The sequence below is a fragment of the Kitasatospora sp. NPDC091207 genome, assembly GCF_044768625.1.
Lineage (GTDB): Bacteria > Actinomycetota > Actinomycetes > Streptomycetales > Streptomycetaceae > Kitasatospora.
Genome location: NZ_JBIVVS010000044.1, coordinates 1 through 42952 on the forward strand (window position 1 = coordinate 1; position 42952 = coordinate 42952).

The 42952-nt window shown below is 74.6% G+C and carries 19 protein-coding genes and 3 pseudogenes; 12 read left to right on the top strand and 10 right to left on the bottom strand.

What is annotated here, in order from left to right; genetic code table 11:
• The 4 genes and pseudogenes from ACIQTO_RS37000 to ACIQTO_RS37015 form a co-directional block, all read right to left on the bottom strand.
• Window positions 1-6279, bottom strand: a 6279-nt coding sequence (locus tag ACIQTO_RS37000; protein ID WP_402397911.1) for an SDR family NAD(P)-dependent oxidoreductase, incomplete at its 3' end; no start/stop codon positions are given.
• A 157-nt stretch (window positions 6280-6436) separates the two neighbouring features.
• Complete coding sequence (locus ACIQTO_RS37005; RefSeq protein WP_402397913.1) at window positions 6437-13015, bottom strand: SDR family NAD(P)-dependent oxidoreductase; 6579 nt, start codon at window positions 13013-13015, stop codon at window positions 6437-6439.
• A 39-nt stretch (window positions 13016-13054) separates the two neighbouring features.
• Window positions 13055-13114 (bottom strand): annotated as a pseudogene (locus ACIQTO_RS37010) (polyketide synthase docking domain-containing protein); the annotation flags it as partial.
• Window positions 13115-13167: 53 nt separating this feature from the next.
• On the bottom strand, window positions 13168-16458 hold the full coding sequence (locus ACIQTO_RS37015) for a type I polyketide synthase (RefSeq protein ID WP_402397860.1): 3291 nt from the start codon (window positions 16456-16458) through the stop codon (window positions 13168-13170).
• A 566-nt stretch (window positions 16459-17024) separates the two neighbouring features.
• Between ACIQTO_RS37015 and ACIQTO_RS37020 the strand changes: the two genes are divergently transcribed.
• The 5 genes and pseudogenes from ACIQTO_RS37020 to ACIQTO_RS37040 form a co-directional block, all read left to right on the top strand.
• The gene (locus ACIQTO_RS37020) at window positions 17025-17636 is read left to right on the top strand and encodes a hypothetical protein (protein WP_402397863.1); all 612 of its coding nucleotides are present in this window, start codon (window positions 17025-17027) and stop codon (window positions 17634-17636) included.
• 470 nt (window positions 17637-18106) lie between these two features.
• Window positions 18107-19171 (top strand): annotated as a pseudogene (locus tag ACIQTO_RS37025) (family 2 encapsulin nanocompartment cargo protein terpene cyclase); the annotation flags it as partial.
• 15 nt (window positions 19172-19186) lie between these two features.
• Window positions 19187-20065 (top strand): geranyl diphosphate 2-C-methyltransferase, encoded by an 879-nt coding sequence (locus tag ACIQTO_RS37030; RefSeq protein ID WP_402397866.1) that lies wholly within the window; start codon window positions 19187-19189, stop codon window positions 20063-20065.
• A gap of 142 nt (window positions 20066-20207) precedes the next feature.
• The gene (locus tag ACIQTO_RS37035; protein WP_402397869.1) at window positions 20208-20720 is read left to right on the top strand and encodes a GNAT family N-acetyltransferase; all 513 of its coding nucleotides are present in this window, start codon (window positions 20208-20210) and stop codon (window positions 20718-20720) included.
• Window positions 20721-20725: 5 nt separating this feature from the next.
• Window positions 20726-21010: pseudogene (locus ACIQTO_RS37040) on the top strand (transposase); the annotation flags it as partial.
• Between the two features lie 58 nt (window positions 21011-21068).
• On the opposite strand, the gene ACIQTO_RS37045 reads toward ACIQTO_RS37040, so the two are convergent.
• Window positions 21069-21860: a maleylpyruvate isomerase family mycothiol-dependent enzyme gene (locus tag ACIQTO_RS37045; protein ID WP_402397872.1), complete on the bottom strand. Its 792-nt coding sequence runs from the start codon at window positions 21858-21860 to the stop codon at window positions 21069-21071.
• 262 nt (window positions 21861-22122) lie between these two features.
• On the opposite strand from ACIQTO_RS37045, the gene ACIQTO_RS37050 reads away from it, so the two are divergent.
• Window positions 22123-25569, top strand: a complete 3447-nt coding sequence (locus tag ACIQTO_RS37050) for a BTAD domain-containing putative transcriptional regulator (RefSeq protein WP_402397875.1) — start codon at window positions 22123-22125, stop codon at window positions 25567-25569.
• On the opposite strand, the gene ACIQTO_RS37055 is transcribed toward ACIQTO_RS37050, so the two are convergent.
• Window positions 25557-26864, bottom strand: a complete 1308-nt coding sequence (locus tag ACIQTO_RS37055) for a serine hydrolase domain-containing protein (RefSeq protein WP_402397878.1) — start codon at window positions 26862-26864, stop codon at window positions 25557-25559. The genes ACIQTO_RS37050 and ACIQTO_RS37055 overlap by 13 nt on opposite strands.
• A gap of 388 nt (window positions 26865-27252) precedes the next feature.
• On the opposite strand from ACIQTO_RS37055, the gene ACIQTO_RS37060 reads away from it, so the two are divergent.
• Together ACIQTO_RS37060 and ACIQTO_RS37065 are read left to right on the top strand one after the other, a co-directional pair.
• Window positions 27253-28272, top strand: coding sequence for an alpha/beta hydrolase (locus tag ACIQTO_RS37060; RefSeq protein ID WP_402397881.1), 1020 nt, complete (start codon window positions 27253-27255; stop codon window positions 28270-28272).
• 162 nt (window positions 28273-28434) lie between these two features.
• Window positions 28435-30399: a glycoside hydrolase family 5 protein gene (locus ACIQTO_RS37065; protein WP_402397884.1), complete on the top strand. Its 1965-nt coding sequence runs from the start codon at window positions 28435-28437 to the stop codon at window positions 30397-30399.
• Between the two features lie 104 nt (window positions 30400-30503).
• Here ACIQTO_RS37065 and ACIQTO_RS37070 read toward each other — a convergent pair whose 3' ends face one another.
• From ACIQTO_RS37070 to ACIQTO_RS37085, 4 genes are all read right to left on the bottom strand, one after another.
• Window positions 30504-32075 (bottom strand): hypothetical protein, encoded by a 1572-nt coding sequence (locus ACIQTO_RS37070; protein ID WP_402397887.1) that lies wholly within the window; start codon window positions 32073-32075, stop codon window positions 30504-30506.
• Between the two features lie 50 nt (window positions 32076-32125).
• Window positions 32126-34462, bottom strand: a complete 2337-nt coding sequence (locus tag ACIQTO_RS37075) for a glycoside hydrolase domain-containing protein (protein WP_402397890.1) — start codon at window positions 34460-34462, stop codon at window positions 32126-32128.
• A gap of 142 nt (window positions 34463-34604) precedes the next feature.
• The gene (locus ACIQTO_RS37080) at window positions 34605-35801 is read right to left on the bottom strand and encodes a DUF4185 domain-containing protein (protein ID WP_402397893.1); all 1197 of its coding nucleotides are present in this window, start codon (window positions 35799-35801) and stop codon (window positions 34605-34607) included.
• A 346-nt stretch (window positions 35802-36147) separates the two neighbouring features.
• A complete protein-coding gene (locus tag ACIQTO_RS37085; protein ID WP_402397896.1) occupies window positions 36148-36435 on the bottom strand; it encodes a hypothetical protein in 288 nt (95 codons plus the stop codon).
• A gap of 92 nt (window positions 36436-36527) precedes the next feature.
• Here ACIQTO_RS37085 and ACIQTO_RS37090 point away from each other — a divergent pair, with 92 nt between their 5' ends.
• The 4 genes from ACIQTO_RS37090 (at window position 36528) to ACIQTO_RS37105 (ending at window position 42665) form a co-directional block, all read left to right on the top strand.
• Window positions 36528-39173, top strand: a complete 2646-nt coding sequence (locus tag ACIQTO_RS37090; protein WP_402397899.1) for a helix-turn-helix domain-containing protein — start codon at window positions 36528-36530, stop codon at window positions 39171-39173.
• 208 nt (window positions 39174-39381) lie between these two features.
• A complete protein-coding gene (locus tag ACIQTO_RS37095; RefSeq protein ID WP_402397902.1) occupies window positions 39382-40524 on the top strand; it encodes a serine hydrolase domain-containing protein in 1143 nt (380 codons plus the stop codon).
• A 78-nt stretch (window positions 40525-40602) separates the two neighbouring features.
• Entirely contained in the window at window positions 40603-41682 is a 1080-nt protein-coding gene (locus tag ACIQTO_RS37100; protein ID WP_402397905.1) for an alpha/beta hydrolase, read from the top strand.
• 149 nt (window positions 41683-41831) lie between these two features.
• Complete coding sequence (locus ACIQTO_RS37105; RefSeq protein ID WP_402397908.1) at window positions 41832-42665, top strand: DUF6585 family protein; 834 nt, start codon at window positions 41832-41834, stop codon at window positions 42663-42665.
• Window positions 42666-42952 lie beyond the last annotated feature (287 nt).

Genomic DNA, 42952 nt, shown 5'->3' on the forward strand with positions numbered 1-42952 from the left:
CAACCGCGCCGCGAACACCGGCGAGGAATCCAGCAGTTCGGCCCCCATCCCCACCCACTGCGCCCCCTGCCCCGGGAACACCAACACCACACCGGCCGCGTCCAGCAGGTCCGCCGTGCCCTCCACCACCTCGGACGACACCTCGGGCGACACCTCACCCGACGCCAGCGCGCGCAAACCCGCCAACCCGTGGGCCCGGTCCCCCGCCACGACCACCGCCCGGCGCTCCAACCGCGCGCGGCCCACCGCCAGCGACAACCCCACATCCGGCAGGGCCACGTCGGCCCGGCCCTCCCACCAGGCCGCCAACCGCTCCGCCTGCCCCCGCAACGCCGCACCACCCCGCGCCGACACCACCAACGGCACCACCGGCACCACCGGCACCACCGGCACGGCCACCGACGGGAGAGGCTCCTCGATCGGCGCCTGCTCCAGCACCACATGCGCGTTGGTCCCGCTGATCCCGAACGACGACACCCCGGCCCGACGCGGCCGCTCCGCCGAGACACCCCACTCCCGGGCCTCCGTCAGCAACTCCACGGCGCCCGAGGACCAGTCCACATGCGGCGAGGGCTCGTCGGCGTGCAGCGTCCTGGGCAGCACCCCCGCCCGCATCGCCGACACCATCTTGATCACACCCGCCACACCGGCCGCCGCCTGCGGATGCCCGATGTTCGACTTCACCGAGCCCAGCCACAGCGGGACACCGTCGGCACGGTCCTGCCCGTACGTGGCGAGCAGTGCCTGCGCCTCGATCGGGTCCCCCAGGGTGGTCCCCGTGCCGTGCGCCTCCACCACGTCCACGTCCCGCGCCGACAACCCCGCGTTCGCCAACGCCTGCCGGATCACCCGCTGCTGCGACGGACCGTTCGGCGCCGTCAAACCGTTCGACGCACCATCCTGATTCACCGCACTGCCCCGCACCACCGCCAACACCGGATGCCCGTGACGCCGCGCGTCCGACAACCGCTCCACCACCAACACACCCACACCCTCGGCCATCCCGAACCCCTCGGCATCCACCGAGAACGACCGGCACCGACCGTCCCGCGACAACCCCCGCTGCCGAGAGAACTCCACGAACATCCCCGGGGTCGACATCACCGTCACCCCACCCGCCAACGCCAGATCACACTCACCCGAACGCAACGACTGCACCGCCAGATGCAACGCCACCAACGACGACGAACACGCCGTGTCCACCGTCACCGCCGGACCCTCCAGGCCCAACGCATACGAGACCCGCCCCGACAGCACGCTCCCGGCACTGCCGGTCACCGCGTAGCCCTCGACCTCGCTCGACGCATCGCGCAGCAGCGTCGCGTAGTCCTGCATGCTGAGGCCCGCGAAGACCCCGGTCCTGCTGCCCCGGGCCGATTCGGGGTCGATGCCCGCGTGCTCGAAGGCCTCCCAGGACGTCTCCAGCAGCAACCGCTGCTGCGGATCCATCGCCAACGCCTCACGCGGCGAGATCCCGAAGAACCCCGCGTCGAACTCGGTGGCGGCGTCCAGGAATCCACCGGCCCGGACGTAGGACCGTCCGGTCGCCTCGGGGTCGGCGTCGTAGAGGCCACCGAGGTCCCAGCCCCGGTCGGTGGGCAGGCCCGAGATCGCGTCCGTGCCCGTGTCGAGCAACCGCCACAGGTCCTCCGGCGAGCGCACACCTCCGGGGAACCGGCAGCTCATCCCCACGATCACGACGGGCTCGTCGGAGCCGGCCGTCACCGGCAGGACGGCCGCGGCGGCCGGCAGGTGTCCGAGGAGTTCGGCGTGCAGGTGATCGGCGAGCGCGAGGGGTGTCGGACGGTCGTAGATCAGGGTGGCGGTCAGTCGCAGGCCGGTGGCCGCCCGCAGGCGGTTGCGCAGTTCGACGGCCGTCAGCGAGTCGAAGCCGAGGTCCTTGAAAGCGCGGCCGGGCAGGACGGTGTCCCGGGAGGAGTGCCGCAGGACCGAGGCCACGACCTGCCGGACGATGTCCAGCAGTGCCTTCCGCTGCTCCTCACCCGAGAGTCCGGCCAGGCGGCGCACCAGAGCCGACGGCCCGTCGGAGGAGGTCGCGGCCGTCCGGTCCGGATCGGCCGCCGGGGATCCGGCGGCGAGGAGTTCACGCAGCAGCGGGACCGGCCGGCCTCCCGCGCCGAGCCCCGTGCCGTCCCAGCGGGTGCTGAAGACGGCGACCGCGGTCTCGTCGTGGTCGAGGACACCCCCGAGCGCGTCCAGCGCCAGCTCCGGGCGGAAGGTCAGGACACCGCGCCGGCGGATCTGCTCCTCGATGGCCGGGGCGGCGATACCGCCGCCGTCCCAGTGGCCCCAGGCGATCGCGGTGGCGGGCAGGCCGTTGGCGCGCCGGTGGTGGGCCAGGGCGTCCAGATAGGCGTTGCCCGGCGCGTAGTTGGCATGGCCGGCCAGGCCGCAGGTGCCGGCGATCGAGGAGAACAGCACGAAGGCGGAGAGGTCCAGGCCCTCGGTCAGCTCGTGCAGCACCCGGGCGCCACCGACCTTGACACTCAGCACCCGCTCCATCTGATCAATCGTCAGATCACCGATCAGGGCGTCGTCGAGCAGGGCGGCCGTGTGCAGCACGGCGGTGAGCGGGTACTCCGTCGGCAGCCCGGCGAGCACCTCCGCCACCGCGGCCCGGTCGGACACGTCACAGGCGGCCACGGTGACCTTCGCACCCAGTGCGGTGAGCTCTGCCTCGAACGCCTCGGCATCGGGCGCGGCCCGGCCACTCCGGCTCAGCAGCAGGAGGTGTTCGGCGCCGGTACCGGCCAGTCGGCGGGCGACATGGCGACCGAGCGCACCGGTGGCCCCCGTGATCAACACGGTGCCGCGCGGCTCCCAGCTCCGGACCGGCACCACACCCGCCAACGGCGCCCGCTCCAACCGCCGGACGAACAACCCGGAAGCCCTGACCGCCAGTTCGTCCTCACCATGCCCGCCCATCAGCGCGGACACCGTCGCCCGCACCAGCTCCGCGTCAGGCGAGTCCGGCACGTCCACCACCCCGCCCCAGCGGTCCGGCAGCTCGGCGGCGACCACCCGGCCCAGACCCCAGAGCATCGCCTGCTCCGGGCCCGACACGCCGTCCCCGGCACCGACCGCCACCGCACCCCGCGTCACACACCACAACGGAGCCCGAACCCCGACCGCCTCCAAGGCCTGCACCAACGACACCGTCGCCGCCAACCCCCAAGGCACCGCACCGCCGGCCACCACCGGACCCGGCCCGCTCGCCAACAACGACACCACCCCGACCGGCCCGGCCTCCTTCACCACCGCGGCCAGCGACTCACGATCACACCCGTCGGCCACCACCAACACCCGTGCAGACAACCCCTGTTCGGACAGCTCAGCCGCCAAAGCCGAACCCCAACCACCGTCCGCGGCCCCCTCCGGCACCAGCAGCAGCCACTCGCCCCCGGACACCTCCGCGGCAGCCACCACGTCCAACGGCCGCCACACAACGCGGTAGCGCAACGCGTCCACCGCACTCAGCGGCTCGACGCCGGCCGACCGGACACCCACCGGCTCCAGCCAGAACCGCTCGCCCTGGAAGGCATACGTCGGCAGATCCACCCGACGCCCACCGGCAGCGGCCACGCTCCAGTCCACCGGAACACCGCGCACCCAGACCTGCGCCACCGAGGTCAGGAACCGGTCCAGGCCGCCCTCCCCGCGCCGCAACGAGCCGACCACAACGGCCTCACCCCCGAGACCCTCCAGCGTCTCCTCGATCCCCGGACCGAGCACCGGATGCGCGCCGACCTCGACGAACACCCCGTAACCCTGACCCGACAACCGAGCCACCGCCTCGTCGAACCGCACCGTCTCCCGCAGATTCCGGTACCAGTACTCCGCGCCCAGCCCCTCCGTCTCCAGGAAATCCCCGGTCACCGTCGAACAGAACGCCACCCCCGACGCCGACGCCCGCCCCTCACCCAACGCCTCCAGCAACCGCTCCCGGACCGTCTCGACCTGCGCCGAGTGCGAGGCGTAGTCGACCGGAATCCGACGCGCCCGCACCCCCCGCGCCTCACAGTCCGCCAACAGCCCCGCCAACGCCGACGGATCCCCCGACACCACCACCGAGTTCGGCCCGTTCACCGCCGCCACCGACAACCCACCACCCCCGGCAGCCACCAACTCCTGCACTCCGGACGGACTCAGGGCCAAAGACACCATCCCACCCAGCCCCGCCAACCCCTCCGCGATCACCCCACTGCGCAGAGCCACCACCCGCGCCGCATCCTCCAACGACAACGCCCCCGCCACACACGCCGCCGCGATCTCCCCCTGCGAATGCCCCACCACCGCCGACGGCACCACACCAAAAGACCGCCACAACGCCGCCAACGACACCATCACCGCGAACGACACCGGCTGCACCACATCCACCCGCTCCAACGAAGCGGCCCCCGACACCCCCCGCACCACATCGAAGAGATCCCAGTCCACGAACGGCCTCAACGCCTCCGCACACTCCGCCAACCGCGCCGCGAACACCGGCGAGGAATCCAGCAGTTCGGCCCCCATCCCCACCCACTGCGCCCCCTGCCCCGGGAACACCAACACCACACCGGTCGCGTCCAGCAGGTCCGCCGTGCCCTCCACCACCTCGGACGACACCTCGGGCGACACCTCACCCGACGCCAACGCGCGCAAACCCGCCAACCCGTGGGCCCGATCCCCCGCGACGACCACCGCCCGGCGCTCCAACCGCGCGCGCCCCGCCGCCAGCGACAACCCCACATCCGGCAGGGCGAGTTCGGCCCGGTCCTCCCACCAGGCCGCCAAGCGCTCCGCCTGCCCCCGCAAGGCCGCACCACCCCGCGCCGACACCACCAACGGCACCACCGAAGGAGCCCCGGGTGAGACTGCCGGTTCCTCCGACGGCGCCTGCTCCAGCACCACATGCGCGTTGGTCCCGCTGATCCCGAACGACGACACCCCGGCCCGACGCGGCCGCTCCGCCGAGACACCCCACTCCCGGGCCTCCGTCAGCAACTCCACGGCGCCCGAGTCCCAGTCGATGTGCGACGAGGGCTCGTCGGCGTGCAGCGTCCTGGGCAGCACCCCCGCCCGCATCGCCGACACCATCTTGATCACACCCGCCACACCGGCCGCCGCCTGCGGATGCCCGATGTTCGACTTCACCGACCCGAGGTACAAGGGCTGGTCCGCCGGGCGCTCCTGTCCATAGGTGGCGAGCAGTGCCTGCGCCTCGATCGGGTCCCCCAGGGTGGTCCCCGTGCCGTGCGCTTCCACCACGTCCACGTCCCGCGCCGACAACCCCGCGTTCGCCAACGCCTGCCGGATCACCCGCTGCTGCGACGGACCGTTCGGCGCCGTCAAACCGTTCGACGCACCATCCTGATTCACCGCACTGCCCCGCACCACCGCCAACACCGGATGCCCGTGACGCCGAGCATCCGACAACCGCTCCACCACCAACACACCCACACCCTCGGCCATCCCGAACCCCTCGGCATCCACCGAGAACGACCGGCACCGACCGTCCCGCGACAACCCCCGCTGCCGAGAGAACTCCACGAACATCCCCGGGGTCGACATCACCGTCACCCCACCCGCCAACGCCAGATCACACTCACCCGAACGCAACGACTGCACCGCCAGATGCAACGCCACCAACGACGACGAACACGCCGTGTCCACCGTCACCGCCGGACCCTCCAGGCCCAACGCATACGAGACCCGCCCCGACAGCACGCTGAGCGTGTTGCCCGTGAGCAGATAGCCGCCCAGGTCCTCCGAGCCCTCGTGCAGCCGAGGTCCGTACTCCTGGGAGAGCGCGCCGGCGAAGACGCCCGTCCGGCTCCCCCGCAGCGAGAGCGGATCGATCCCCGCCCGCTCGACCGCCTCCCAGGACGTCTCCAGCAGCACCCGCTGCTGCGGATCCATCGCCAACGCCTCACGCGGCGAGATCCCGAAGAACCCCGCGTCGAAGTCGCCCACCCCGTCCAGGAATCCACCGGCCCGCACATAGCTCGACCCCGGCCGCCCGGCCTCGGCGTCGAACAACGCCTCGTTGTCCCACCCCCGGTCGGTCGGCAGCGGCGCGACCGCGTCCCCGCCCTCCACCACCAACCGCCACAGGTCCTCCGGGGACCGCACACCCCCCGGGTAGCGACACCCGATCCCCACCACGGCCACCGGCTCGGTCGACGCGGCCTCCACCGCACGCAGCCGCTCCTTGGTCTGCCGCAGATCGGCCGACACGCGCTTCAGGTAGTCGAGGAGCTTCTCTTCGTTATCCATCGGGAATCCGTCCAACGGGTAGAGGCCAGAGCGCCGTTCGAAGTCAGGCCAAGCGGTCGGGACAGCAGAGCAGGACAGCAGAGCGGGACAGACGGGCAGAGCCGGCAGACAGGCAGAACCGGCGGCAGAGCGGCAGAACAGGGGACCGCGGAGCGGATCAGGACAGTCCGAATTCCTCGTCGATGAGCGAGAAGATGTCGTCCACGGTGGCGGACTCGAAATCCGCCCGGGGCGCGGCTGCCACGTCGAAGGCCCGGGTGTCCTTCCACTTCCCGAGCAGGGCTTCGAGGCGCTCGGTGATGCCGGCCACCGCGTCGTCGTCCTGCGTCACCTCGCCGAGCGCGCCCTCCAGCCGGTCGAGTTCCGCCAGGACGGCCGTTCCGGCGGACGTTCCCGGGGTCGCGCCCCCGGTGGCTCCGGCGGCATCGACCTCCCCCACGAGGCGGGCCCGCAGCAGGGCCGCGAGCTCGGCCGGCGTCGGGTGGTCGAACACGGTGGTGGTCGGCAGCCGCAGTCCGGTCGCCGCGTTCAACCGGTTCCGCAGCTCGGTGGCGGCCAGGGAGTCGAAGCCGAGCTCCCGGAACGCCCGCCGCGCGTCGACCGCGCCCGCGAGGCCGTGCCCGAGCACCACGGCCGTCTCGTCGAGAACCAGGTCCAGAACCAGTCGCTCGCGCTCCGGCGGCCGGAGTCCGGCGAGCCGCTGCGCCAACGTCGTCCCCCCGGCGGGCTGTTCGGCGGCGGCCGCCCGACGCCCGGTGACCCGGACGAGCCCGCGCAGCATCGGCGGCACCGCGGCCAGGCCCGCGCCGGCGGCCGCCTGCGCCCGCAGCGAGGCGGCGTCCAGGCGCATCGGCACCGCCACCGGCCGGCCCGTGCGGTGGGCCGCGTCGAAGAGCGCCAGACCGTCCTCGGTCGACAGCGCCCCCATACCGACCCGCCGCATCCGGGTCAGGTCGGCGGTTTCGAGATGGCCCGTCATGGCACTGCGTTCGGCCCACAGGCCCCAGGCCAGCGAGAGGGCGGGCAGGCCGCGCGAGCGCCGGTGGTGGGCCAGCCCGTCCAGGAACGCGTTGGCCGCCGCGTAGTTGCCCTGGCCGGCGGCGCCCACCAGCGCGGTGGCGGAGGAGAACAGGGCGAACACCGCGAGGTCCAGGTGCGCGGTGAGCCGGTGCAGGTGCCAGGCGCCGTCCACCTTCGGCGCCAGCACGCGGTCCAGCCGCTCCCGGGTCAGCGAGGGGACCACCCCGTCGTCCAGCACGCCCGCCGTGTGCACCACCGCCGTGAGCGGGTGCGCGGCCGGTATCCCGGCCAGCAGTCGGGCCACGGCGCCGCCGTCCGTGACGTCGCACGCGGCGACCGTCACGGTGGCGCCGAGTTCGGTCAGCTCGGCGGCGAGTGCGGCGGCTCCCTCGGCGTCCGCGCCCCGGCGCGAGGCCAGGAGCAGGTGCCGGACGCCGTGCCGGGTCACCAGGTGCCGGGCGGTCAGCGCGCCCAGCGTCCCCGGGGCGCCGGTGATCAGCGCGGTGCCCCGCGGCTCGGGTGCCGACGGCACGGTCAGGACGATCTTGCCGACGTGCCGGGCCTGGCGGAGGTGGCGGAAGGCCTCCGGGGCCCGCCGGACGTCCCAGACGGTCAGCGGCGTCCGGTGCAGCACGCCGGCCTCGAAGAGGGCCAGCACCTCCCGGAGCATCTCGCCGATCCGCCCGGGGTCGACCTCCATCAGGTCGAAGATCCGGTAGTCGACGCCGGGGTGCCGGGCTTCCACCTCGGCCCGGTCCCGGTGGTCGGTCTTGCCCATCTCCAGGAAGCGCCCGCCCCGGGGCAGCAGCCGCAGCGAGGCGTCCACGAACTCCCCCGCCAGCGAGTTGAGCACCACCGACACCCCGCGGCCCCCGGTCCGCGCCAGGATCCGCGCCTCGAAGTCGAGGTCGCGGGAGGAGGCGATGTGCGCCTCGTCCAGACCCGACGACCGCAGGGTGTCCCACTTTCCCGGACCGGCCGTGCCGAAGACCTCCGCCCCCCAGTGCCGGGCCAGTTGCACCGCGGCCATGCCCACGCCGCCGGCCGCCGAGTGGATCAGGACCGCCTCGCCGCGACGCAGGTCCGCCAAGTCCCGCAGGCCGTGGTAGGCGGTCAGGAAGACCACGGGGACGGCCGCCGCCTCGGCGAAGGACCAGCCGTCGGGGATCGGCAGCACGGCCCGGTGGTCGGCCACCGCGACCGGGCCGAACGCACCGGCGAAGAGGCCCATCACCCGGTCGCCGACGGCCAGGCCGGCCACCCCGGGACCGACCTCGGTGACCACGCCGGCGCCCTCGATGCCCAGCCCGTCGAGCCTCGGTACCAGGCCCAGCGCGACGACGACGTCACGGAAGTTGAGGCCGGCGGCCCGGACCGCGAGCCGGACCTGCCCGTCGGCCAACGGGCCGTCGACGAGACCGTCCGGGCCCGGCAGCAGCGCCAGGTTCTCCAGGGTTCCCTTACCCGCGATGTCCAGCCGCCAGGCGGGCTCCCCGGCGGGCGGCGCCAGCGCCGGCACCGCCCGGGCCAGCCGGGGAACGCTCAGCAGTCCCGCCCGGAGCGCGAGCTGGGGTTCACCGGAGTGGACCGCCGCGGCCACCGACGCGGGTGACGCCGCCTCCTCGTCCAGGTCCAGCAGCACGAAGCGGCCGGGGTTCTCCGCCTGCGCCGCCCGCACCAACCCCCACACGGGGGCCTGCACCGGCGCGGCCGCTCCCTCACCGGGGCGGACGGCCACGGCTCCCCGGGTCACCACCACCAGGCGGGAGCCGGCGAACCGGTCGTCGGCCAGCCAGCTCCGGAGTGCGTCGAGGACGCGCCCGGCCAGGGCGCGGCTCGCCGCCCCGGGGTCGGCGCTCCCGCCGCTCAGCTCGGGCTCGGCACAGGACAGGAGGACCACCTCCGGCACGGGGCCGCCGGTCCGCGTGGCCGCCTCCGTCAGGGCGCGCAGATCGGCGAAGGCCGCGCTCCCCGCGCCGTCGGGTATCAGGCCGTCGAGGCCCGGGTCCAGCGGACCCACCACCGCCCAGCGGCCGGAGCCCGGCGCGGTCCCCGACGAGGCTCCCGGCGCAGCGGCCGGCGGCGCGCCGACGGCGACCCAGTCGACCTGGAAGAGCGCCTCACCGTGGCCCCGGCCGATGTCCGCCAGCTGTTCCCGGGTGACCGGCCGCAGCGCCAGCGACTCGATCTCGGCGACCGGCCGCCCCGTGGTGTCGGCGACGCTCAGCGCCACCCGGCCGGCCCCCAGCGGGGTGACCGCGACCCGCAGCGCGGTCGCGCCGACGGCGTGCAGCGTGAGGCCCTCCCAGGCGAAGGGCAGCTGCGGCAGGCCGTCCCGCGGCGCCGCGGCCGGACCGGCCAGCGCGATGACATGGAGGGCGGCGTCCAGCAGCACCGGGTGCACGGCGAAGCGTCCGGCCTCGGCGGCGGTCTCCTCGGGCAGCGTGACCTCGGCGAACACCTCGTCGCCCCGCCGCCAGGCGGCCCGGACGCCTCGGAAGGCCGGGCCGTAGGGCAGGCCGGTCTCGGCCAGGCCCGCGTACAGCCCGTCGATCCGGACGGGCGCGGCCCCCGGCGGGGGCCAGGCCGCCGGGCCGGGGCCGCCGTCCCGGTTCGCTCCGGCCGGCCCCGCCACCCCGGTGGCGTGTCCGGTCCACGGCTGCTCGGCCGGGGCGCCCACCGGGTGGGAGTGCAGGCTCACCGGGCGACGGCCGGCCTCGTCGGGCCCGCCGACCACCACCTGGACCGCGACCGCGCCCTGGTCGGGCAGCACGAGCGGAGCGTGCAGGGTGAGCTCCTCCACCCGGCCGCAGCCGGCCCGGTCGGCGGCCTGGAAGACCAGCTCGACCAGTGCCGTGCCGGGGACGACGGTCGTCCCGAGGACGGTGTGGTCCGCCAGCCACGGGTGCGTGGCCAGCGAGAGGCGGCCGGTGAGGAGGATCCCGTCGGAGTCGGGCAGCGCGAGCGCCGCGCCCAGGAAGGGGTGGTCGACCGGCTCCAGCCCCAGGGTGCCCGCGTCGCCCGTCGCGGCCGGGGCCGGCTGCCACCAGTAGGTCTGCCGTTGGAACGCGTACGTCGGCAGGTCCGCCGCGGTGGCGTCGGTGCCCGCGAACGCGGCCGTCCAGTCCACCGGGCCGCCACGGACGAAGGCTTCGGCGGCCGAGGTCAGGAACCGGTCCAGGCCGCCCTCCCCGCGCCGCAACGAGCCGACCACAACGGCCTCACCCCCGAGACCCTCCACCGTCTCCTCGATCCCCGGACCGAGCACCGGATGCGCGCCGACCTCGACGAACACCCCGTAACCCTGACCCGACAACCGAGCCACCGCCTCGTCGAACCGCACCGTCTCCCGCAGATTCCGGTACCAGTACTCCGCGCCCAGCCCCTCCGTCTCCAGGAAATCCCCGGTCACCGTCGAACAGAACGCCACCCCCGACGCCGACGCCCGCCCCTCACCCAACGCCTCCAGCAACCGCTCCCGGACCGTCTCGACCTGCGCCGAGTGCGAGGCGTAGTCGACCGGAATCCGCCGCGCCCGCACCCCCCGCGCCTCGCACTCCGCCAACAGCTCCGCCAACGCCGACGGATCCCCCGACACCACCACCGAGTTCGGCCCGTTCACCGCCGCCACCGACAACCCACCACCCCCGGCAGCCACCAACTCCTGCACTCCGGACGGACTCAGGGCCAACGACACCATCCCACCCAGCCCCGCCAACCCCTCCGCGATCACCCCACTGCGCAGAGCCACCACCCGCGCCGCATCCTCCAACGACAACGCCCCCGCCACACACGCCGCCGCGATCTCCCCCTGCGAATGCCCCACCACCGCCGACGGCACCACACCAAAAGACCGCCACAACGCCGCCAACGACACCATCACCGCGAACGACACCGGCTGCACCACATCCACCCGCTCCAACGAAGCGGCCCCCGACACCCCCCGCACCACATCGAATAGATCCCAGTCCACGAACGGCCTCAACGCCTCCGCACACTCCGCCAACCGCGCCGCGAACACCGGCGAGGAATCCAGCAGTTCGGCCCCCATCCCCACCCACTGCGCCCCCTGCCCCGGGAACACCAACACCACCCGGCCGGCCGGGCCCGCCGCGTCACCCACGATCACCTGCGGGACGGACCGGCCCTCGGCCAGCGCCGCCAGCCCGGTACGGAATCCCTCCTGGTCCGCGCGGTCGGCCAGGACCACGGCGCGGTGCTCGAAGAGCGACCGGGTGGCCACCGTCGCGAGGCCGGTGTCCGCCGGCCGCTCGTCGGTCCGGCCGTCGAGGTGCGACAGCAGCCGCCCGGCCTGTCCGGCCAGCGCCTCGGGGGAGCGGCCCGAGAGCAGCCACGGGATCACCCCACTGCCGCCGTCCCCCGCGCGGCCCGCGGCCGGGTCGCCGTCCGGCCGCCGCTCCGCCGGCGCCTGTTCCAGCACCACGTGCGCGTTGGTCCCGCTGATCCCGAAGGAGGAGACGGCCGCCCGGCGCGGCCGCTCCCCCGAGGCCCACTCCCGGGCCTCCGTCAGCAACTCGACCGCGCCCGAGTCCCAGTCCACCCGCGGCGACGGCTCGTCCACGTGCAGCGTCCCGGGCAGCACTCCCGCCCGCATCGCCGACACCATCTTGATCACACCCGCCACACCGGCCGCCGCCTGGGTGTGCCCGATGTTGGACTTCACCGACCCCAGCCGAAGCGGTTCCCCCTCGGACCGGCCCTGGCCGTACGTCGCCAACAGTGCCTCGGCCTCGATCGGGTCGCCGAGCCGGGTGCCCGTGCCGTGCGCCTCCACCACGTCCACCTCGCGCGCCGACAGCCCCGCGTTCGCCAACGCCTGCCGGATCACCCGCTGCTGCGAGGGACCGTTCGGCGCCGTCAGACCGTTCGACGCACCGTCCTGGTTCACCGCACTGCCCCGGACGACCGCCAGCACCTCGTGCCCGTGGCGGCGCGCGTCCGAGAGACGCTCCACCAGCAGCACACCGACGCCCTCGGCCCAGCCGGTGCCGTCCGCGGCGGCGGCGAACGGCTTGCACCGTCCGTCCGGGGCCAGGCCCTGCTGCCGGCTGAACTCGACGAACATGCCCGGGGTCGACATCACCGTCACCCCGCCCGCCAACGCCAGCTCGCACTCGCCCGACCGCAACGACTGCACGGCGAGGTGCAGCGCCACCAACGAGGACGAACAGGCCGTGTCCACCGTCACCGCCGGACCCTCCAGGCCCAGCGTGTAGGCGACCCGGCCGGAGATCACGCTGGGGGTGCCGCCGGTCAGCAGATAGCCGCCCAGGTCCTCCGAGCCCTCGTGCAGCCGAGGTCCGTAGTCCTGGGAGGTCGCGCCGGCGAAGACGCCCGTCCGGCTCCCCCGCAGCGAGAGCGGGTCGATCCCCGCCCGCTCGACCGCCTCCCAGGACGTCTCCAGCAGCACCCGCTGCTGCGGATCCATCGCCAACGCCTCACGCGGCGAGATCCCGAAGAACCCCGCGTCGAAGTCGCCCACCGCGTCCAGGAATCCACCGGCCCGCACATAGCTCGACCCCGGCCGCCCGGCCTCCGGATCGAACAACCCGTCCAGGTCCCAGCCCCGGTCGGTCGGCAGCGGCGCGACCGCGTCGCCACCCTCCACCACCAACCGCCACAGGTCCTCCGGGGACCGCACGCCCCCCGCGAACCGGCAGCCCATGCCCACCACCGCCACCGGCTCGGTCGACACGGCCTCCGCCGTGCGCAGCCGCTCCCTGGTCCGGTACAGGTCGGTCGTCACCCACCTGAGGTACTCGACCAGCTTCTCCTCGTTCGCCACTGCTCTCACTCCGTGTCGGTGCGGCCGTGCGGGAAGGTGCGGACATCGCGCGTCGGGGCGCGTCAGGCGGTGCGGAACTCCTGGTCGATGAAGGCGAAGAGCTCGTCGACCGTCGCCGTCCGCAGGCTGTCCGGCTTCGGGTCGTCGCCGTCGGCGGGCGGCCGGCCGGCCAGCAGGGACCGCAGCCGGGCGTCGACCCGCGCCCGCTCGGCGCTGTCGGACCCGATCGCCGCCAGGGACCGTTCCAACCGGTCCAGTTCCGCCATGACCCCGTCGCCCGTCCCCCCGTCCGGCGGGAGGAGCAGGGCTCCCAGCCGCTCGGCCAGGACGGCCGGCGTCGGGTGGTCGAACAGCAGGCCGGTCGGCAGGCGCAGCCCGGTGGCCGTGCCGAGCCGGTCCCGCAGCTCCACCGCGGTGAGCGAGTCGAAGCCCAACTCCTTGAAGGAGAGCGCGGGATCGACCGGGCCCGGGTCGCCGTGGCCGAGCACGGCGGCCGCCTCGGCGCGCACCAGGTCGAGCAGCGTGCTCGCGCGGTCGCCGGCCGGGGTGCGGTCCAGCCGGAGCCGGGGCTCCGGCAGGTCGGTCGGGTCCGTCGCCGACGGGGCCGGGGCGGCCGGGCGGGCGGTGCCGTCGAGCCAGTGGCGCTGCCGCTGGAACGCGTAGGTGGGCAGGTCGACCCGCCGGGCGCCGTGCCCGGCGAACACCGCCGCCCAGTCCACCCCGACGCCGTGGACGTGCAGCCGGGCGAGGGCGGTGACCAGGGCGTCGGACTCGGGCCGGTCCTTGCGCAGCAGGGGGACGAGGACGGGGTCGGCCGCCGGTGCGGCGGCCGCCCGGTCGGGCTCCGTGAGGCAGTCCCGGCCCATCGTGCTGAGCGTGCCGTCCGGTCCCAGTTCGAGGAAGGCGGTGACGCCCTCGCGCGCCAGCCGGCGCATGCCGTCGAGGAACCGGACCGGTCGGCGCACGTGCCGCACCCAGTACTCCGCCGAAGCGAGCTCCTCGGCCGTGGCGAGCCCGCCGGTGACCGTCGAGACGATCGGAAGGGTCGGCGGCCGGAGGTCCAGGGCCGCCACGACGCTCCGGAAGTCGTCCAGTACCGCGTCCATGTGCGGGGAGTGGAACGCGTGGCTGACCCGCAGCCGCCTGGTCCGGCGCCCCGCGGCCCGCCAGTGCGCGACGATCCGCTCGACCTCGTCGTCGTCCCCGGCGACGACGGTCGCCTCCGGTCCGTTGACGGCGGCCAGGCCGACCCGGTGCTCCCGGCCGGCCAGCAGCGGGAGCAGCTCCCGCTCGGTGGCCTGGAGCGCCGCCATCGCACCGCCCGGCGGGAGCGCCTGCATGAGCCGGCCCCGGGCCGCCACCAGGGTGCAGGCGTCCGCGAGGGAGAACACCCCGGCGACGTGGGCGGCGGCCAGCTCGCCGACGGAGTGGCCGAGCAGGAAGTCGGGCCGGACCCCACGGCTCTCCAGCAGGCGGAACAGGGCCACCTCGACGGCGAACAGGGCGGGCTGCGCCGAACCGGTCCGGTCCAGCGAGAGGGCCGCGGCCGAACCCGGTGCCGCGAAGAGCACGTCCCGGAGCGGCCGGCCGGCCGCGTCGCCGGCGGCCACCGCGGCCGCGTCGACGTGCTCGCAGACCTCGTCCAACGCCCTGGCGAACTCCGGGTGTTCGTCGTACAGGGCCCGCCCGGCCCCCGGCCGCTGGCTGCCCTGGCCGGCGAACAGGAACGCCAGCCGGGCGCGCCCGTAGGCCCGCCCCGCCAGGACGTCGGCCGGGCGCTCGCCGCCGGCCAGCGCCGCCAGGCCCCGCCGGAGCTGCGCACCGTCCCGGCCGACCACCGCGGCGCGCCGCTCGAAGGCCGAGCGCGTCACGGCCAGCGCGTACCCGACGTCCGCCGCGCGGAGTCCGGGCCGCTCGTCCAGCCGCTTCAGCAGCGCGGCCGCCTGGGCCCGCAGGGCCGGCGCCGAGCGACCGGACAGCAGCCACGGGACCGCCCGGACCGGCTCCCGGCCGTCCGCCCTCTCCTCCTCCGGGGCCCCGCCCTCCGGCGGCACGGGCCCGGCGGCCAGCACGACATGGCAGTTGGTCCCGCCCATGCCGAACGCGCTCACGCCGGCCAGCAACGGCCGTTCCGGGCTCGGCCACGGCCCCAGCCGCCGGTGCACCCGCAGGTGGAGCGCGTCGAGCGGAATCAGCGGGTTGGGGGTCTCGAAGTTGAGGCTGGGCGGCAGTTCCCGGTGCCGCAGGCTCAGCGCGACCTTGAGCAGTCCGACGATTCCGGCCGCGCCTTCGAGGTGCCCCACATTGGTCTTCGCCGAGCCCACCAGCAGCGGGCCCCGGGAGTCCCGCAGGCGACCGAGGGCGGCGCCGAGGGCAGCGGCCTCCACCGGGTCGCCGGCCTTCGTGCCCGTACCGTGGAGTTCCACGTACTGGACGTCCGCCGGGTCCACCCCGGCCCGGCGGTAGGCGCGCCCGAGGACGTCCTCCTGTGCCGACCGGCTGGGCGCGGTGAGGCCCTCGCCGCCGCCGTCGTTGTTCACCGCACCGCCGAGGATCAGGCAGTGGATCGGATCCCCGTCCGCGAGGGCGTCCGCCAGGCGCTTCAGGACGACCACAGCGCCGCCCTCACCCCGGACGTAGCCGTCCGCCCGGGCGTCGAAGGTGAAGCACCGGCCGGTCGGGGAGAGGCCGCCGAACCGGGCGACGGCGATGTCGCTCTGCGGGGCGAGGTTGAGGTTCACTCCCCCGGCGAGGGCGAGGGCGCTCTCCCCCCGGCGCAGGCTCTCGCAGGCCTGGTGCACGGCGACCAGGGAGGACGACTGGCCGGTGTCGATCACCATGCTGGGCCCGCGCAGGCCGAGGGTGTAGGAGAGCCGGTTGGCGATCATGCTGCGGTGCAGCCCGGTCACGGTGTGCTGGGTGACGGCCTGCGGACCGCGCTGGTGCAGCAGGGTCGCGTAGTCGTCCCAGATCGCGCCGAAGAAGACTCCGACGTCCCCGCCGTCCAGCGTCGCCGGGACGATTCCGGCGTGTTCCAGGGCTTCCCAGCCGAGTTCCAGCATCAGCCGCTGTTGCGGGTCCGTCGCGGCCGCCTCGCGCGGCGAAAGACCGAAGAAGCCGGGGTCGAAACGGTCGACCTGGTCGAGGAATCCGCCCCACCGGGGTATCGATCCGTCGTTTTCGGGCGCTTGCCCGTCTTCCCCCGGTAATTCGCCCCGGCGACCTTCCGGCACCTCCGTGACAGAGGTTTCACCGTGCCGGAGCAGTCGCCACAGTTCGTCCGGAGTCGAAGCTCCGGGTAAACGACACGACAGACCGACAACGGCTATCGCATCACTGTGAGTCGAATTCATGGGAGGTGCGTGAGATACGTGTGCTTCCCGTGAGGCCACGGCGCAACCCAACCAGCAACCACAGAACGCGTCAAGAGTCGCTCTGTACACGACACCCAGGCCCTGCACCGAAGGTCAGAGGCCTGCCGGACCGGTCCAACTGGTCTTGACCACAGGGGATCCGGAGCCGGAAAACCGCGTCACCACGGCGATTGCCCCGACGGCCCCGTCCGGCCTGCCCGTCCGGACACGACCCGATGCCCCGATCCGCCGATCGCCACCCGGCTACCCTCCGGTCGGCACCCCCGCCGAATAGCCCTGGCGGCACGAACTACCCCGGCATCCGACGTCCACGGAGGATCGACTCCACCACCCGGCCCCGTTCTCCGCTCCGTGCCGCCCGGCACGGAACACCCGGCACGAAGCAGCCGGGCCGGCGCCGCGGCCCCGCCGGCCCCGTCCACCGGCGGCGGTGAAATCCCTGGTCGCTAGGCTGGTGACTGCCGAGGAGACCGGCACCTGCCCTGCGGACCGTGACGCCGGCGGCACCTGCTGCCCCACCGCGGGGCAAGCATCGAGGAGCAGTCGTGACCGAACAGAGCGGCCCGCAGCGGAGCATCGCCGACATGATCCGCCGTCCCATGCTCACCGGGCTGCAGGACGCCCAACTGATCGGCCCGCCGGGCACGACGCGCATCAACGAGTGGGTCGACTGGATCGCGGCGGTCGTGGCCGGCCAGATCGTCCTGCCGATCGCCGGCGAACGCGACGCCTTCGCGGACCGCGTGGACACGCTCTCCGAGGTCGGCAAGCGCAACAAGCAGCTCTACCGGGACGCGGCCCAGGAGGCGCAGCAGCTGAAGGCCCGCGTCGCCGAGCTGGAGGCCGAGCTGGCCCGGCTGCGCTCCGCCGCCGAACCCGCCCTGCCCCCGTCGCCCCTCCTGCCCCCCTCACCCGGCCTGTCCGTCCTGCCCGCCGGGGCCGGCGAACCTGCCGCGCCCACCGAGCCCACCGCCGACCCCACGGGCGCCGAGGGAACCGGCGGCACCGGCGGGCCGGCGCTCTCGCTCCGGGACCGGCTGCGCAGCAAGTACCCCGCGACCGCCGAGGCCCTGGACCGCCGGGACGCCGCGGCGGCCGAGGACGCGGCGACCGAGGGCGCACCGGCCGAAGGCGTCGAGCGGCCCGGGGAGGGCTGACCCGGGGCCGGGTGCTCCGCCCGCCCCCGGGCGGACACCCCCGAACGGGTTGCGCTCCGACGACCCGACACCCCGACGGCCCGCCCCCGGGGGCATCGGGCCGCCCCTGAGCTGCGTACACGCATGAGCCCGGCCCCGCACCGGAGACCTGCCGTCGGCAGCCGTGCCGCGCATCGGCCGGCACCCCGACCGGGGGCGCCGACCGCACCAAGAGCACTTCAAACCTGATCTTCGCCCACATTCACCCTATCGAGTAGATCGACCGCCGCGAAGCGCCTCGGGCCGCGCCGCCCCACCTACCGTGATCAGCGAACGACAAGGGGGGCAGTGCCTGCGGGGATCCCCCTTGCGCCGCGCCGGATGACGACCCGTCATGATGCGCGGTCCTGCTCGGAGGGAGGCCCATCCATGCCCGTGAACACCGGACCGGAGACCACCGCGGAGACGTCGGCGGTACGGTCATGAGCCGTACCGCCCTGGAGCGGATCCTCAACGGCCCCAGCGGCCTGGGGACGACCGGCCTGGTCCCGGGCCGCCGAGCGTCGGCACCCCGGGCCGGTGATCCCGTTCCGGGCCTCTACCACCACCCGGTGCCAGAGCCCGATCCGGAGCGCGTGGCGGAGGTCGGCCGCCGGATCAAGACCTGGGCGATGGACGAGGTCCAGCTGTACCCGCCGGAGTGGGAGGACCAGTTCGACGGCTTCTCGGTGAGCCGCTACATGGTCGCCTGCCATCCCGACGCCCCCGACATCGAGCATCTGATGATCGCCACCCGGCTGATGGTCGCCGAGAACGCGGTCGACGACTACTACTGCGAGGACCACGGCGGCTCACCCATCGGCCTCGGCGGACGCCTCCTGCTCGCCCACACCGCCCTCGACCCCCTGCACACCACCGCGGAGTACCAGCCGGCCTGGGAGGAGTCCCTCCGCTCGGACGCCCCCCGACGGGCCTACCGCTCCGCCATGGACTACTTCAACGCCGCGGCGAGCCCCTCCCGGACGGACCGGTTCCGGCACGACATGGCCCGCCTGCACCTGGGCTACCTGGCCGAGGCCGCCTGGGCCCAGACCGACCACGTCCCCGCGGTGTGGGAGTACCTGGCGATGCGTCAGTTCAACAACTTCCGCCCCTGCCCGACGATCACGGACACCGTCGGCGGATACGAGCTGCCCGCGGACCTCCACTCGCTGCCCGCGCTGCAACGGGTCATCGCGCTCGGGTCCAATGCCACCACGATCGTCAACGACCTGTACTCCTACACCAAGGAACTCGCCGCCCCCGGGCGGCACCTGAACCTGCCCGTGGTGATCGCCGAGCAGGAGGGCCGCACCGACCGCGAGGGCTACCTGAAGGCGGTCGAGGTCCACAACGACCTCATGCACGCCTTCGAGGCAGAAGCCGCCGCCCTGGCCGCCGCCTGCCCGGCCCCGGCCCTGCTGCGCTTCCTGCGCGGCGCGGCCGTGTGGATCGACGCCAACCACTACTGGCACCAGACCAACACCTACCGCTACAGCCTGCCCGACTTCTGGTAACCAAGGAGCTGACCAATGACCACCACCGATATCCCCACCACGACCACCGGCCTCATTCCCGGACCGGCCACCCCCTACCAGGGCGACATCGCCCGCTACTGGGACCACGAGGCCCGGCCCGTCAATCTGCGCCTCGGTGACGTCGACGGCCTCTACCACCACCACTACGGCATCGGGGACGTCGACCACGCCTCGCTGGGGGACCCGACCGACAGCGAGCGCGAGAAGAAGGTGATCACCGAGCTGCACCGGCTGGAGTCCGCACAGGCCGGGGTGCTCCTCGACCACCTGGGCCCGATCACACCCGACGCCACCCTCGTGGACGCCGGCTGCGGCCGCGGCGGCTCCATGGTCATGGCCCACCAGCGCTTCGGCTGCAAGGTCGAGGGCGTCACCCTGTCCGCCAAGCAGGCCGAGTTCGGCAACCGGCGGGCCCATGAGCTCGGCATCGACGGCTCGGTCCGCTCCCGGGTCTGCAACATGCTCGACATGCCCTTCGAGACCGGCCAGGTGGCGGGCTCGTGGAACAACGAGTCCAGCATGTACGTCGACCTGCACGACCTCTTCGCCGAGCACTCGCGGATGCTGGCGGTCGGCGGCCGGTACGTCACCATCACGGGCTGCTGGAACCCCGCCTACGGGCAGCCGTCGAAGTGGGTGTCCCAGATCAACGCGCACTTCGAGTGCAACATCCACTCCCGCCGGGAGTACCTGCGCGCCATGGCGGACAACCGCCTCGTCCCGCAGGCCGTCATCGACCTGACTCCGGCGACCCTGCCCTACTGGGAGCTCCGCGCGACCTCCTCCCTGGTCACGGGCATCGAGGAGGCGTTCATCTCCTCCTACAAGGACGGCTCCTTCCAGTACGTCCTGATCGCGGCCGACCGGGTCTGACCGGCGCTCGCTCTCTGTGGGGCCGGGTGCGCCAGGGGCACCCGGCCCGTCGCCTCGTACCCTCCCGTGCTTCCCGTGCTTCCCGTGCCTGCCGGCCGGGGGCCTCGGACCCGGTCCGCACGCCCGGCCGTATCGTCGCGGTATGCCCGAACTGATCGAGCCCACCGCCCGCCTGCACACCGCCTGGACCGAGGCCCACGAGGAGTGGGGACCGGGTGTCCACGAGGACGGCTTCGGGCTGCTCCCGTCCGACGAGACCGGCTCCCCGGCCGGGTTCGCCACCTGGGTGGCCCGGCTGTCCGACGCGGCGGGCCCGGCGGAGGCCGGCCGCGCGGGCTGCCGGTACCGGTGGATCGTCGAGGACGACCGGGTGCTCGGCGGGATCGCCCTGCGGCACGGGCCCGACGACTTCGTGCCGCAGTTCGGCCACATCGGCTACGGCATCCGGCCCTCCGCGCGTCGACGCGGACTGGCCGGCTGGGCGTTGGGCCGGATGCTCGACGAGGCCCGGGCGCTCGGCCTGGACCGCCTGCTGGTCACCTGCGCGGTCGACAACCTCGCCTCGGCGAAGACGATCACGCGGCACGGCGGCGTCCTCGACGACGTCCGCGACACCGGGTTCGGCCCCGTGCGGCGGTACTGGATCACGCTCTGATCTTGACCCGGCTCCGCCTCGCCCGCCCCCTCGCCGAGGACCTCCGCCGGCCCTGGGAGGGGCCCCGCCCCGGGCCGGCTCACACCGGCCCGCGTCCGGCGGGGTTCAGGAACATCCGCCTGATCAGCGCACTTCCCGCCAGCGTGCCGAAACCCGGCAAACCCGGCCCCGGACGACCACCCGGCGCCAAGAACCGCACGGCCGCACCCCGCCACGACGTCGGAAAGGCCGTCAAACGCGACCTCACCATGACCGAACACCAAGATCGGAAAGGTGAAAGAGCAAGCTGATCCGGTGCCCCGCCCGGGGCCGCCGCACGCCCGCCCCGCAGCACGGCAGGCGGAGCGCTCAGAAGGCGGAGTTGGCGAACCAGTGCGCCAGCAGCTCCTGGTCCCCCGCCAGCTCGAAACGGTCGTCGGCCCGGTCCAGCCGGCCGTAGAGCAGGAGCAGCAGGTCCGCGGCCGTGCCCCGCACGGTCGCGTCGGCGGGCACCTGCGCAGCCTGCGAGTCGGGCCCGTCGCCGGCCGCCCCGGAGTCGTCGAGTCCGAAGCCGTCGGGCCGCAGCCGGACCAGCCAGTCCCCGTCCCCGTCGGTGCGGGTGAAACGGATGCTCCGGCCGGCCCCCCGCAGGAGGGCGGTCCGGGGTGCGAAGACGGCGGCGAAGGGCAGGTTGACCAGGAACTCCGACACTCCGTCGGCCGCCAGCGCCGGGTCGATCTCGGGACGCAGTCCCAGCGCGAGCTCCGCGTCCACGCGGTGCACCAGGGTCTCGAAGAGCATCCGACGGACCCAGAACCGGGCGTGCTGATCGGCGCCCCAGGCCCACATCGGCGCGTCGAGGTCGGCCGCGGCGAACTCCGCTCCGGCCTGCGCCGCGGCCTCGGCCAGCCAGTCGGGATAGCCCTCCGGCCGCTCCGGCAGTCGCAGGTCGACCTCGCGGCTGCGCGGCGGCTCCTGGATCCGCTGCCGCAGCAGCACGGTGAACCAGCGCTGCACGCTGCCGGCGTGACGCACCAGGTCGGTCATCGTCCAGTCCGGGCAGGTGGGCACCTTGGTCGACGGATCGGCGGCGCGGACGACGGCCACGAAGCGGGCGGTCTCCGCCGCGACGCCGGCGGGGTGATCGAGGGTGGTGGTCATGGGCGCCATTGTCCCGGACCGGCGGAGCCGGCCCCGCAGGCGGGGGCGGGCCGGGTGCGGGCCCCGGGTGCGGGTGCCGGGCGCGGGCCCCGGGCGCGGGGCGCGGGTGCCGGGCGCGGGGCGCGGGTGCCGGGTGCCGGGTGCCGGGCGCGGGGTGCAGGGCGGCGGCCCCGGGCGTCGCCGCGCGCACCGACGCCGCCGGCCCGCGGCCGGGAGCCCATCGGCTTGACGCTCGAACCGGCGGGGCTGGGATAGTGGGCGGGTGCACGTCGGCCTTCTCGGACCAGTGGTGCTGGACCTCGACGCCGGCCCGGTAGCGGTCGGCGGCCCCAGGCTGCGGGCGCTGCTGGCCCGGCTGGCGCTGGACGCCGGGCGCGCCGTCCGACCGGAGGTCCTGGCCGAGGCGCTGTGGGCCGGCGCACCGCCGGCCGACCCGGCGAACGCCCTGCAGTCACTGGTGTCCCGGCTGCGGCGCGTCCTGGGCGGCCCCGGCCTGCTCACCGCCGGACCGGCCGGGTACCGGCTGACCGTCGAGGCGGCCGCGGTGGACAGCGTGCGGTTCGAGCACCTGGCGCGTGCCGGGCGGCACCTACTCGACCAGCGCCGGCCCGCCGAGGCAGCGGCCACCCTCCGTGAGGCGCTCGTCCTGTGGCGCGGCCCCGCCTTGGCGGACGTCCGGGAGGCACCGTTCGCCGAGGCCTCGGCCGAGCGGCTCGGCCGGGCCCGGTTGGCCGCCCTGGCGGACCGGATCGAGGCCGATCTCACCCTCGGGCCCGGCCCCGAGCTGGTCGCCGAGCTCGAATCGCTGACGGCGGACCACCCGCTGCACGAACAGCTGCACGCCCAGCTGATCCGCGCGCTGGCCGCCGACGGCCGGGGCGCCGAGGCGCTGGCCGCCTACCAGCGGGTGCGTGACCGCCTGACCGAGGCCTTCGGCAGCGACCCGGGGCCCCGGCTCCGGGCGGCCCACCTGGCCGTGCTGCGCGGCGACCTGCCCCCGCGGCACCGGTCGGACCGCCCGGCGGCCGGGCGGTCGCGGCCGCACGGCAACCTCGACGCTCCGCTGACCAGCTTCGTGGGCCGCCGGGACGACCTCGCCCGGGTGGTCGGGCTGCTCGACCGGGCCCGGCTGGTCACCCTGGTCGGCCCCGGCGGAGCCGGCAAGACCCGGCTGGCGAGCGCCGGCGGGCACCGCCTCACCCCGTCCGACGGGGTGTGGTTCGTCGCCCTGGCCCCGGTCGGCCCGGACGGCGTGGCCGGCGCGGTGCTCGACGCCCTGCGCACGCGCGAGGCCGGCGCGCCCCGACGCACCCAGCCACCCGACCCCGGTCCTGCTCGCGACCCCGGTCCTGCTCCCGCCCCCGGCGAGGGCGTCCTCGACCGCCTGATCGAGGAACTCGCGGACGACGACCTGGTCCTCGTCCTGGACAACTGCGAGCACGTGGTGGAGGCCGCCGCGACGCTGGCCGCCACCCTGCTCGCCCGCTGCCCCCGACTGCGGATCCTGGCCACCAGCCGGGAACCGCTGCGGATCGACGGTGAGAGCCTGCACCCGGTGGTCCCCCTGGAGCTGCCCGTACCGGGCTCGACGGCCCAGCAGGCGCGTGCCTGCGCGGCCGTCCGGCTGTTCCAGGACCGCGCCGCCGCGGTCCGCCCCGGCTTCACCCTGGACGGCGACGCACTGACGGCGGTGGTCGAGATCTGCCGGCGCCTGGACGGCCTCCCGCTGGCGATCGAACTCGCCGCGGCGCAGCTGCGCACGCTGCCGATCGAAGCGGTCACGGCCCGGCTGGACGACAGGTTCCGGCTGCTCACCGGCGGCAGCCGCACCGCGCTGCCCCGGCACCGGACGCTGCGCGCGGTGGTGGCCTGGAGCTGGGACCTGCTGCCCGCCGATGAGCGGGCGCTGCTGGAACGGCTGGCGGTGGTGCCCGGCAGCTTCACGGAGGACGCGGCGCTGGCGGTCGCCGGGCCCGGCCAGCAGCACGACACCGGCCACCACCACGCCGGCGACCAGCAGGGCACCACCGACCCGCACGACAGCGCCGACCCGCACAGCACCGGCGACCGGCACCACACCGAAGGCCACCGGCTCCGCGACGTCCGGGAGTTGCTGACGGCACTGGTCGACAAGTCCCTGCTGCACCCGGTCTGGGCCACCGACGCGGGCGAGCTGCGCCACCGGATGCTGGAGACGATCCGGGAGTACGGCCTGGAGCAGCTCTCCCGTCACGCCGGGGTCGAGGCCGCGCGCAGCCGGCACCTCGGGTTCCTCCTCGACCTGGTCGAGAGCGCGGATCCCCGGCTCCGCACCCGCGACCAACTGCGCTGGCTGGCACGGCTGTCGGCCGAGCGGGACAACCTGCTGGCCGCGATCCGCCGGGCGATCACGGCCGGCGACACCGACACGGCCGTCCGGTTCGGTGCCGCGCTGAGCTGGTTCTGGTCGATGCGGGGCAACCCTCCGGAGTCGCTGGACCTGCTCGGCGCGGTCCTGGAGCTGCCCGGGCCCGCCGATCCGGTGGCCCGCGCGCTGGTGGTGGTCGCGCACGCGCTGGGCACCGCGGAGGTCGGCCGGCCGCAGGAGGCCGCGGCCGCCCTGGGGCGGATCGGTCCGGCGCTGGAGGGCGTCGACCGCACGGCCCACCCCCTGCTGGAGGTGGCCCGGTCGGCGACCGCGCTCACCGCCCCGGCGGCGCCCGGTCCGGCCGAGGCGGCGGCCGGCTGCGGCGACGGACCGCCGGACCCGTGGAGCCGATCGTTCGGCTGGACGGTCCGGGGCCGGCTGGCCCTGCGGGCCGGGGACCTCACCCGGGCGGACCACCTGCTCACCCACGCGCTGAGCGGCTTCGAGGAACTCGGCGAACGCTGGGGCCTGGCGACCACGTTGAGCGCCCTCGGGTCGATCCGGCAGCGGTCCGGCGATCCGGCCGCCGCACTGGCGATGAACGAGCGGGCGACCCGGTACTTCCAGGAGCTCGGCATGCGGGAGTACACGGTCGAGAACGAGGTGGAGGCCGCGCTGATCCTCGCCCGGACCGGGGACGTGACCGGCGGCCGGCAGCGCCTGGCGGGCCTGCTCGACCAGGTGGCGGAGAGCGGGTCGGCGGAGCTGTGGGCGCAGGTGCGGCTGGGACTGGCCCGGCTGGAGTGGCGGGCCGGGCGGCCGGGGCCGGCCCGTGAGCACGCCCGGGCCGGCCTCGCCGCGCCACCCGCCGAGCAGGAGCCCCCGTCGCACCTGACGGCCCTGCTGCTGAGCGTGCTCGCCCAGGCCGACGCGGCCGAGGGGCTCCCCGACGACGCGCTGCGCCGGCTCGACCACCCGGCGGTGCACCTGGTGCTGGCCTGGGAGACCCCGGTCGCGGCCGGGCTGGCCGTCGTGGTGGCCGGGGCCGAGCTGGCCCGGGCCCGGCCGTGCGGCGCCGCACGGCTGCTCGGGGCCGCCACCGCGCTGCGCGGCGCGGAGGATTCCGACGACCTCGACGCGCGCGGTATCGCCCGGCGGGCCTCCGCCGCCCTGGGGGCCGCCGGATTCGCGGCGGCCCACGCCGCGGGCTCGGCGCTGTCAGGCACCGCGGCCAGAAGCCTCGTGACCGCGGCCATCACCGCACCCGGACACGCTCCCGGACACGCGTCCGGGAGCGCACCCCGCGCCGGGGCGGGCGCCGGGCCCGGGGCGCACCCGGCCCGCCCCGGTCAGCCGGACTGAGCCGTACCGGCGCCGGCCGGCACCGGCTCACCGAACATGGCGCAGACCACGGCCGTCTGCAGCGCCCGGTCGGCCTCGGCGAGCTTCGGATCGGCCTCGAACTCGTACCGGAACTCCGTCGGGACGAGCACGGTGGCGGTCCGGCCGCCGGTGCCGTCGGTGTAGTTGACGCTGGAGTACCCGGTGATTCCCCCCTCGTGGGCCCAGATGGTGCCGCACGGGGTGGGCGCCGTCTCGATGCCCAGCCCGTAGCCGGGCCCGTCCACCGGGTTCGCCGGGTCCGTCGCCACGGTGGTCCGCAGCTGGGCGAGCTGGGCCGCGGGCAGCAGCCGGCCGGACATCAGCGCCGTGTAGAAGCGGGACCAGTCCCGGGCGGTGGACACCACCGCGCCGGCGGCCCCGCCCCAGCTCGGGCTGTTGCCGGAGACGTCCACCTGGCCGTCGCGCGGCACCCCGGCGACCGTCCTGAACTCGGCGGGCACGCCCGGCGGCATGTGGGCGGCGTCCGGTTCGTAGCCCCGGGCGTAGCGGCCGCGCCAGCCGCCGTCCGTGGCGAGGTAGGTGTGCCACAGGCCCAGTGGCCGGGCGATCCGGTCCCGGACCAGGTCGGCCGGGCTCGCGCCGGTGACCTGTTCGAGGAGCGCGCCGACGGCCGCGTAGTTGGTGTTGCTGTAGGACCACTTCGCTCCCGGGGCGAACAGCGGCTCGTGCCGGGCGCCCACCGCGAGCAGCTCCGCGGCGCTCCAGCGTCGCGGGTCCGTGCCGAGGATCGCCGGGCGGAGGGCGGCGTCCTCGGTGTAGTCGAACAGGCCGCTGGTGTGGTTCAACAGCATCCGCACGGTGATCGCCCCGCCGTTCGGGACCAGGCCGGGCAACCACCGTTCCACCGGGTCGTCCAGGCCGACCCGGCCCTCGGCGACCAGCTGCAGCACGAGGACGGCCATCATGGTCTTGGTGTTGGAGCCCATCCTGAACTCGTCGCCCGCGTCGAGCCGGTGGTCCCGGGCGGCCCAGGGGGCCTGGTCGGCGATCTCGATCGGCCGGCCACGGCCGTCGTCCACCCGCACGATCACCCCGGGCGCCCCGGCCGCCACCAGCTCGCGTGCCAGCCCGGTCAGCCGGGCCCGCTGCGCCTCGGCCCCGTCCCGGGCCGCCCCGGCCGCCCCGGCCTTCGCGGCCCGTGCAGCCGAAGCGGCCGGGGCGGGGGTGGCCAGTGCGGGCGTCGCCACCCCCAGGACCAGCCCGGACACCGTCACCACGGCCGGCACCAGCCGCAGCCGGCGTGACCACCTCACGCGATCCGACGAGAACTCACCACGGGTCATGAAACGTTCCTCTCCTCCGTACGGGCGCCGGCCCGAGCGGTGCCGACGGGTTCAGCCTCCGGCCTGCCGCTGGCAACCCGCGCACAGCGCGCTGTCAGCCACGCACCGGCACCCGCTCCACCCGCCGGGCGGGGGCCCGCGACCCGGCCCGCCGGGTCGCGGGGACCGTCACCGGGGAGCGGTGGGCCCGCGCCACGACGGGTGCTTGACTAGGCCTCATGGACCGCGTCGCGACGTTCTCCCCGCCTCTGTCCCCGCCCCCGTCCCCGCTCCCGTTCCCGTCCCCTGACCACCCGGCGAGTGACCACCCGGCGAGCTGCTCCGGCCGAGGTCGCCGGGCCCGAGGGGACGGCCCGGCATGACGGCCGCCGACCTGACCCCGGGGCCCGGCCCTGACCTCACGGTCCGGCTCGCGCCGCCGTTCGACCCCGAACTGGGCGCCGCGCTGGCGGCTCTGGGCGGCGTGGCCAGGGTGCCCGTCACACCGGAGAACCTGGCGGTCCGCCAGCAGCGGGATGCCGCGGCCCGACCCAGGCCGACCCTCCGGGACCTGCGGGCCGACGGCCGGTTCGAGGTGGAGGAGCTGCGGGTGCCGGGAGCGCCGGACGGGCCCGAGGTCACCCTGGTGAGCGCGCGGCCCGCCGGGATCACCCGGCCGCTGCCGCTGCTGTACTACCTGCACGGCGGCGGCATGATCATGGGCAATGCGTGGTCCGTCCTGCCGCAGCTGCTCCGCGAGTGGTCCCTCCCCCTGGAGCTGGCCGTCATCTCGGCCGAGTACCGGCTGGCCCCCCGGACGCGGCACCCGGGACCGGTGGAGGACTGCTACGCCGGCCTCGTCTGGGCCGCCGCGAACGCCGCCGCGCTGGGCGTCGACGCGGACCGCGTCGTGGTCGGCGGCAAGAGCGCCGGCGGCGGACTCGCCGCCGCGCTCGCCCTGCTCACCCGGGACCGGGGCGGGCCCACCCCGATCGGGCAACTGCTGCTGTGCCCGATGCTCGACGACCGCGACGCCACCTTCTCCAGCCACCAGATGGCCGGTGTCGACACCTGGGACCGCACCTCCAACGCCACCGCGTGGCGGGCCCTGTTGGGCGACCGGTACGGCGCCGCGGATCTCTCCCCGTACGCGGCTCCCGCCCGCGCCACCGACCTCACCGGGCTGCCCCCGGCCTACATCGACGTCGGATCCGCCGAAACCTTCCGGGACGAGGACGTGGCCTACGCCCAGGCGCTCTGGCAGGCCGGCGGCGAGGCCGAACTGCACGTCTGGGCCGGAGCGTTCCACGGCTTCGACACCATCGCACCCCGGTCGGCCCTCGCCCGGGACGCCCGGGACGCCCGTACCCGCTGGCTCCGGCGCGTCCTCGCCCGGTGACCTGACCGCCCGTCCGGCCGCCGGACGGGAACGCGGGGCGAGAAGGGTGGATCGCGCCCTCCCGGGCGGCTCCCGGGTGTGCCAGGATCCCGGGTGACCGTGTACACGCGGAACCGGTCCCCGGCGGGGGCGACCGGCGTTCACCACCCTCACCAGTTCGGGATGACCATGAGAAGACTTGCCCTGCGCGCACTGTCCGTGGCGACGACCCTGTCCCTGGGTGTCCTGGCCTCACCCGGGCTCGCCACGGCGGCGCCGGCCGCCGGGGCGCCGAGCGCCACCGCGCCGGCCGCCGCCCCCGCGGCACTCACCGGCGCACAACTGGCGGCCTCCTGGACCGGCCCGCTGAGCACCCGCGGCCGCTACGTGGTCGACGCCACCGGCGACCGGTTCAAGCTGAGGTCCGGCAACTGGTCGGGTGCCCAGGGCACTTGGCAGGGCAGCGGCAGTACCACCGACCCGGCGAACAATCAGGCCGGCCAGGTGTCGTACAACCTGCCGCTGGGCCTGGACCGGGCGCCGCTGCCCGAGATCATGGCCGGCTTCCACAGCCTCGGGCTGAACAGCATCCGGCTTCCCTTCGCGGACGCGATGATCCGGGACAGCACGGTCGTCCCGGACGTCGCCGTCGCCGCCAACCCACAGCTGCGCGGCAGCACTCCGCTGCAGGTCTACGACGCCGTGGTGGCGGCCCTCACCGCCGACGGTTTCGCCGTCGTCCTCAACAACCACACCACCGGCTACCGCTTCTGCTGCGGCCTGGACGGCAGCGAACGCTGGAACAGCGGCCAGTCCACCCAACAGTGGGAGGAGGACTGGCTGTTCATGGCGAACCGGTACCGGGCGAACAAGCGTGTCGTCGGCGCCGACCTGCGCAACGAAGTCCGCCGCGACGTCTGGGACGACCCCAACTGGGGCCTGGGCGACAGCCACGACGAGTACGCCGCCTTCGAGGAGGCGGGCAACCGGATCCTCCAGGCCTCGCCCGACCTGCTGATCATCATGGAGGGCATCAACTGGCAGGGCATCCCGCTGGCCGGCCTGCCCCACGGCCGCCCGATGCTCAAGCCGGTCGCCACCCTCTCGCACACCCTGATCGACTCCGGAAAGCTGGTCTACGCGGCCCACTTCTACGGCTACACCGGGTCGGCCAACACCGGTGCGGGCAGCGGACCCGGGTCCACCGGCGATCCGCGCTACCAGGACCTGACCCCCGAACAACTGGCGGCCGTGGTCGACGAGGAGGCGCTCTTCGTCACCCGGGCCGGGCAGCACTTCACCGCTCCGGTCTGGATCAGCGAGTTCGGCGCGGGCGGGCGCGGCTCGACCGACGCCAAGGAGCAGGCCTGGTTCGACCGCTTCACCGCGATCCTGGCCGCCCGGGACGCCGACTTCGCCGTCTGGCCGCTGATCGGCTGGCACAACGACGGTGTGCCCCAGGACAGCTGGGCCCTGCTGCACTACGACCGGGCCGGCCGCCGGCTCAGCGTCGAGGACCCGGGCGACTGGCGGGCGGCGGACTGGAACCGGCTGGTCACGGCCCCCTCCTACACCGGCCCGGTACCGGAGTCCGCGCGCTGGAACCTGCTCGACCTCGACCACACCGACCAGAACGTGTCCCGGCGGATGCTCGCCCTGCCCGACTGGAGCGGCGGCAACCGCAAGGGCAACTGCCCGGACGGCCAGCGCCTGATCGGCCTGGGCCGCAGCGACAGCCGCGGCCTGTGCACCGACGCCGGACGGCCCGCCACCGGACCGGAGGGCTGGGTCACCGTGACCGACGAACGCTACGTCACCGACGGCGACTGGGCCCCGGGCTACAACAAGCTCCAGTGCCCGGCCGGCCACCTCGCCGTCGGCTACAGCGTCCGCGGCAACGCGATGGCGGCGCTGCTGTGCGCTCCGGCGGCCGGTGCGCCGGCCACCACGGGCCGGGTCCTCTGGTTCGACCGGGGCGACAACCGGCCGCCGGCCTCCACCGGGGCGGACTCCGCGGCCAGTGACTGGGCGCCCGGGTACTACAAGGGCCAGTGCGCCGCCGGCGAGTACCTCGCGGGTGTCGCGATGACCTGGCGCTGGACGCACGGCGGCGTCCCGGACGCGCTGCTCTGCCGGCCGCTGGCCTGACCCGCGGCCTGCGGCCCGGGGCTCACCCCGAGGGCCCGCCCGGGCGGCAGCTCCTGCCGCCCGGGCGGGCCCCGCCGGTACGCCCCCGCCCCGCGCCGCGCCCGTCAGGCGAGTGCCGGGCCGGCCGTGGAGTTCAACCAGGCCCAGCTCGACCAGGCGCTGAAGCCGGTCTGCCAGCGATGGAAGACCCCGGACCCGTTGCCGCCCAGCACCTCCAGCCGGCCGTCCTGGTTGGTGGTCGCCGCGATCCCGGTACCGCCGGTGCCGAAGGTCTCCCAGCTCGACCAGCCGCCGTTCACCGCGGTCTGCCACAGGTGGGTGGCCGTGCTGCCGTTGATCGCGAACACCTCCATCCGGCCGTCGACCGAACGCGCCGAGGAGAGCTCGGAGTTCGCGGCTCCCCCACCGGTCCCGGTCCAGTCCGACCAGCTGCTGGGACCGGTCTGCCAGCGGTGGAACACCCCGTTGGCGCCGGAGGTGAACACCTCCAGCCGGCCGTCGGTGTTGTGATTGACCGTCAGGCCGTGACCGCCGCCGCCGAAGGAGTCCCAGTCCGACCAGCCGCCGTTGGGCGCGGTCTGGTACAGGTGGCCGAACGTGGTGTCCGACAGGGCGAACACCTCCAGCCGGCCGTCGGGCGCGCCCTCCATCTGCAGCCGCGCGTCGGCGGGCCCGCCGACCCCGGCCCAGGCCGCGAACGCCCCGTTGGGCGCGGTCTGCCAGGTGTGGAACACCCCGGCGGGGCCGGAGGCGAAGAGCTCGATCCGGCCGTCGGCGTTGCCGCCGGCCGCGATGCGGGACCCGCCACCGCCGAGCCCGGCCCACCCCGACCAGCCGGCGTTCGGCGCGGTCTGCCACCTGTGGTCGAGCGTGGTCCCGTTGAGCGCGAACAGCTCCAGCCGGCCGTCCCGGTTGGGCGCGATCGCCAGCTGGGCATTGGCCGGGCCGCCCTCGTTGACCCACTCCGACCAGCCGCCGTTGACCGACAGCTGCCAGGCGTGCCAGACACCGTCCGCGCCCGCCGCGAAGGTCTCCAGCCGGCCGTCCGCATCGCGGCCGGAGACCATCCGGCCGGACGGGTACGGGTGCGGCGTGGCCGCGCTGTCCTCGATGACGTTGTGATAGCGGCGGGCGCTGAACGAGCTGTTGGGGTGCCCGTCCAGCGAGCTGTCGCCGATGTTGGCGGTGAGGTGCCGGACCGGGGCCGATCCGAAGGAGTAGTAGGAGAAGTCGCCGTCGCCGTCGAGCCACTGGTCGAAGAGGAACACGTGCTCGCTGTAGTTGTCCAGGATGTCGCCGGGGCGCAGGTCACCGCGCTCGATGGCGAACGAGTACGAGTCCGACAGCGACCCGGTCCAGGCGTTGGCGTCCAGGTGCCAGGCCATCGACACATAGCCCGAGCAGTCCCGGCGGTAGTCGAAGTCGCCGCCGGGGCCCGGCGAGTAGCCGCCCTGGTCGTAGGGGCCCGGCTGGTGGTCGACCCAGTACTGGGCCCGCGCGATGATCTCACCGCGGGTGATGGGGCCGCCGAGGGCCGAGGCGGCGGAGGCACTGCCCGCGGTCGCGAGGCCGGTGCCCGCCAGGGCGAGGACGAGGGCGACGGCCGTCAGCAGGGCCCGGACCGCGGTCCAGGGCAGGTGCGACGCACGCCCGGAGGAAGGGGTGAAGGATGACATCTCGGTCTCGACTGCTCCTCTCGAAGGGTTCACGGGCCGACCCACAGGGTTCACGGGCCGACCCAGGCGGCGCCGCCGAAGGTGCCGTCGGCGTTCCAGCCGCTCCAGCCGCCGTTGGGCGCGCTCTGCCAGATGTGCGAGATGTTCGCGCCGCCGGGGGCGAGGGCGAACACCTCCATCCGCCCGTCCGCGTTGTGACTGACGTTCACGGTCGCCGCCGCGCCCCCGAAGGAGCCGTTCCAGGCACCCCAGCCGGAGGACGGGGCGGTCTGCTCGCGGATCGCGACACCGCCGCCGTTGGGCGCCAGGACGAAGACCGCCATCCGCCCGTCGGCCTCATGACCCACCACCGGCGCACCGCCCGTCGGACCGCCGAACGGGCCGCCGCCGTCCGCGTTCCAGCCGCTCCAGCCGCCGTTCGGCGCGGTCTGCCAGATGTGCGAGATCGAACTCCGGTCCGGCGCCACCGCGAACACCTCCAAGCGCCCGTCGGCGTTCTGACCGACCGTCACATCAGAGGAGGCGCCCCCGAAGGAGCCGTTCCAGGCACCCCAGCCGGAGGACGGGGCGGTCTGCTCGCGGATCGCGACACCGCTGCCGTTGGGCGCCAGGACGAAGACCGCCATCCGCCCGTCGGCCTCATGACCCACCACCGGCGCACCGCCCGTCGGACCGCCGAACGGGCCGCCGCCATCGGCGTTCCAGCCGCTCCAGCCGCCGTTCGGCGCGGTCTGCCAGATGTGCGAGATCGAACTCCGGTCCGGCGCCACCGCGAACACCTCCAAGCGCCCGTCGGCGTTCTGACCGACCGTCACTCCGGAGGAGGCGCCTCCGAAGGACGGGTCCCAGCTGCTCCAGCCGCCGTTCGGCGCGGTCTGCCAGATGTGCTGGATGCTGCTCCTGCCGGGGCCCAGGACGAACAGCTCCAGCCGCCCGTCCGGGTTCCTGCCGACCACCGGCAGGCCGCCGACCGGGCCGCCGAGCCGCTGCCAGGAGCCCCAGCCGCTGTTCGGCGCCGTCTGCTCGCGGTAGTACAGCCCCTGTTGGTCCGGCGAGACCGCGAACGCGATCATCGCGCCGTTCGCCTCCCGGCCGATCGCCGGGTTCTGCCGGCCGTCGCCGAAGTCGTCCCACCCCCGCCCGGCGGCGGCCGCCAGCCGGACGTCCAGGTAGTCGGCGTCGATGTTGATGGTGATGCCGCCGTAGGTCTCGTCGCGGCCGCCGGTGTACTGGTGGATCCGCTGGTGGTCCGCCCACAGCTGGTCCGGGATCGCCGGGTCCGAGGTGCTGGTACCGCCGCTGCCCGGCCACGCCGCGAAGTCGATGACGTCCGGCATCGCGTAGGAGGAGTAGTTGGCGACCAGGTCGGAGATCGTGCTGCCGGCACTGCCGTAGACACCCGACAGATAGCCCCGGGCGTGCAACCGCGTGGTCCAGGCGGACAGGTAGCCCAGCACCAGGCCCGAGTACTGCGGGGCGTAGTGCTCGTTGTCCATGTACACCGGGGTGCCCGGGGGGAAGCCGAGGTCCGTCAGCCGCGCGATCGCGTCGTCGGCGTCGGCCACGCCCTGGGCCGCCGACGGGATCGTGGCGCAGCCGGGGCAGGCGCCGGGCGCCTGGTGGCCGACGTACAGCGGGAAGAAGTGCCAGTCGATCGAGGCCTGCCGGGCGACCCAGTCGGCGGTCAGGTTCGGCTGGTCGCAGGTGCGGTTGACACCACCGATGTAGATGCCGATCGCACCGTAGGGCGAGGAGTCCATCCAGGTGCGCATGGTGGCGGAACTCGGCGCCGCGCACGGGTCGAAGCCCTGACCGGTGTAGTTGGTGGTGCTCCCGTCCACGGCGGCCGCGAGAGCCGCGGTGCTGACGGCGGCGCTCACGGCGGTGCTCACGGCCGGGGCGGCGGCGCTCACGCGCGGGGCGGCGGTCCCCTGCGCCGCCGCCCCGCTCGTCGTCCGCAGACCCGCCCGGTCGAGGACCGTCGTGACGGCCGCCCGGTCGCCGCCGTAGGCCGCGGTGACGGTGACCGTACCGGTGGTCACGGTGATCTCGCGGGAGGCGGTGTTCTCCCGGACCCCGCCCTCCGCCCCGGCCACGGCCGGCTGCAGCAGGATCGCCTCGCTGCGCCCGCGCAGGTGGGACGGACAGGCCTGGTCCGCGCCCGGGCGGCCCAGGTACACGGCGTGCCGGTCGAACCGCACGCAGGTGTCCGGCGCCGCGTCCAGGTCGATCACCGGCCAGGACGCCGGCACCCGGAGCGTCGTGCCCCGGTAGGTCACGGTCCGGCCGTCGTCCGGGGACGCGGCTGCCGGGCCGGTCACCGCGAGACCGGCGGAGGAGAGGACCAGGGCGCCCACCAGCGCTCTGGCCAGGACGGCGAGTCTCATACGGACCCCTTCCGGTGCGGACGGTGAACGGTGTCGAACGCGTTGGACGCTTCGAAGGCCTCGAAGGCGTCGAGCACGTCGAAGGCCCCGGGCACGTCGAAGGCCCCGGACGGTCGGCGCGGTTGCTCGTGCGGGGCCGGCACTACGGCCGGATCCCGTCGAACTGCAGGACCCGGTAGGCGCCTTGCGCGGTCCACTGCGAGACGATCAGGGTCAGTGAGGTGGCACTGGCGCTGCCGGGGTGGATGTAGCCGCCGTACAGGCTCTCGACCTGCGGCCGGCCCCAGTGGTTCGGCGGCCAGGTGCTGTTCGCGACGATCTGCGGGACGGGCGCCGACCACCCGGCGTCGGGCCGGGACGCGGTGCGCGTGCAGATCGAACCGTCCGCCAGGTCGAGATAGCTCATGCAGTACCGGCCGTTGATCCGCTTGACGGAGAACTCGCCGATGTTGTTCCCCGGGCCGAACAGCGGGGTCGGCGGAGTGCCGTCGGCGGCCCAGTGCCAGCCGCCGTCGTACGTCCAGTTCTGCTGGGCGCCGAAGTCGCCGGCGCGGAACTCGGCCGGGTCGATCCGGAACAGCTGGATCGCGCCCTGGTCCGCGGTGTTCTTGTGGGTGCCGTTCCAGCGCTTGGAGAAGATGTACAGCCAGCCGTCCGGATCGATGCCCGCGAAGGACCACATCCCGTACATCGACTGGTTCACCCCCTGGTCCTGGCCGGCCCAGTGGTAGGGGTAGTCGGTCCACGTCCGGCCGAAGTCGTCGGAGTAGGCGACGCCCGCCATCAACGAGCCGTCCTCGCCGGCCGGCAGCGGGTCCGGGCCGATGCCGCGCGCCACGGAGGTGTACTGCAGGTAGGTGCGACCGCCGAACTCGATGCAGTCGTTGGGGATGCGGGTGCTCTCCACACCGTGGCCGTTGTCGACGCCGTGCCCGTAGTCGAAGAGCTGCGCGGCGGTTCCGCCCGGCATGGCGTAGGTGAAGGAGATCGGCGACGCCCCGGAGCGGTCGAAGCCCGCCTGGTTCAGGATCACCGGGGAGCCGAGGTAGGCGTTGCCGGTGTCGAACGAGTCGCCGAACACATAGCCCCAGGTGTTGTCGTGCTCCCGGTAGTACGGGATGCCCAGGTCGCCGCTGCCCAGCCCGTACCGGCTCGCCGAGTCACCGGGCAGCTGGCACAGCGGCGCGCCGGTCTGGCCGACGCCGTTGGTCGCGACGGCGGGCCCGGCGGCGGCCACCCCGGCGCCCACGGCGAGGCCGGTGCCCAGGGCGAGCCCCGTACCGGTCCGGAGCAGCGACCGCCGGGTGAGTTCGGGGCCCGGTCGCGGTGAAGTGGACATGGATCTCCTTGAGTTGATTCGGCGCGTACAAGGTCGGGTCGCCGGACGTCGGGTCGCGGGTCGTCGGGTCGGGTGCCGTCCCGGCGCGTGAGACCGGGCGCGGGCGGTCCCGGCACGGGAGGCCGCGACAGGAAGGACCCGCGGCCGGCGCCGCCCGGCGATCCCGGCCCCCATGCTCCGGCCCGGGCCACCCGGGCGGACAGGCCACGGACCGGCCAAACCCGGCCGGTGCCCGGAGCGGCCGGTCGACGACCTCCCGGACCGCTCGACCTCCCGGACCGCTCGACGGCCCGGCGGCCCGGCGGCGATCGGCGGGCCCGGCGGCGATCGGGCGGACAGCGGGTGGCTAGCGGGCACACACCGCCGCGACGATCACCACCAGGAGGACGATCGCGGCCAGTTGGAGGCAGCCGCAGCCGACGTCCAGGCTCCGGGCGACCTCGACATGGCCCCCGGGAGGGGTGCCGGGATGCCGCTTCGCGTAGTGCGCGATCTGCTGCCGCTCCCCGTCCGACTCGCCGAGCCAGGGCGTCCGGTAACTGCACTCACCGCACCAGTAGCGGTAGGCCACGTCGACTCCTCGCTTCTCGCCGCGCCGCGGCTCCATGAGGGCAGCGATTGTGGCGTTCGTCATGTTCGGCGAACAGGCCAACCGGCCGGACATCGCTGACCGGTCGTCACAGGTAGGCTCACCGGCGATTTACTGGCGAGTAGAGAGGCGCCCCGGTGACAGATCAGCTCGGCACACTGCTACGCCGGCTGCGCCGCCAGGCGGGCCTGACGCAGGAACAGGTGGCGGAGCGGTCCGGAGTGAGCGTGCGCACCATTCGCCGGCTGGAGAGCGGCAGATCCACCGACCACCGGCTGGGCACGGTGAACCTGCTGGCCGACGCCCTCGACCTCGGTCAGGAGGACCGCCGGCAGCTGGCGGTCACGCTCGCCGCGGCACGGAGCGGGTCGGCCCCCGCGGTCCCCGGACCGAGCCCCGCGCCGACCGGAGCGCCGACCGGAGCGCCACCCGACGGACCGGCCGACGGACCGGCCCCGCTGCCCGCCCGGGCCACGCCGCCCGAACCGGCCGCCCCGCCCGGGCCACCGGCCCCCGGGCCACCTGCGGTGCCCGCAGTGCCCGCGCCGAGGCCGGTGCACGGCGCGCTGGTCGACGCCGCGCAGGAGTTGGCGACGGAGGTCAGGCGCCGCTGGCGGCGCGAGGAGGCGCAGCGCCGCGTCCACGACCCGTTCCCGCTCCCGGTCCGGTGGCAGCGGGCTCCTGCGGGCCTGACCGACCGCTCGGAGAACATCCAGCGCCTCGGCCCGGGGGCCGTGGCCCGCCGGATGGACCTCAGCGGTGACCTGCGGAGTGTGGCGGAGGTGTACCGGCGGATCTCCTCCGGGCGGCTGGTGATCCTCGGCCGGGCCGGCTCGGGCAAGTCGATCCTCACCATCCGGTTCGTCCTGGACCACCTGGAGGCCCCGACCGTTTCCGACCGGGTCCCGGTCATCTTCGGTCTCGGCTCCTGGGACCCGACCACCACCGCGCTGCGGGACTGGCTGATCGGCCGGCTGCTGCGCGACCACCCGCATCTGGCCCGCCGGGGCCCGCACGGCTCCACCCTGGCCGCCGCGCTGGTCGACGCCGACCTCGTCCTGCCGGTCCTCGACGGGTTCGACGAGATCGCGGAAGGCCTGCGGCGGGAGGCTCTCGACGCGCTCAACGCCACCTCCCTGCCGCTGGTCCTCACCAGCCGGCACGACGAGTTCGCCGAGGCCGTCCAGGAGGCGCACGCGCCGCTGCTGTGGGCGGCCGGCATCGAGCTCTCCGACCTCACCCTCGACGACCTCGTCCACTACCTGCCCCGGACCGCCCGGGCGGTCACCCGCGACGGCGGCGCGGGCCACGGCGGTGCGGGCGGCGACGGTGCGGGCGGCGGCGACAGCGGGTCCGTGTGGGACGCCGTCCTCGACGAACTGCGCGCCGGGGAGAGCCCGGCGGGCGCCCGCCTCGCCGCCGTGCTCACCACCCCGCTCATGGTGATCCTGGCCCGCACCGCCTACAGCGAGACGCCCGGCCGCACGCCCACCGACCTGCTGGACCCGGCCCGGTTCCCCACCGCGAAGTCCCTGGAGGAACACCTGCTGGCCGGCTTCGTCCCCGCGGTCTACCGGCGCCGCGCCCCGGAGCGGGACACCGCCGGCCGGCCGGCCACCTCGCCGGACTGGGACCCGGGGCGCGCCCAGCACTGGCTCGGCCACCTCGCCCACCATCTGGTCCGGCTCGACCACGACCGGCAGGACCTCGCCTGGTGGCAGATCGGCGACTCCCTGCCGCGCTCGACCCGCGTCCTGGCCGTCGTGGTGGCCACCGCGCTGAGCGTCACCCTCTCCGACTGGCTCGTCGTCCTGTTCGTCGGCCTGCTCGGCGCCCGGTTCGGACTCGGACCCGGCATCGGGATCGGCGAAGTCCTGCTCCAGGGGAGCCTGATGGGGCCGGTCGCCGGGCTCGCCTTCGGGTCCGTGTACGCGATCCTGATCACCTTCGGGGGCGGGGAGGCCTTCGAACCGACCCGGGTGCGGCTGCGCCTGCCCGGCACGCACCGCGGCCTCGGGCGTCGACCGGTCCGCACCTTCCTGGCCCGGTTCGGGGACGGTCTGCTCGGCGGGTCCGTGATGGGCGTCGGCTGCGCGTGCGCGCTCGCCCTGGAACGCGCGCTGTACACGGGGGCACCGCTGGCCAATCCGGACGTGCTCGAAGGCACCCTGATCAACATGCTGTGCTTCGGGCTCATCTTCGGCTCGGCCGCCGGGCTGGTCTTCGGCCTGTCGGCCGCGCTCGAAGCGCCCGTGGACGTGACCTCCGCGGCCACCCCGGTCAGCCTGCTGGCCGCCAACCGCGCCACGGTGGGCCGGAAGTTCCTCGTCCTGGCGCCGGCCCTGACCCTCGGCATCGCCGGCGGCGGGCGCCTGGTCGTCGGCCTGCTCCAGGGCGTCCTGGGGCCACTGAGCTGGGGGTTCCCCGACGGTCTCGTCATCGGCGCGATCGGCGGGATCGGCGGGACGGTCTCCTACCTGCTCGCGTTCACCGCCTGGGGGCAGTGGCTCGTCCTGTCCCGCGTCTGGCTGCCGCTGACCGGCAGACTGCCCTGGCAGACGGTGGCGTTCCTGGAGGACGCCTACCACCGCGGCGTGCTGCGCCAGACCGGCGCGGTCTACCAGTTCCGGCACGAGCGGCTTCAGCACCACCTCGGCCGCACCTTCCGGCAGCAGCACAGCCACTACGCACCGGCCACCTTCCCGTCCGCGTCGACCGCGACGAACGGGCCCACCGCGACCAACGGGTCCACCGGGTCCACCGCCTCGACCGGGTCACCGTGACCGAGGGGGCTCGGCGGACCGGCCGGGGCGGCCGTGCCCAGGTCAGCGGACGGCCGGTCACATGTGGCCGGTGCCGTGGCCTGTCCGTCGGGCCGTCCGGGCAGCAGCATCACGGGTACCGGTTCGACGCGGCGCCGGCGGCCGGGGCCACCCGGACCGGTCGCGGGCTTCGCGCGCCGCCCTGACCACCCGTAGCCCGAGGAGCCCGATGAAGCCCCTACGTCTGACCGCCGCCGGCGCGGCGCTGGTACTCGCCGCCCTCGCCGGTGCCGGGCCCGCGCACGCCGACACCCCGACCGCGGCCGGCATCCTGCAGGCCGGCGCCCAGCTCGGGGTCACCGACGGATACCCGGGGGTGATCGGCCTGGTCCGCCAGGGCGACACCACCCAGTACGTGCACGCGGGCGTCGGCGACCTGTCCACCCGGGTGCCCGCCGACCCGAAGGCGAAGTTCCGGATCGGCAGCAACACCAAGGCGTTCACCGCCACCGTGCTGCTCCAGCTGGAGGGCGAGCAGCGGCTGTCCCTCGACGACACCGTCGCCAGGTGGCTGCCCGGAGCGGTCGCGGCGAACGGCTACGACGGCACCAGGATCACGATCCGCCAGCTGCTCAACCACACCTCCGGCCTGCCCGACTACGCCAAGGACGCGGCGTTCTCGCTGTCCTACGCGCTGAACACCCGGCCCGACCAGCCCTGGCCGGCCCAGACCCTGGTGGACCTCGGCCTCGCCCAGCACGCGCCGACCAGCTCGCCGGGGCGGCAGTGGAGCTACTCCAACACCAACTACATCCTGGCCGGCATGGTGATCCAGGCCGTCACCGGCAACGACGCGGCCACCGAGATCCAGCACCGGATCATCGAACCGCTCGGGCTGCGCGACACCAGCTTCCCGACCGCCGACCCCACCCTCTCCGGCAGCTACCTGCACGGGTACGAGTACCCGGTGATCAGCATCGGCATCCGGGACGTCACCGTCTCCGACGTCCAGACCTTCGGAGCCGCCGGGGCGATCGTGTCGACCCTGGACGACCTGACCGCCTTCTCCCGGGCCCTGGTGACCGGTCGGCTGCTGGCGCCCGCGCAGGAGGCCGAGCTCAAGACCACCGTCCCGGTGACCGCCGACGGCACCGTCGGCTACGGCCTGGGCATCGTTCACGTGCAACTGCCGTGCGGCCAGTGGGCCTGGAGCCACAACGGCGCCGTGCTGGGCTACTTCAGCGACTGGTACACCAGCGACGACGGCGGCAAGCAGGTCGCGCGCGCCAACAACGAGTTCCACCTGCTGGCCGGGACGCGGGGCCAGCAGGACACGGGCAAGGCGACGGTCGACGCCTACTGCGCGCTGTAGCGCCGGCCCGCGTCCGCACCCCCTACCCGACCGCGGGGCACCAGGCCCCTCCTGCCCGCCACCCCGAGAGGACCACCGATGACCTCACCGCTGCCCGCCTGGCGCCGGCACGCGAAGGCGGCCGTCGTCGCCGCCGCGCTGGCCGTGTCCGCGCTGCTCGTCACCGCGCCCGCCCACGCGGCCGAACCCGCCCCGCCGACCTTCACCGACGGCTTCGGCCTGACCCAGGTCGGTGCCCCCGAGGTGCACTCGCCCACCGACCTCACGCTCACCGTGACCACCGGTCAGCTCTCCGGCACGCACAAGATCCGGATCTTCCTCCCCCGCGACTACACCGCGGATCCCGGCCGGCGTTGGCCGGTGGCGTACTTCCTGCACGGCGGCGCCGGCACGGTGGACGACGCCGCGGCCGCTCCGGCCCTGCGCTCGGACGCGATGATCACCGTCGTCCCGGACGGCGGCCTGAAGGGCTGGTACGCCGACTGGCTGATGCAGAACACCGTCCTCGGCAAGGCCAACTGGCAGACCTTCCACACCAGCCAGGTCGTCCCCTTCATCGACGCCAATCTGCGCACCCTCACCGACCGGTCCCACCGGGCCGTCGTCGGCCTGTCGATGGGCGGCTACGGCGCGCTGCGCTACGCCGAGTACCGGCCCGACCTGTTCGGCCACGTCGCCTCGCTGTCCGGCGGCATCGACCTCGGCATGCCGGAGATCCGCGGCACGGTCCTGGCCACGGAGCTCAACCTGCCGGGCGCGTGGTGCGCCGCGAGCACCTCCGGCACCGGTCAGTGCGTGGGCTACGGGCCCTACGTGGACAGCGACGCGATCTTCGGCTCGCCCTACCCGGTCTTCAACGCGGACCACATCTGGAACGAGGTCAACCCCGCCGCCGGCGCCAACCTGGCCAAGCTGGCCGGCACCGACATCGCCCTCTACACCGGCGACCAGGGGCCCATCGACCACTTCACCGCGATCGCCACCGGCACCGTCCGGACCCGTCTGGACCAGCTCGGCATCCCCAGCCTCTTCGTCGACTACGGCGACGGCTCGGCCCTGTCGCCCACCTGCGACGGCGGCCACAACTACGGCTGCTGGGCTCCGGCCCTCGCCGACTACGTGCCCCGCCTCCGGGCCGCGTTCGACCGGGCGGGCTGAGCCCTCCACCGGGGCCGCCGGGACCGCCGACCCGCCGGCCCCGGTGCCGCCCGGCCCGTCACCGACCCGCCCGACCGCCCCGACCCACCCGACCGCCCGCGCCCGCGACCCGCCGGTGCGGGCGCCACCGGACACGACAGAGGAAGAGAATGACCGGACAGGACGGCCGTACGGACGGCCAGGAGCAGTTTCTGACACTGATCGACGAGGCGGCGCTGCGCAACCGGCTGGGTGAGCGCCGGGCGGTCCATCCGGGCACCCAGTCCCGGGCTAGCTCGCTCGGCTGCGCGGTGACCGGGGCCGTGGTCTTCGGAGGGCTGGCGCTCGTGCTGTCCCTCACCGCGGCGGCCGTGCTGGCCGTCATCCCGCTCGGGTTGCTGCTCCTCGTCCCGCTGGGCATCTGGATCGAACGGTCGACGACGAAGCAGAACAGGGGTGTCCGGCTCGACCTCTACGATCACGGTCTCACCGCCGTGGTGAAGGGCCGGGTCCATACCGTCCGCTACGACCAGACCTCGGTCCTCCAGAACACCGTCCGGCACACGGGAGTCGGCGGCTACACGGCCTACGCGTACACGTTGACCGATGTCGCGGGCGCGAAGGTCGTCCTGCGCGGGCGGGCGGACCGGACCGGCGAGGTCGCCGAGAAGGGCAAGTTCGCCAACCCCCGGGAGTGGGGGCCGGCCGTCCAGCAGGAGGTCACCCGCGCACAGCTCCCCCGCGCCGTCGCCACGCTGAACTCCGGGGGGCGGCTGGAGTTCGGCCGGCTGTGGGTCACCCGGGACGGGCTGGGATCCGCGCGCGAGTCGGCGCAGTGGCACGAGATCCAGGAGATCAAGGTGTTCAGCGGCTTCGTCAAGATCAGGGTCGCCGGACGGTGGCGCGCGCTCACCAGCGCCGCGGTGAGCACGATCCCGAACTTCTTCGTCTTCCTCGCGCTCGCGGAACACCTGCGGCAGTCCGGGGGCAGGGCGCCCGTCTGAGCCCGGGCACCGCCCCCGGGCCGGCGTCGCGCCGCTGCGGGTCGCGTCGGCGGCCTGGCCGGCGCCCGGGGCGTGCGCGTGGCGCTTTCGGGCTCCGATTCGTCACCGTGCGTACATCATCGCTCCGCAGCGGGTGAGGGCTGTGGTGCGGGCCACCCCGGAGCCGGTCACCACCCGACGATTCCGGCACGCGCGGCCGAGACCTCGTCACGCACCGTCGACCATGTGCCCGGCCTCACACCACCAATCCTGTGGCCCGGACCACTTCCACCCCATATTCGATCTTG

Bases quoted from the DNA above. Each gene is read 5' to 3' on its own strand.
- ACIQTO_RS37015 (WP_402397860.1), bottom strand. From the start codon at position 16,458: ATGAATTCGACTCACAGTGATGCGATAGCCGTTGTCGGTCTGTCGTGT.
- ACIQTO_RS37030 (WP_402397866.1), top strand. From the start codon at position 19,187: ATGACCACCACCGATATCCCCACCACGACCACCGGCCTCATTCCCGGA.
- ACIQTO_RS37035 (WP_402397869.1), top strand. From the start codon at position 20,208: ATGCCCGAACTGATCGAGCCCACCGCCCGCCTGCACACCGCCTGGACC.
- ACIQTO_RS37045 (WP_402397872.1), bottom strand. From the start codon at position 21,860: ATGACCACCACCCTCGATCACCCCGCCGGCGTCGCGGCGGAGACCGCC.
- ACIQTO_RS37060 (WP_402397881.1), top strand. From the start codon at position 27,253: ATGACGGCCGCCGACCTGACCCCGGGGCCCGGCCCTGACCTCACGGTC.
- ACIQTO_RS37065 (WP_402397884.1), top strand. From the start codon at position 28,435: ATGACCATGAGAAGACTTGCCCTGCGCGCACTGTCCGTGGCGACGACC.
- ACIQTO_RS37070 (WP_402397887.1), bottom strand. From the start codon at position 32,075: ATGTCATCCTTCACCCCTTCCTCCGGGCGTGCGTCGCACCTGCCCTGG.
- ACIQTO_RS37075 (WP_402397890.1), bottom strand. From the start codon at position 34,462: ATGAGACTCGCCGTCCTGGCCAGAGCGCTGGTGGGCGCCCTGGTCCTC.
- ACIQTO_RS37080 (WP_402397893.1), bottom strand. From the start codon at position 35,801: ATGTCCACTTCACCGCGACCGGGCCCCGAACTCACCCGGCGGTCGCTG.
- ACIQTO_RS37085 (WP_402397896.1), bottom strand. From the start codon at position 36,435: ATGACGAACGCCACAATCGCTGCCCTCATGGAGCCGCGGCGCGGCGAG.
- ACIQTO_RS37095 (WP_402397902.1), top strand. From the start codon at position 39,382: ATGAAGCCCCTACGTCTGACCGCCGCCGGCGCGGCGCTGGTACTCGCC.
- ACIQTO_RS37100 (WP_402397905.1), top strand. From the start codon at position 40,603: ATGACCTCACCGCTGCCCGCCTGGCGCCGGCACGCGAAGGCGGCCGTC.
- ACIQTO_RS37105 (WP_402397908.1), top strand. From the start codon at position 41,832: ATGACCGGACAGGACGGCCGTACGGACGGCCAGGAGCAGTTTCTGACA.